Genomic DNA, 57,671 nt, shown 5'->3' with positions numbered 1-57,671 from the left:
ATAACTTGGAGACTTTTTATCGTCGCCTAATGATGTGCGTAATGCGTTGATAGTGACGTATAGCGCATCATCACTCACGACGCGATCGCGCCATATCTGCGCAAAGATCTCTTGTTTTGATACGGGCTCAGGAGCGTGCTCAGCTAACAGCTGCAAGAGTTGGAACTGCTTTTGCTCTAGGTGAATACTTTGCGAACCACTGACAATGTTGTTGCTGGCATTATCCAATTGCCACTTTCCGACAACCCATGACTGAACCATAGCGACTCCTTTGCTAATTACTTGAATAGATTAGCAAAATTTTAAATCAGATTCTTTGAATTGCCCTCCATAGTTTTATTAAACACTTAATGACTTTATGAATTAATAAGCTCCCGAAATACGGGAGCTTTTGGCTATAAAGTAGTGTGTGGATTATTGTTTCGCTAGCTCGTTTCGAACTAGCTCCGCACCTTCACTCAATGCTTTAAGCTTTGCAGTAGCGACTTCACGGGCTAGCGGCGCCATGCCACAGTTGGTGCAAGGGTAGAGCTTATCGGCATCAACGAACTCTAGTGCTTTACGCAGAGTATTGGCGACTTCTTCTGGCGTTTCAATCGAGTCGGTCGCCACATCAATAGCGCCAACCATTATTTTTTTGCCACGGACAAGTTCAAGTAGCTCAATTGGCACACGAGAGTTGTGGCATTCAAGTGAGATAATATCGATATTGGACTTCTGAAGTTTAGGGAACACTTCTTCGTACTGGCGCCACTCTGTCCCTAAGGTCTTCTTCCAGTCGGTATTGGCTTTGATCCCATAGCCGTAGCAGATGTGAACGGCGGTTTCACACTTGAGCCCTTCAATTGCTCTTTCTAAGCATTTAATTCCCCAATCATTCACATCGTCAAAAAACACATTAAACGCAGGTTCATCAAATTGGATGATATCAACGCCAGCGGCTTCCAGTTCTTTCGCTTCTTGATTGAGGATCTTGGCGAACTCCCAAGCAAGCTTCTCACGACTTTTATAATGGTCATCATAAAGCGTATCAATCATTGTCATTGGTCCCGGCAGCGCCCATTTGATTGGCTTATCTGTTTGCTGGCGTAGGAACTTGGCATCTTCAACGAAAACCGGTTTTTGGCGACTCACTGGGCCAACTACGGTTGGAACGCTCGCATCGTAACGGTCACGAATTTTAACCGTCTTACGGTTTTCAAAATCAACACCACTCAAGTGCTCAATGAAGGTGGTCACAAAATGTTGGCGGGTTTGTTCGCCGTCGCTGACAATATCAACGCCCGCTTGGTGCTGTTCATGTAAAGAGACGCGTAGGGCATCCTGCTTACCATCAGTCAGCTCATTGCCTTCCAATTTCCACGGAGACCAAAGTGTTTCGGGTTGTGCCAGCCAAGACGGCTTAGGTAAGCTGCCCGCTGTTGAAGTAGGTAATAATGTCTTCATAATACTGTTTAAGCTCGCGTTAAGTGACTAGGCGTAATTGGCAGACCATTGCTCAAGAACCGTTTGATAAGGTTTGATGAAGTGCTCTTCAGCAAACTTACCTTGCTCAATAGCTAACCTACTGCGCTCTTCGCGGTCATAGACAATTTGAGTCAACGAATGATCGGCATTCTTCAGGTTAGGCTGGTAACGTTGTCCTGCGACTGCATTCGCATTGTAAATCTCTGGTCGATAGATCTTTTGGAAGGTTTCCATCGTGCTGATTGTGCTAATGAGTTCAAGGTTCGAATAGTCGTTCAACAGATCGCCAAAGAAGTAAAACGCTAACGGAGCCACGCTGTTTGGTGGCATGAAGTAGCGAACTTGTAAGCCCATCTTCTTAAAATATTGCTCAGTTAAAGAGGATTCATTCGGTTGGTATTCATAACCTAAAATCGGGTGTTGGTTTTCAGTACGTTGATAAGTCTTATTATCTGAAACGCTCAGGCAGATAACGGGCAATTTCTTAAAGTGCTGCTTATAAACATTTGAGTTGATGAAGTGCTGGAAAAGTTTGCCATGCAGTTCGCCAAAATTATCTGGAATGCTAAATGTAGATTGACCTTTATTGTGATCGAGCAGCAATACACTGAAATCATAATCTCGAACATATGAAGAGAAGTTATTTCCTACTATGCCTTCTATACGCTCATTTGTTTTATGATCGATAATATTGGTTTTTAAAACTTCAATTGATGGGAATGCTTGACCTTCGTTTTCAATATTCATATCCACAGAAACGATTTCTAGCTCAACTGAGTAGCGATCACCTGTTGGGTTGTCCCAAGTTGCTAAGGCATTGAAATTATTGTCGATCATCTTCAGAGCGTTACGTAAGTTCTCTTGACGGCTTTCGCCTCGTGCCAAGTTGGCAAAGTTGGTCGTAATACGAGTGCTGTTTGATGGGTGGTAGTTTTCGTCGAGGCTAATGCTCTTAATTTTAAATGTGAAATCGTTGTTCATGGTGATCTGGTATCCTATATCCTTAGGTGAAAGCTGAACTTATTCCTTACTATTTGTAAGCTTTCTGCTGTTATTTTTATTTTTCCCAGTCACTAGCCATTACAGTTATTCTCATAAAGCTCGATATCGGAATCTTATCAACTGTAATTATCTCTAGAGCTAAGAGCAGTGGATCTTTTATAACGTTAATCACTTAACGAATAACAATGGTTTTCTTTCACAATCAACATGAGAAATATTCATGTTTCATTATTTTCTGACGAGTTATATTAATGGGCTTAAAGGGAATATGAAGATATCGATAGGGGAATTCTCCTAAGTTGATAAAGAAGAGGTGAATGGAGTGAGTGAGTTACTGTTGTTGGTTGTCTACTGTGCGTTATTGGGTAGTGGTGTTGGCTTTTTGGCGGGTTTGCTGGGTATCGGTGGGGGACTTGTCATTGTTCCGGTACTGAGCGTCATTTTGATGTATTTCGAAGTACTACCTAGCGATCAGGTAGTGATCGCAGCGGTAGCGACCTCTTTGGCATCCATCCTATTTACGTCGACTTCTTCTGCTATTGCCCATCATAAAAATGGCAATGTGCCTTGGGATCTCGCACCTTGGATCATGACAGGTGTGGCGCTTGGTGCATTGGTTAGTGGATTTATGGCAGCACTTCTACCAGAACAGGTCGTGCGTTTAGTCTTCGCTGTTAGTGTTGTTCTTATTGCTTTGAAGATGTTCTACAGCAGCAAAAACGACACACCGACTGAGCGTAAGATGCCAAACCGAGGGGTGTTAACGGTACTGACGACCATCACTGGTGGGCTCTCTGCGATGATAGGGATTGGTGGCGGTGCTCTGCTTGTGCCTTTACTGACGTTTTTCTCTATAGACATGAAAAAAGCCATTGGTTGCGCATCTGCTTGTGGCATCGTTATCGCACTGTTTGGCTCCATCGGTTATATCAGCTCGGGCAGCGCACATTTTTCTCTATCAGAGGGTTTTGCAGGTTTTGTTTATTTGCCAGCTCTGTTTGGTATTGTCAGTACATCGTGGTTTACCGCGCCACTTGGGGCGAAAGCGACGCATACGTTACCTGTATCAACCATCAAGAAGATTTTTGCAATGCTGTTACTGGCTATGGCAGGGAACATGGCTTTTAGCTAATACAACTTTGACTAAAGGAATGGAGTGAGAATGAACGTATCTCCTGACACGTCCTGTCAGTAGCTAGGGATATTATCGTTCGCTCAATTAGACGGAGTTATTGAAGCATGAGAATGAATTACTTTGTTGTTGGAACGAACAACATGCAAGCCGCGACGAAATTTTACGATTCTCTTTTTGAACAATCTAAATTGGAGAAAGTCGTCCCAAGCGACAGAATGACTTACTGGCTTGGGGATGATTTTGCCTTTGCAGCGGCGCTGCCATTCAATGAAGAACCAGCAACAAATGGCAATGGCACAATGGTTGGCTTTTGTGTTGGCTCGGCCAATGAAGTGATCAGGATGTACGAAAGAGCAATCGAGCTAGGCGGGGCATGTGAGGGTAAGCCCAATCAGCGTGGGCCGCGGTTTTCTGCTTATGTTAGAGATCTCGACAGAAACAAAATCTGTTTTTCTGATTAAGGTTAGAATCAAAGTGTCTTATATAGGCGCGATTCTTTGTAGCTCGTAGATAGAAGCGCAAACAAAAACCATCAAGCATAAAGCCTGATGGTTTTAATTCGTTTAAAAGTTACTTAAGTGGTAATGGATATAGTCTTATCTGAACGTTATAGGCATCGTTGTTAAGATCAAATAGGACATTAACGAAGTCTTCAATGTTGAAGATCCACTCTTCTTCATAAGTGCGGCAGTGTAAGGTATCGGGCACATCACCATCCGCTAAGCACATACCCAAGTCATCGAGGGTTGTATCATCGGCGATTTCACAATCATAAACAGTACCGTTAACTTCGATATCTCCAACTCCGTCGTACTCATCAACGATGGTGCAGCAGAAGTCTTTATCAGTACAAACATTGGTATTACCATCTAAACAAGACTCATCGTCTTCCCAGTAGCACACTTCACCGCTGAAGCTAAACAGGCCAGTTAAGTTGGTCGCCGTTTTGGCTCCTTTGCCTTTTTCAGTCGATTCCCAACGTTCAAGAGTACAGCCACCATCGTCACATGTACCCGGTATTAACGCGCCCTCATTATCAATCACGCCAATTAGCCAGACGTCATCTGAGGTATTATCACCATCACCTATGATTGGTATTGAACGGCCAGTAACGCTGAAATCTGGGCCACCATCGTCAGTCGGTTTACCCAAAACGCGAGCGTACACGGCATAACCATCTCTATTAGCAGGAATACGAACTATGGCAGGGTCATTGCCAGTGTAGCCGGTACAGGCATCTGTCACTTGTAATGTCGTATCGTCTAAATCAGCATCGCTACCAGCTTTTTTAGCTGGTCCTTTGCTGCCAGATTCCATCAGAACCTGACTACTGTCACTTCCTCTAGGCATGTTGATAACGTTACCGTAGGCACAGCGATATTCAAACCCATCTTGCGTTGGACATTCGCCAGGCAGATATTTGTCACCGATAGCGTAAAATGGTTCGGTTAGGTCAACCGGATCGGTATCGGTTATCTCGACGACCTCGACGTAAGTTTCACACACGTGAGTGTCTTTCTTACCATGGAGAATAAGGTTGAAATGCTCACCGCTAGGAAAGCCGTTCCCTATATAGGTTCCATCGCTTCGTATGGGCTTACCTGCCTCAGCCGCCACTGAAAATAGTAATAATGTGGTCACAAACCACAGACTCTTTGTAAACGTCATACCCAACTCCATATATTCTCCACTCATACCTATTGAGTATATGGTCAATAAGACTTTTGTATTAGAACGTATTTGCCACGGGAAGCACTTGTTAGACTAAATAATCACAAAGGGATGGCATGGCACACTGTATGCTTATTGAACGCCGTACTAAACCGTGACATTCTACTGTGTGACGACTTGTAATGGCTTATGGGCAACAAACTCGATAGGGCTAAGGGAAAACGAATCTTGATGAAACAACTGGACCTCAATTTACTGCGTATTCTTCTGGTGTTGTTAGAAACCAAGAACACGCGTATTGCTGGCGACCGCCTAGCACTTAGCCAGCCAGCAGTGAGTAAAGCGTTGGGAAGACTGCGTGATTATTTTGATGACGAGTTGTTTACCCGGATTCACTCTGGTTTAAAGCCAACACCACGGGCGCTTGAGCTGGGTGAGAAACTTCCGATGATAATGGAAAGCTTGGATGAGGTCATTCTGGATTCTCCAAGCTTTGACCCCTCTGATTACCAAGGCGATATTACCATTGCAATCAACGGTTTTATTTCTAATTGGCTCGGTGCGCGCTTGTGTCTGGCTGTTATTGAAGAGGCACCAAATGCACAAGTAAACATTGTGAATTGGGGCTCTCAAACGCTCAAAAAGTTAATTGACGGTGAGATTCAAGCCGCCATCAATTATTCGCCAATTGAAACCAATAAGCAGTTTACCCACCAAGTCATTGGTGAAGATGATTTTGTTGGTTTAGTTAAAACTAACCATTCATTGGCAGGAAAGACGTTGTCTCAATCTGAAATCAATCAAGCAGAATACGCCAGTTTGGTAGTGCCGGGATGGAACGATGCCCAGCCCTTTATTGCCAAGCATCTTTCAAGTGAAACGCTTAAGGTAAAAGCACGAAGTTCCTATCTGCATACCTTGCTCGATGTGGTTAAGCAAAGCGATATTATTTTGCCTTGCTCTAAGCAGCTTGCTCGTTATCTTAGTGGTGAGTTCGACTATGTCACGTTCCCAAACCACGCACCGGATGAGCTAAAGAACATAGTGTTAGTGGAATCGCACAATAAGCGCATGCATCCGATGCACCAGTGGCTCAAGCGAAAAATCATCACCACTTCTCAAGCCATCATCGAAGAAAAGAATAAGCCTCTCGGTTGAGAGGCTTATTCTTTGAGGCATAGCCTAAATAGACTCAGCCAGTTATGCGTTATTTTGTTGTCACGTTCGGAAAGTTATGCATTTCTTCGATGACTTTTGCTTTGTTATTCGGGCGGTAAGCTCGCGTTACAAATTTCCATTCAGCGTCATTAACCTCAATGACATTGTTAGCACCACCACATGTCTCGCCTTGTGGCGCGAATTGAATGGCATAAGAACCATCTTTATTTGGTACGGCGGAGATTGAATTCACACTGTTATTGTTGGTCATCAACCAGCCTTCGCCAGAGTATGCGGTAATAGACCAGTAACCGCCTTTGTCATAGCTTAGCGATGGTTTGTCAAAGGTAACGCTGGCACATTCGACTTTACCTGAGCCTGCTCGTGAAGAGTAAACCGCGAAGTCTGCCGGTAAACCCGCCCAGCCGGATGCAGTGCCAATCATAAAGTCTTCATTGTTTGAAGTTGCAGTTATGCCTGTAGTGAAGGCTTCTTCCGTTTTAATCGTGTTAACTTGCTTTTCCCATTTCGCACGTACTGCGTCGCGAGAGGCGCTGTCCCAATCTTGTGCTGGCTTAAATGGCTTCGCGGATTTTGCATCAATCACTGCTGCATCTTGTAAGCGATGTGCCTCTTCCATTCCTGCCGTCGTAGCGGTACGCATTAGGATATAAATGTAATCTGAACCTGCAATTTTCGAATCTATGTAGATCTCGTCACCACCGTAAATTGCCATGTGGTTATCGTGATTGTTGTTGAAGAAATGCATGATTTGGTAAGAATCACCTTTCGCTAAACGGAAAGTGGCGCCTTTCGATACATCTACCACGGCTGTCGAGTAGAGCAAGTCGGTATTTGAGCGAATGATCATCTGATTATCAACGGTGACGCTGTCTCGGTTGTGGTCAAACACATTGATTGGTTGGCGATCTAGTTGTTGAGTGAAGTACAGGTCGGTTTCTGCACGGGCGAAATTTTTGTCGGTCACTTTAACGGCTGCCAGAGTTTGCATAGAGGTGATGGCAATAAGAGTCGCTAAGATGGTCTTTTTCATGTCGCTTACCTTGAGGTCGTCATTAAGAGATGACCTCACTTTATCGATATGAGTGTGATGGCAGAAATGAATTGATGTAATTCAGGTAATAACCAAACGGAATTGCCAAGTCATTTTTGAGCATGGGCTAAAAAAACGGAAAGCAGTGCTTTCCGTTTTCGAATACCAATGATTACAGCTTAACTTGTTGAAGAACTGGCTTCCATCTCGCGTGAGTCGCTTGATCTTCAGGTGTTATACCGACGTTTTGGCCAGACACTATATTGAGAACATAGCGATCGTTCGAGCCATCAACGTAGCGGCTGATTAGCTTATCGCCTTCCCAGAACCATTTCTGCGCCAGATTAGAGCTACATGATTCTACGGTTAAAGTCTTAGAAGCTGAGACTGTGAGGCAGCGATCCGGATCAACACGACTGCGGTATCGCTCTTGTTTGTCTAGCCCCCAAGTTTGATTCCAATTGCCATGACAAGAGTAACCATTCACTTGCCCACCTTCTGCTGACTTATCGCCATCGGTGCCGTATACATCAAGGCATAGATCATTGTTGCTCAATGACTGTAAGGTCACGTGTGCTTCCGCTTCGAACAGCGGGTGGCTCCAATCAATAGTGAATGACGTATTGATAGAGCGAGCGATCCATGATGAACCCGCCGGGCCGTATACCGAGAACAATGCAGATGGAATCACATCGCCATAGCGTGCCTTTGCAGTGAACTGGGCACCGATTTCAAACTTAGTCGTGCCATCTTGATTCACAGGCGCTTCGTATATCACATCATAATTTGGTTTGAAGTTGGCGTAAGAGATCGGATTAAACTTAGATTTATCAAATACCCAGCCGCTACCCCAGTGTGCGGCAGTAAAGTAACAGCCTAGCTCCTGACGTCTTAGCTCTGAACATTTGTCAAACTCACGCTCAAATGAGACCTGAAAATCGCTCAGCGAAGAACGATTGTTTACCCGGTAGTCTTTGGTATCGAATACCAGTGTTTTTTCATTCTTATAGCTGAATGAGGCGCCCACTTCGCCACCGACTTTAGGGCCATCTTTACCCACTTCTGCACCTAATGAGCCATTGATGCCGATTGAATAACCATGCGTATCGCGGTGCTGGTAGTTTTTGTTTTCATTATGAGGAAAATCGCTGACTTTTTTCGGTACATAGCCCGAGATAGGCTTCACCCACAAATCATAACTGCTGGCAAACGGGCCGATGTATGTACGACGGTTTGCCCAGCTCTGGAACCAACTATGATCCTGCTGCAGGTCATCTACCAGATGGAAGCCTGTGCCAGGTTTATCGGCATCAATAGTAAAGCGAACGATCTTAGCGTCTGGTGTGAAGCCTTGTGAAGTTGATGATTGAACAGAACGCATTTGAGCAACGGTTACTCGCAGATCAACCGATGCACCAGCATTACACCAATCGCGTGTTTTATCGAACTCTTTACTCGTGTACAGGTTACAGGTCATCTTAGAGCTAGTGATGTAGTGTACGGTTTCGACAATAGGTACATAGTTGTCGGCAAATACATTGGTAGAAGCGGCGAGTAAAGAAAGTGTGTAAAAAGTAGAAGTTTTCATATTACTTACCTCCAAAACCAAGACGATCTAGAGCATGAACCAGCGAGTGGTTGAGACTTTCTAGTTCAGCCGAAGGGTTATTAATTGATTGACCATTTTCATCGCGAACGTCTGCCACAATAGAATTAATGATCTTGTCGCCCTGATAAAGGCCGGTGACAACAAGAGGGCTGTCGCTACCTAGCCCGGTTAACGATTGGCTCAGTTCGATTTTGGCGTCTTCCCCTGGAATTTGACGTAGGTCTATGATGACAATATCTCCCTGATAAATGTGTGATTTTGCCTTGCTGATGTCATCATCAGATGCCGTTCCTACGTTAATGTAGAGTGCATCATTGTTAGCCAAGCTACCGTCGTAAAACCGACTTGATTGCTGATAGTGATCAGTGATTGATTGAGATATCTCACTTTCACTTCCGAGTATTTGAATATCAGCAAATGAATGTGCAGCGAATAAAGAAGAGAGCAGGGTAACTGCGCCTAACACTTTAGTGTTTTTCTTATACATACCAGAATCCTAGTAAAGAGTTCCTACTAAATAACAAACCAATAATCAGTTATTAATCTCTGATGTTTGATTTTTGTCTCCTACGGGAACAAATACCTCTTGGAGTTGAGTAATACTCCAAATCAATCCCGTGTTTTATTTATTAACACGGTAAATAAGTTTCGGAAAAGGGAATTTTTATATTAGCTTTTGTGAATTTATATTTATTAAAGTGTGATGTTTATTCAGTATTAATTGCAGGGATGAGGGTAGGTAAATTCTTACAAATACTATGGTTTTTATTTCATGAAACGGATAAAAGAGCACTTTATCATTAGTCTGATAACAATTTTGATAGTTAGCATTTACTTGATTAAACCGATGAGACAAATGGCAGTATGTTGATAACTTTATGTTTTAGATAGTATTAATTTATATATCATCAATTCTGTATACTCTTTGTTCGATTTTGGTGGTGCGGTTATGGTACTTGTGAGGATATATTTACCGATCAAAATTCCTTAAAAGTTAATGTTAAAAATAACTTTAAAGTAATTACTCTAATTTATTTTTATCGGCAGTTTTATATTTAGGTGGAAAGAGAGATATAGATCAAAAATATTTCTTATAGGAAACGTTAAACAACGCCATGCCCTACATATCACGAGAGCCGAGGTTTGTCGGCCAGAATGATTGAAGAGTAGGTATGAGTGCTACTCAACGAATGGTTTATGCCAATGCTGATACAACGAAGGTTTTCAAAAGAGCGAATGATATTCGCTGGAGTCTGGTGCCGCCAGTAGAAGTTATGCCATAGGCTATGGAAGAACTTTCGCCTTACACAAATCTGCATCCTATTATTGGTATTCAAAAACGGTGAAACCCCGATGTTGGTAGTAAGCACAGTTGTAGGGTATTGATTTTTAATGTTTTCATTATTTTATAGAGCATTTCGTATCTTAAAGTGACGTCTTAAATGCGAAAATGGTCTAATTAGTAAAAGCTTATAAATCAATTGGTTGTAGATTCGCTACTACTGTATAAGTCCACCCTATAGCGACTGGCATCGGCCGCTTTACGTATCTCTTCTTCATCTGTTTTTGTGGCCAATTGCCGCTCAAAACAAATCTTACCGAAAATTTCATGCATAGTTTTTCTTAAGCAATTTTCATTATTTGAAATGTGAGGAGAAGAACATGGCAATCCGATACTTGAGACCGAGTCAGTACATTGAGGAGTTTTATCCTGGATCTGGTATGTGCAGCGCCACGATCATTAATTGGATAAAAATTGGGAAGCTGGGCGGTACTCGAACCCCAACGGGCCGATACCTTGTCTGTATAGATGAGGATATAGGCAACCCAGCAGATCGTATTTCAGAATTAGTCAGATTTCTGGAGTCGTGATGGTAGGTCGAGCAAGAAGTAAAGAAACGGCTCACTACCCAGCATTTCTTGTACGAATGAGCCACAGGGGAGAGCTTCGTTTTCGCTTTACAACAGTTGAAGGTGTTAAACGACTTTTCCCTAGTGGCACAACCGAGCAAGAGGCGATTCAAGCGGCGTATGTTTATAACATGCAGAACAGGCCGGAGCTGACGCAAGACTTCGATCTTAATGAGCCAACCCAATTTCAAAGAGCGATCTCCAAAGGGCGTAGAGATAAGTTTAACAAGCCATTAAAAGATTGGCTCCCTGTCGTGTTGGCTCGTGTCAAAGCGGAAGAGAAACTCTCAAAAGACGTCTTTAGAAACTTAGAACGTGACTGCGAAAGGTTGGAAGAGCACATGGGTAAGTGCTTAACAAAATCGCTGAAGTTACAGCATATCAATGAGCACATTGGTAAATACTATGCAGAGCTTAATAATCGACAGCTAAATGGAAAAATCAGCAATCTGAAAAAGATATTTTCCTATTTGGCTGATGAGAGTGCGATAGAGAGTAACTTTGTTCTTAACAAGAAACAGCGACGCTTATCGAAAGAGGATTACACCAAAGCACGTCACAACTTAGATTATGAAAGCTATCTTCAAATCTACGAAGCAGCGCCACTTTTCTTGAAAGTCGCGATGTCTTTAACCTTAGAGACAACTCATGCTGTGCGAGAAATCTACCGATTGCGCTATCGAATCAAGAAGCCCAGAGAAGGGGTATGCGGCATCCTTTGGAATCCAGAGGGTAGGGTGGATTACATTGACGGTCAACCTATCTACGGAACGCTTTATATCCACCGTCAGAAAGTTCAAAAGTCGGAGACTTCAGCGGTAGCGATTCCTGTCACTCAGGCGATAAAAGACATTGTCGATTTATCCAAAACCTCAAGGTTGCATTGTCCGTATGTGGTGCATAGAAAACCTCGCCAATTACAGCGAGGTATCTCTAAAGAAACCGACCATCTTTATCAGGTTCACCATCACAATATCAGTAAAGAGTTCAGCAGAGTAAGAGACTCTTTGGGCCTATACGATCACCTCAAAAAATCTCTTCGACCTACCTATCACGAGATTCGAGGTCTATCGGCCAGAATGATTGAAGAGCAGGGCATAAGCGCAACTGAGCGAATGGCCCATGCCAATGCGGATACAACGAAGATATACACGAGAGAATGATATTCGCTGGAATCAAGTACAACCAATAGAAGTGGGACATAAATCAGCTAGCAAATAGACTTAAACTGTACATGTATAGATTTAACCATTTGAATTACATCTCATTATTGCAGCTTACGCTTTTCCTTATGTACAACTAAGTGCATCATGTCTTGGTTGTTAATTTAAGAACTTACAATCATTAGTTAGCACTATAACAGACCTATTTATTTGACACGTCTTTAAGATTTAGTCTTAGAGAACCCTAATCAAGCATAAGGCTATAAATGGAAAAAGAAACATACTATGCACGAATCGAACGTTATGATGTCAGTGGAGATAGCTTAAGCGTTACTTTCGATGCAATAAATACATCTTATCATAAGGGACAAGCCTCTAATAAAAGATTCAATTTTCTAGAAGTTGTAAGTGCGCAAATATTACTTGAAATTAATCGTTCCGAGTTGCCATCACACATAAAAACTTTCAAGCAAGAATGTTGGTATGAAATTTTGGTCCATGTCAACTCAGAAGAAGATGACTATATCGATGCATTAAGATTTGATAGTTACCAAGAAAAAGAACCGATAGACATAAAAATTGCGGATATTCATGAATATAAAAAAAGACATAAGAAATCAAAAGAACTAACAAATATTTACCAGTTGAGAAATATTGAAGGCTATTCGAATTCTTTGGCCACAGAAAAAGATATATTAGATCTATTGTCTTTTTCCACCTTAGACCCCGGTATTGATTATTGGCTGCGTGTTATTAATGTAGGTCAAGGAAGTGCAAATTCGATATGTTTAATAGATAGAGAATGTGGTGTTGAACCCCATAATCCACAGGAAATCTTATACCTAGCGTTGGGAGGTGGAGTTGTTGCCAATTCTTCTACGTATCCTAATACTCTAACATTGTCACCCGCTGAAAGTGTTCCTGTTGTGTTATGTCATTGGGATATGGATCACTGGATTTCAGGTAAGGTTCAAGCTGCAGTCAGAGAGACACAATGGCTAGTACCAGAGCAAAAGAATTTAGGGATATCACACCTTAAGTTCGCTCAAGAACTAAGCAATCAATCAAGGTTAAATATATGGCCGAAAGGGCTAAAAAGCGTAAAAACGTCATTGATTGATGTTCATAAATTACCCACAAGTCAAAACAGAAACTACAGTGGTTTGGTTAGTATTGTAAAAAGCAGTAAAAATGGTGAAAAGAATGCAATATATACTGGAGATGCTCCATTTAGCCGATGTAAGGACTTTTTAAGAGACTACGATATTTCAGCTGTAATAACTCCTCATCACGGGGGAGACATGCCTCATAGAGCGATTCCTAAAGCACCGAATAAGCATGTTGTGGTAAGCTCTTTTGGTAATAATAATACCTTTAAACACCCATTTGAAGGAAGCAAAACGAGGCCGATCAGTACGAAACAACGATATTTAGATAAAGGGTGGAAAAACTGGCACACAACTTTATCAGGCGACCAGTATATTTATGCAGATAGCTTTTCTAAGTGCGCTCAATTTACACAGTTACTAAATGGTATTAAACCTCACTTAGTGTAAGAGAAATACTTCATATGTCGTAAGGCGTTTAGCAATCCAATTGCTAGTCCTGTCACTCCAAACATGGAGTGACAGGACGGACATCGCCCACCATTACTACCTTCCGAGTCGAATCTCAGAATTACCGGCGAATGACGCCGAAACAAAACTGACGCTGAGAGCGTCACCAAATTTGAATACTTAACGCTCATCGCACACAATGAAATGGAATTAAATACGCAGCCATTGCTGCATAGCCTACTTGTAAAAGAAACCAATTAATTACCAGCGCATTCTTATCTCACTAGCCCTAAGGGCTTCTGGGGATTAAGCAATTGCACATGGCTTACAGTCATTCAATTGTTCGGAATTTCTGACCGCACAGTAGTCTCACTTCATTACCTAATTGCTTCAAAGAAGTGATAGGCGTTCTGTCGAAATGAACGGGAGTAACAACACTAATCTGAAATCGCATTGATACCTAACTACTGCACCCGTGAAATAAGAACCTTCGAATGACAAGAGAAAGAGCCGACAACGGACGGCTCTTTATTTTTCATTTAACAAGAAGAGGGTTAGCGCATGGCTACTAATTTCTATTTCCAAATTACCCGTTTATTACACCGAAACCCAGACGGCTCAAAAGCCACTCAAGCAGAGAGAAAGAAAGTGCTCAAGTTGGTGGACAGTCAACTGAAAGAGCTAAATGTACGAAACTTAGAGCTAAAAAATTTTGGCCGTCGACACGCCGTAAAGTTGTTAACTCATTGGCAATCGCAAGGCTTATCGGCAGGTACAATAAAAAACCGAATGTCTCACCTAAGATGGCTATCAGAAAAAATTGGTAAGCCTGGCCTTATACCCGCTAACAATGCATCTCTCGGTATTGAAAAGCGCCACTACGTTACAAACATCAATCGGTCCCGTCAAATATCAGATGAGCAGTTATCTAGGCTCAATAACCGCTATTTAGAAGCGAGTTTCAGATTACAGGCCGCCTTTGGTCTTCGCCGAGAAGAGTGCATGAAGATAATACTGCGCTTTTCGGATAAAGGAGATCACCTAGTCCTGACTAAAACGAAAGGCGCTAGACCCCGAGCCGTACCAATCAGAACCCAAGCGCAGCGTGAACTCATCGACTCGATAAAAAAGTGGGTGGGGGATGGTTCATTAATACCGAAAAAGGACACGTATAAAACTCATTTAGGTAGATATGAACAAGCGTGTATCAAAATGGGGCTAGAGCGTGCACATGGCCTAAGACATGCGTATGCGCACCAGCGATACCTTGAGTTGACGGGTAAAAGTGCTCCTGCTGCGGGAGGCCCTTCAACGAAAGGGTTGAGTGGTGCAGACAAGCAGCGTGACTATGAAGCCAGAATGATCATAAGCGAAGAGCTAGGACATGGCCGAGAGGAAGTGACAGCGGTTTATCTAGGGCGTTGAATTAGCGGTTAGACCCCAACAACTGATTTTAAAAGTGTTCTAGGTTAGAACACTTTTAAGAGTTCGTTCATCAATATAGCGTCTAAATAAACTAATTTCACCGGATTATAATTGACTTGAAGGCAACCCAATTAGATTTTGTATTACCACTCCCGATACGCTTGTTTTTCAAAACAAAGTCCAACTCTCATAAACTATTGATAAAAATGAGAAATGATTGTAATTATATCAAATAAAGCGCATACTGTCTTCTTGGACAGTAAAGGATGTGATTTTTCATAAGAGAATAAGCGTCGTAGTGTTCTCCAACTCTTCTGAATTGACAGCTCAATATGAGCATTATCATAGGGTAAAAAATGTCAGCACTGTCAAAATTTACAAGGTTTCGAGCTTATAGATTGAGCTCAAAAGGTTCATCATTTTCATACTTTGATAGTGAATCTTTTACTCTCATAGAAGCCAGATATAATGAGGCAAATAAGCCATCAATTGAGGAGGAGCTTAAGTTATGCGGAGTAGATAGAATAACCTGTTTACATATAACATCTTGGGATGTTGATCATTGCTCTCCTAGCGAGTTAAGCAAAATAATGGAAGACTTAAAACCAAGTTTGATTCAGTATCCAGGTTACACTCCTCATACAGATAGCGGGAAGGAATCATTAAGAATTATCAAGAGCTTTGAGCGTAGATTTAAAAATAAAAACCCTAATTCCACTAGAAAAGTGGCTGTGCAAATAACGCCAAAATATATAACTTCGTTAAAGCCAGCCAAAAGCTTTAAATATAAAGATGTTATCCTTCACCCGAAAAAAATAGACTTAAACTCTCCTAATGACAACTCTACCGTAAAATTATTTAGAAGTGGATCTTTTAATGTTGCTAGTCTTGGAGACGTTGAATCCTCTTCTATTTCATCGTATCTTTTAAATTGTAGTTCAATGAAAAAAGAAGTGGATATACTAATATTGGCTCATCATGGGGCAGACAACGGTTTTACAACAAATAAATTTTTAAGAGTAGTAAAGCCTAAGTTTGCTATTTGTAGTTCAAATTATGATAATCAATATGAACATCCAAAAAAGGAAATTAGAGAGCTATTACATGAGTTTGAAATTCCAATTTTCACTACGAAGACTGGCGATGTTATTATCTCATCAACGGGGCGTCATGTGGGTGATTACGAGATAAAAAATCTAATATCAAAAAATGAAAAAGTATCATCGGTAAAAAATGGAATTTCAAAGAAAAAGAAATTTTTGTCCCAAAATAATGATACTATATCTGCAAGAAGCAGAAAGCCTAGAATAAGGTAATGTTATTCTAGGTTCATTGGTGGTTTTATTAAAGAGGTTGGTTTTTCTGTGAGTACAACCTCTTTCCATCTTTTAGTATTGATGTTAATTCCTCACCATGAGCGCTTAGTATATTGTAAGACTTTTCTGGCATTTTAAATAGTGTTGTATTGTAGGTTGATGCGTGCGATATATCACCTTCCGTTAGTTGGCTTTTGAAAGGTAAATTAAGGGAGTAAAGCTTTATTACTTCATTAGAAGAGTCACCGAGCCTAATATAAGCTCCTGCCCCTCTTTTATTAAGATAATAATTCATTAACGATCTTACTCTGAGAGATCTTGATTGATCCATCATGATGTCATTTACTCTTAATAATCTCTTAGGGTTCAGTTTTCCAGCACTTGCAGAGAGAGAGAATGGGCTACCAGCATCAGAAACAATCAGTTCACAGTTATCAAAATAAGGTTTTAACCTTTGTTTTCCTATGTCAAAAAACTGTTCTGTCCCTAAGTTATCGTAAATTCCGCCATCGTAAATGTGGAGTTTTTTAAATTTAGGTTGTATCTTGTTTTTTGTCCGCGTCGGATAATTAAGTTGGTGCCAGTTAAATTTTTCTGCATTGATGACTAAAGGGCCAATAACACCAGGCACACCAGCTGACATGGCTATTGCTTGGGATAAAGGAAAATTCTCATCTTCAAAATATCCTAGTTTATAGTCACCACCGCTTATACCTTTAATCCTAAACCTACGACCAGTTTCTAAAGAGGTTCCATTTATTGACCATTCTGGATCGCCATTTATCTTTCCTATGGTGCCATTAACCTTCCATGTAGATTCCAGTGATTGAGCAATAATGTTGGAACGTGAGAGTAAGTAGCGATAATTGAGCGGATTAATGCAACGAAAAAATGAATTTAATACTAAGCTGTTTTTTGTAAGAATACTTTTTATTTTAGGTTCAATTTTTTTGATGTAAGTTTGACTGTCTGGCCATTTGTGGTTGTTTTGTGAATAAATCATGCCAATTAATAGGCTGCCACCAGAAACAGTAGATATGTATTTTACATTCTCCAATTTTCCAGATTTTGCTATAGATCTCATAACACCAGCATGAAATGCCATCGCTCTTATTCCCCCACCAGACAAACATAAAGCTAAGGGTTTCTCATCACTATGCATCAATAAACCTCTACGATAGATTAATTTCTCGTAATACTATAACAAATTACTATCTATCATTAACGGATTAATTCTTGTCATTCATAAATAATTTAGCCTTTTCAGTTGTATCCAGTTCTATATGATACGTAAAATTCGAAAAGTAAATGACTCACAGAACTGACCTCAATCTTGCTCTTTTGGGCGAAGAACTATTAAGCTCTGAGTAGATGAATGACTATTGATGAGACTATGTAAATATAAGTCAGATGAACTTTTTAGTTGAATAATTGGTGTAATGATTACTCGATGTCATCCATATCCACCTCTTCGTCAACTAGCTCCGCTAACTCATCAGCATGCGCAGTATAAGCATCTAATCCTTCGAGTAGCTCTTGCTCGGTAAAAGTCTTTTTATCTATTTCTGTAGCCTCGCTAGAAAGCAATTTAATCGAAAGTATAACAACTGATGTAGGATTTGCTCGGAAGCTTGAGAGGGGCTCTTTGAGGCACTTTAAGATATGTTCTAGAGTTAAAGAATAAAGTAGGGGAAGCAGGGCAGTAATTTGAGTCGTGGTGAAAATGGGTCTAAGATAGTTGAGAGAGAAACTACTGTATAAGTCCACTATTCGTCCACACTTAATCCACCCAAAAATGATGTGGTTATAGTGGGTTCAGGTAAAGTGGATAAATTTCAGTAAGTTGAAGAGAATTGAGAGCGTTTTTGGAGGCTCAAAAACGGTGAAACCCCGATGTTGGTAGCATCGGGGTTTCGAATTTTTAGACTTCTCGGATGGTAACGCCGATTATCTTATATGCAAAAGGCTGGATTTAATCCGAATTAATTCCTGGTAGGGAATTAGATGCGGATGAAGTCCATGTGCTCAACTTTTGGCTTGAACGCGTGACGTTGAACGTCTTGTGGCTTAACCTTAACTTCAGCGCCGTCAATCACTAGAGTGATTGCTTCGTAGAATTCAGGCTTGTCCATTTGGTTCATAACTTCATCGTGGGTAAGAACGATAGCTACTGCTGCTTCTTCACCGCCGTATACAACTGCAGGGAATTTACCAGCGTGACGTAGGCGGCGGCTCGCACCTTTACCTAGTTCAGTACGTACTACTGCTTCAAATTTCATAGTATTACTCTCAAAAAATTAAGATATTCATATTCACACTAACAATGCGACCTTGTCATGTGTGGTAAACGCTCAAGAGAAATTGGTAGTAACTCTGTAAGCGAGCGCGGATACTATCACTCAATCCCCATTCTAGCAATAGATAATCGCCTTTTAGCCCCTATTTTAAGGGCAAATAGAATCAATCGGTTAACTTTGATTCAACTCTTCTCGCAGTAAGCAAAACTGAGTAAATGAACCGGATCTGAATAAAGCCCTCACGACGGGTTAAGTTAGCGCCTTGTAATCTGAATACCAAGTTAACCAAATCTGTCTATTCAAGATTATAAGGAGCATATCATGGGCCCAGTAAGTATTGTTGTTATCACATTAAACGAAGAGAAAAGAATCGGCCGCTTAATGGAAGACCTCAGTAAACAGACGCACAAAGAGTTTGAAGTCATTGTGGTTGATTCAAACAGTGATGATGCAACCAGAGAGGTTGTCGTAGCCTACGAGGCGTCATTACCAGAGCTGACTGTACATAAAATGGAAACACGCGGAGTGAGCTTAGGGCGTAATACCGGCGCTGAGCTGGCTAAGCATGAACGCCTACTGTTTCTAGATGCCGATGTGCAGCTTTCTCCGACGTTCTTGGCCAATGCGATTAGCCAGCTAGAAGAGAAGCAGCTTGAAGTCGCCGGCGTTTATATGGGTGCGAAAAATCTACCACTTGTACATAAAATGGGTTATGGCTTGTTTAACCTAGGATTGTTTGTCACACAGTTTGTGTTCCCTACGGCGGTTGGTGCATGTATTTTTTCAACCAAGCGAGTACACGCACAGCTTAAAGGCTTCGATGAAGAGATTGTTTTGTGTGAAGACTGTGATTATGTGAAACGCGCGAGTAAGACTTGGCGTTTTCGATTCCTTAACCTCACATTTGGATTTGATCCACGCAGACTCGATCAAGAAGGTGTGTTTAAGATGGGGGCGACCTACCTTAAAGCGAACATCCGCCGATTCTTTTATGGCGAGATGCGAAACAACGAAATGGAATACAAATTCGGTCACTACAAAGAGCAATAATTGCTAGGTGATTGACGATGTTTGAAGGATTCAGCTTATTCATCGGGGCCTTATTGGACGCACTGATTGGCCCCAATTTATTTGTTCCGGGTGAGCCTTTTTTAATTGCGGCGGGATACCAGTTACACCAAGGGGTAGTAACAGGGGTGTTTGCTGTATTACTCGGCGGTTTTATTGGCGATCAAGCGAGCTATTTTATTGGGCGAAAGTTAGGGATGCCTGCGCAAAAAAGGCTGATAAAGTGGCAACCTAAGACGAGGCGCCCAATTGCACGTTGCCGACATTTAATGTTCAAAAAGGGCAATTACGTATTGGCTTTTGCACGCTTGTTAGGGCCAGTGGCTTGGGTTGTGCCTTTTATCGCAGGTACACAGAAGATCACATGGCAAAGATTTTCACTCTTCTCGAGTATTGGCCTTGTGCTTGGCGTGACACAGTTTGTCGCATGGGGATACTTGCTATCTTATGGCGTCGAGCGTTTTCCGTTAATCGCTCAAGTTCAAACGTTTGCCGCAGAACATATCCCTAGCATCATCGCGATTTGTATCAGTGGTGCATTCTATTTAATTGGCAGAAAACTACGTTGGCGCTTTCTATTTACTAAGTTTACAGCGGTGTTTGTGCTGTCGATGCTCTATGCCAACTATGCTCATTTTTTCTTTTATGCGGATGACTACCAGCTAGAGGCGAACGCAAAGACTGAACTCATCGCTCAAACTGAAATTGAACCAACCAATGTGTCATTCAAGGTTTATCCAGGGAAGTCGTCTATATTTGATGCTCAGGCAGTCAATGTTTTCTACTATGGTGAAAACCCGAGAAATCTAATGCTGGAACTGGGCTGGATAGAGAACAAAACCTTCTCCAGAAATGACTTGGAATTTTTAGATTATATAGGCTTGCTGAGAGATAAAACGCCGCCGGTGTCTGATCTTTACTGGAATGAAATCCCGCAAGAGATGGCCTTTCAGTTACCCGGTAACTTAATGAGACGCAGCCATATACGTTGGTGGCAAGCGGGTATCGATTCGGTGAATAAACAGAAGTTTTGGGTCGGAGCGCTAAGCTATGATGATGGATTGCAGCTAACGCCATACTCGGGAATTGTCACGGTGCTACACAGTGTTGACCCTAATGTGGATGCCGAGCGTGATAAGTTTGCCGATCAAATCAGCACACAGCTCCCTTCTAAGCAAGTTGAACTCGCGCTGCTCAAGCCTCCTGTTTCCCTTGATGAAGAGCATGACTACTATACCGACGGTCGAATTTTGCTTGTGTCTGATTGGTAATTCGTAACCCTCTAAAAGCTGCCCGTAAGTGATTTATTGCTTTGTTTTGGGCAGTTGTTTGCCTAGTTTTCAGCCTGTTGCACCATATGTAGGGGCTCTCCAGTGAATGGGGAAATGGCACTAACTTTGCTGACACCATAAGTTTGTTTCTAGTTAGAGCGCTTATGAGTATCGCAAAGGGAGAACTATGCCAAAGCTTAAATTCCATATAATCGTTGACGGCGTCGACGAGGAAGCATTTGTTGTTCACAAGTTTAGTGGCATTGAATCACTCTCGAATGACCTCACTCAGGCGAACGAGTTATGTTGTGGCTATCACTACCAAATCGATCTCGCTAGCAGGCGTTCTGATATCGAACCTGATACTCTTATCGATCAAAATGTACGCTTAGAGTTGCGTCGAAATGGAGTGCTAGAACGTACGACCTTTGGGATTGTTAAAGCTTTCTCCAAAGGGGATACGGGCCACCACCATACCTTCTACTCTCTTCAACTTGTGCCTTCATTAGAGCGCTTATCTCTACGACACAATAGCCGTATTTTCCAGTATCAGTCTGCGCCTGAAATTATCTCTGTTCTACTGCAAGAGATGGGGATTTCGGATTATGCCTTTTCACTTCAAAAAGAATACCCTCAGCGCGAATACTGTGTTCAATACCGAGAGACCGATCTGGACTTCATTCATAGGCTGATGAGCGAAGAAGGAATGATTTACAGCTTTGACCATGAACAAGGCCAAGGGCGAGTGGTGTTTAGTGACGTGAGCACAAGTTTAGCCAAGCTTGATGATGCGATTTGTTATGCACCCGCTTCAGGGGGAGAAGCAGACAGTACGAGTGTATCGAGCTTGAAAGAGACCAAGCAGTTTGAGGTCAGTGACGTCACGTTAAATGAGCACAGCTTTCTTAAACCTTCTTATCGGTACTCTGATCAGCAACGGGCAAATGACGAAGGCTACCAAGATATGGAAAGCTATCAGCATTTCGACTTTCTTGGAGACCACCAAAATGGCGATCTGAGCCAAAACTTAAGTCAAACACGTCTAGAAGCCTTGCGCCGTTATAGCCATATCGCAGAGGCAAGCAGTGATGAGATGCGACTCAAAGCGGGTATGCGCTTTACCTTGTCTGAGCATATTGATCAAAACGTATGCCTAGATTGGCAAGTGGTGTCCGTGATTGTTCAAGCCGAGCAACCACAAGCTCTGGAGGAAGAAGGCGGTGTGGGAGCAACAACGTACCACAATGAATTACTCCTTATTCCCGCATCGAAGCAGTGGAAGTTATTGCCTCAGTTAAAACCGATCGCTGATGGTTCATCCATTGCTACGGTCGTAGGGCCTGAAGGTGAAGACATTTATACCGATGAGTTTGGCAGGGTGAAACTACATTTTCCGTGGGATAGATACTCTAATGGTGACGAGCATAGCTCCTGTTGGGTGCGAGTTTCACAAAGTTGGGCGGGCTCTCAATATGGAATGGTCGCGCTGCCAAGAGTGGGTCAAGAGGTCATCGTTTCGTTTTTAAATGGCGATCCTGATCAACCGATTGTTACGGGCAGAACTTACAACGCCAATAACCCTGCGCCTTATGAATTGCCAGAGCACAAAACTAAAACGGTCTTTAGGACAGAAACCTACCAAGGCAGCGGCTTTAACGAGCTGAGTTTTGAAGATCAGGCAGGACGTGAACAGATATATATCCACGGGCAAAAAGACTTTAAGGCCAAGGTAAAAAATGATGTGAATACGGTTGTTCACAATGATCATCATTTACTGGTGGAGAACGATCAGTTTGGGCAGATTGTTCAAGACAAACATCTAACGATAGATGGCGAAAGCCGAGTGAACATCAAAGGCAATATGAATGAAGTCCTTGATAGCAATCTTAATCAACAGTTAGGTGAAAAAATCTGCGCTGAAGCGGGCAGAGAAATCTCATTTAAATCTGGGGCCAAGATCGTTGTTGAAGCCGGCGCTGAAATTACCTTAAAAGCGGGAGGAAGCTTTGTCACGGTTGATGGAAGTGGTGTTAGCTTAAGTGGCCCTGCAATTAACCTTAATGCTGGTGGTAGCGCTGGGCAAGGGAGTGCGTACAGTGGGCTAATCGCTAGTCTACCAAACGGGGTAGAGGCTCCCGCGGCACCAGAAGTTGCAAAGTCAGTCCGTCATCAAGCCTTGCTATTAGCTGAAGAGAGTCGTATTCCTCTTGTTAAGCCTTGTCCGCAGGAAGGGACTAAATAATGCTATCAGAATGGTTCCAATTGAGTGAAGGCAATTATTATTGGTTGGCCGACGTGAATACTCATCAGCAAGCGGTTAAAGAGTCTGGTTTTGGGTTTGACGATTCTGTACCTCTTTTCTCTGGGGCTATGTTCGAGTCAGCGCAAGCGTTATCACCATGGTTAGTACCCGTCTCAGAGCAGTTGCTCAGTGTGAAAAGTGACGTACTAGATCTCGGTATAGGTATTCAAAGCGCAGCTGAATTTGATCAGCTTATCGAGCACTTACGAAGTTTACTACTTGCTTATTATGAAGGTGAGGAAGTGATGTTTCGCTTTTACGATAAGCAAGTCATTGGGCCAATGCTGCTTGCAATGGAAGAGAGTGAAGTAAACAGTTTGCTAGGTAATATCGACCAACTTGCCATCGCAAACGAGTCTCTTGCCTGTTACATCAACCAATCTAAGGTTGATTTTACGCTAAGCACAGAAACATGGTGGAAGGTTCAACCGCATCACCTGACGGCTCTATATAACGAAAATACTCACGCCAAGTCCATCGAACGAAGATGGTGGAATCTTTTCCCTAAGATGATGGAGCGGTTAGCTAACCCGAATGATGTGATTCTGAATGCATTGAAAAAAGCACAGGAAAGAGGCTATCCACAAGAGCAAATGGAGGCCTGTGTTTTGGTTGAGGTGACACTCCAGACCCAAACACACCTGAGTGAATTGTCGCAGCCCTTTCATTTAAATCTTGAAGAGCTTAAAGAACTTGAAACCCTGAAAGAGGTTTGGACATGAGTATTGAAACAGGCGGTAGCCCTTACTTTTTGCCGTGCGAGCAGTGTAATCGCTGGATCGAAATGTTTGTAAGAGATGAATTTAATCAGCCGTTTAATGGTGTTTCTGGAACGCTTACTGATTCAGCAGGTAATGAGTTCAGCGTTACGCTAGGCGAAGAGCCTATCTACCTTGAAGGATTAGCCTCCGGCCCTGTATTGCTCAACTTAGACAGTGAGCAGTGGTTATTAGAATCACAAAAAGATGAGCATAAGCCAAATACAGACTCGAAACCTACGGCTGATTTCGCCAATGAGTACGTGAATAAGGAAGGTGCTAAACCGCAGTTCTTAGAAATCACTGCCGGAGACTTAACCGAACTCGCCGAAGGGCAATCACTACCAGCACGCCATGAAAAAGGCAAAGCTGACTCACTTAAACTTATTACTGACAAAAGCTACGTGTTACAGGTAAGAGGCTTCAACTTTATCACCCTACGTGTCGGGATGTTCTTCGATGGTACCGGCAACAATACCTACAGCGCAGAATGGGGTAAGAAAGAGTTAGATAAGTATTACTACAAGTGGCGCCCGAAGTATGAGGCGGAATGTGAGAATATCGCTTCTCGTACAGGTATTTCTCGAAATAGCATCCCTATAACTCAGCTGTCGGATGACTGCTTTGCTTATCCGCAAGAGAAAGGCTTCTTTCAGAAGTTGTTTACTGGTGATGATGGGGATACAGAAACTGTTGAGGGTAGTGCGACAAACGAGCTGACCAATATACAGAAGTTATATGATCTATATTTGAGCGGAAAATTTGATAAGGACAAACTTACGTACTTACATTCAGAGTATATAACGGGGATTGGGACTGGTAATAGCAAGGCGATTGAACCAGCTGATGAGTCGCTACTAGGCCAAGGGACAGGTATTGGCAAATATGGCGTCACTGCTAAAGTAACAACTGGTATTGAACAGCTAGAGGAGAGTATTGCTGACTTCTCAGGAGATATATCTGATACCTATGACGGAATCAATAAACTTCAATTTGATGTTTTTGGTTTTAGTCGAGGAGCTGCTGCTGCACGGCATTTTATTAATGTTGTACTCGACGGTGAAGGTGGAGAGTTTGTTCAAGCCTTTAATAAAGCGTGTAAAAGGAATAATCTGGTTTTGAGCTCTAGTTTCAATTGGGGAGAATCCTCTGTGGAGAGCTCTAGCTGTGAAATAACGTTCGCAGGTCTGTTTGATACAGTTGCATCAGTTGTTCATCTATTTTCTTTAGACTCTGAAACCTTACTCGACGTCGATTTTAGTACTCACTCAGATAATGGGAAAGTTCGTTTGTGGTTAGACCCGGAGCGTGTGAGGAACGCTGTACATTTGACGGCTGACCCTACACTTGAATGTAGGTATAACTTCAGTTTGAATAGGTTAAATACAGCAACTCATTTTAAGGAGTTAGAGTTACCAGGAGCACACTCTGATATTGGTGGCGGGTATCAATGTAGGATGAGTTACAGCAACAAAGATTATTTATTACCTTTGCTAGAAAAGAAAAGAATTAAGAGAGTTAGCCGATCATTCTCCAATAGCGGGGAAAAAAAGCGGGCGATAAAATACGTATGCAATAAGTTGGATGAATGCCGCTTATTAGATCAGAAAACAGGCTGGGGTAGTGAGCATTACTCAGAGCCTGAGCTTTCTTTTAGGCGAATGGGAGACCATAGACAAATAGTTACCGGAAGTTTGTATATTAAGCGAGCTGTTGAGGGAGAATTATCACGCTTATATCTTCGACTTATGTACGGTTTGTGCCTATTTCATAAAGTACCGTTTGTAAATGATGAAGACTCGACTTGGACGACTAACCCTCATTATGTAATTAGCGACAATAGTTCAGAATTTAAAGAACTGAATGAAAAAGTTTTGGAGTGCGCAAAACTTGGTAATTATGATGAGTTAATAGAGATGCTATCAAACCAAGAGAGACGACAGGAATTTTTAGATCTCAATTTAGTACACCATTCGTCTGATGATAGCATGGCGTTTAAGCCTCTTTATGATGAAAAGCAAGAACTCTATATGCGAGCAAGTTATGATTGCGAAGAAGGAAAGTAAAGTGTCAATAAAATCAACGTTGTTAGTAACAGTAGCGACACTTTTGAGTGCTTGTACAGCGCAGGCGTCATACGCCCCAAATTCAAAGTGGCGAGTGAGTGTATCAATGCCTTCTTTTTACCCTGTTTTTGTTACACAGGCATATGGCACTAACAAAGATAGTGAGTGGGTCTCTTCCATCCACAACTATACTCAGTTTTTCTCATCAAGTGAGTTAGAGGATGCTCAGGACTGGTTACCATCATATGACGGATATGGGTTACCTTTGAGCAACTTCACAATGATGAGAAATCGCCAGATTTCTGCAGTAAATGAGCTCCCTGATGATATTAGCCTATACTGGACATCTTTGATAAATAACAAGTTTTATCAAACAAAATATAGGTTAACGGATGATGTAAAGAAGTTGAGCTCTGAGGTGGTAAGCTATAAGAGAAAGGATGGTTTCATTGTTGATTCATGTTATCGCACAGAGTTTGTCTTTGGCCTCTTACCAAATGGTCAAACAAAGGTCTTTTTAAAAGGTTGCGGAGAGTTAATTTATCTCACGGAGCTAAAACCAGAAAAAGTAATGGATAAAGACGCGCAGGGCTTTAGTGCGGAAGATTATAAAAAACGTTCGTACCTTACAACAATTCAGAAAAGAGCAGAAGAAGCAGGCGCGACTTTAGACCCAATCCCTTGGGATAAGGTCAATAAGGTCTACTCAAATGTAGAAGTGACAGAGCTAAACTAACGCAATACCAAGTAGCGAATAACGACACTTTTTTCCCAATTCATAAAAATGCGATTGAAATAACTCACTCTAATGGTCATTACGCCCTTAGGGTGAGTTTGCATGGTTATAATGTCACCAAATTGCATATTGCTATTCAGCAAATCAGTTATCTCGGAGAGGTTTCATGGACAAGGACCCAATTGAAGAAAATAATCGAAGACCGCTTGCTGTTCGTGATGTCGCCGTCACTCGCAAAGTGGCGATTTGGTTAAGTAATAAAAACGTCACCCCTAATCAAATATCATTAATGAGCATAGGCTTTGCCCTCGTGGGCTACAGCGTAATGCTGACCTACCACTTTTTGTCAGATAGCTATCTGCTGCTATTGGCGGCCGTTGCTATACAGATGCGTTTATTGTGTAATTTGTTCGATGGCATGGTCGCGATTGAGGGTGGAAAGAAAACCCCAGCAGGTGAGCTCTATAATGATGTACCAGATCGCATTGCCGACCCCCTGCTTATTGTCGCAGCAGGTTTTGCAACAGAGTCGGTATTTGGTATGCCGTTGGCTTGGACTAGCGCGATAGTGGCGGTGTTGACTGCTTATGTCCGAGTCCTAGGTGTAAGCATGGGGACTCCAGCTGATTTTCGTGGCCCTATGGCGAAGCAGCATCGTATGGCACTCTTAACGGCCACTTACCTGCTTTTGTTCTTACAGCATGTATTTGGTTGGTTGCCCACTATCTTCATTTACAGCATGGATGTGGCACTGCTGATTATGCTGTTAGGCGGTATTTATACCACCTGGCGACGCCTTGCTTTTATCTCTGAATATAAAACACAAAATGCGAGTGAAGAGGCTCAGCCAAATGAGAGGGAACCACAATGTTAGGTATCCCATTACATTCGTTTTATATCATGGTCGTTATCGTTTCGATTTTGGTGCTAGGAACGCTTGTCTATCTATGGCTATCGAGGCAGCACAGAGATCGTGATTACTTAGAGTTAAAGCTTCGAATCCGTTCGTGGTGGTGGATGATAGGAATCGTCTTCGTTGTTCTCTACCTGCCTTTGCAATACACGCTCTTCTTCGTCGGCTTCTTAAGCTTTATGGCGCTTAAAGAGTTCCTATCCATTGTGCCCACTCGCATGACGGACCGTCGAGTTATCTTTTGGGCTTACCTTTCGATTCCATTCCAATACTATTGGTTATCCATTGGTTGGTATGGCGTGTACATCATCTTTATCCCTGTGTACATGTTCTTGTATCTACCAATGGTCGCAGTGTTGATAGGAGATACCAAAGGCTTTATTCGCTCGGCAGGTGTGATTCACTGGGCATTGATGCTAACGGTGTTTTGTATTAGTCACATGGCTTATCTATTGGTGCTGCCAAGTTTGAATCCCGATGCGGGCTCAATGGGAATGCTGCTATTTTTGCTGATATTTACTCAGTTTAATGATGTCTGCCAATATGTATGGGGTAAGTCGTTTGGCAAACATAAGATCGTTCCGAAAGTGAGTCCGAATAAGACTTGGGAAGGCTTTATAGGGGGAGCCCTAACGGTTATTGTTACTTCGTATTTCGTTGCTCCATATCTAACGCCTTTGACAGGAGTACAAGGCTTAGTTGCAGGCGTAATCATTGCCTTTAGTGGTTTTATTGGCGACTTGGTTATCTCGTCAGTGAAGCGAGATTTAAAGATCAAAGACACCAGCCAGTTTATCCCCGGGCATGGCGGAATTCTCGACCGCATCGATAGCTTAATGTTTACTGCGCCGCTGTTTTTCCACTATATCTATTATCTGTACTATTGAGGACTTATGGCGAGAATACTCAGAGTTTTATTTATACTGCTTTTCGTCAAGCCACTTGTGTTTATCGGCTTAGGTTTGAACATTATCAATAGACAAAAATTACCTATGAATGGGCCAGTTGTCGTTGCTGCTAATCATAATAGTCACTTAGATACATTGGTGTTACTGGCGCTATTTCCAATCAGTATCATTCATAAGGTTCGCCCAGTAGCGGCAGCGGATTATTTTTTATCTAATCCAATCGTCGCTTGGTTATCGCTCAATGTGATTGGCATTATTCCAATACGCAGATCACCGTCTAAAGAGCAAAAAGAAGCGATCTTTGATGAGTGCCACAAGGCTCTCAAGCAAGGGGACATATTGATTATCTTCCCAGAAGGTAGCCGCGGTGAGCCTGAAGTGATGAGTGGGCTGAAAAAGGGGATTTATCACTTAGTGAAAGATCATCCACAGTGCTCAGTTATCCCCGTTGTAATGCGCGGATTAGGGGCATCTCTGCCTAAAGGAACGGCGATGTTTGTGCCATTTAATTGTGATGTTGTGTTGGGCGATAGCATTAGTGATTTTGCCAATGCTAATGAGTTTGTTGAAACTATGCAGGACCAATATCAGCAGTTGACCAAGCAGTGCATTGTTCAAGTTGAATAGCAGTACATTACTAGCTCAAGAATTAAAACACCTGACCATAAATATCAGGTGTTTTTGTTTGTGAACTCTTACTTTGTGACTTATAGGACTAAGATAGCTTTAACGTCAACTGCGCTCTTAACCCGCCCATAGAGCTGCGCGAGAGGGTTAATACTCCCCGATAGCTGTGGGCCATTTCACTGACAATATTTAGGCCTAAACCCGTGCCGGGTGTGGTTTCATCTAGGCGAACGCCACGTTTAACCGCTTGCTGAATTTTGTCATCAGGGATACCCGGACCGTCATCTTCAATGATGATATCAATATCGCCTTCTTTACTTTGCTGCGAATGAACCCGAATGATGCTTGAAGACCATTTGTAAGCATTTTCTAGTAAGTTGCCCACCATTTCGTCGAGGTCGGTTTTATCAACGGCGACTTCGATATCAGAATCAAGCTCGTTAATGAGGGCGATTTCTCGCGAGGCGTAGACTTTATCAAATGCCATAGAAATTGCGTCGACACGTTCAGAAGGGTTAGCACGCACCGCCAAGATGTTTTTAGACCCAGCCATACGAGCACGGCCTAAGTGGTAATCAATTTGACTCTGAATCTGATCAACAGGCGGCTGAAGTAGCTTCTGAGTGTCACTGTCAAAGTTATGAATCTCATTTTTAAGCACAGACAACGGAGTCTTTAACGCATGAGATAAGTTGCCTGCATGATGCCTAGCTCGCTCTAGTAACTCTTGATAATGAAACACCAACGCATTCAAGTCAGAAACAACAGGAGCGACTTCTTTTGGGTAATCTTCTTCGAGCTGTTTCTTATCGCCTGAGCGAAGCTGTGAGAGCTCGTTGTGCATTTTGGTCAATGGATGCAACGACCACTGAACCTGTAGCATGATCACAGCCAGTACGCCGAAGTAGAGTAGGGCGAGGATGATCCAAAGCTGACTCATCAAATCACGCACCGTATCTTCAATCGGTTGTTCATCAATGCCGACCAAGACTTCAATTGGGCCATCGTAGTCTGGGTAGTAGAGGGTTGTTTTGAGGTAGATGAGCTTTTCGTCTCTCGCCCCAAAGTACTCTTTCTTGATGCCTTTCTTTGCTTCAATTTTTTGATCCCACAAAGAGCGTGAGCGCAGTAAATCGGCATCAGTTCTAGCTGACCAGTAAAGCCCACTGTAAGGGCGGTTAAAGCGAGGATCAGAAAGGTTGGTGGTAAGGGTCAGTGCGCCTTTTTCATCAGCTTCGAGAGAGGCCGAAATCTCATCCATGTAGATAGAGAGCTGAGATTTGGTATCGTCAACCATGTAGTTAAATACTTGGGTTGGCACGCTAACACCCGCCGCAATGACCATCGCGGTTAACCAAACGATAGCCGCCAGTACCAGGCGGCTTTTTAAACTTAGGCGTTTAAGCAGGGTACGCTTATTATTCGGCATTAAGCTGATATCCTAGACCGCGAACAGTTTTGATCACCTTCGGAGCAATTTTCTTGCGGATTCGGCCAATGAAAACCTCGATGGTGTTTGAGTCTCTATCAAAATCTTGCTTGTAGATATGCTCAACCAATTCTGTACGCGAAATGACCTTTTCAGGGTTATGCATGAAGTAAGCAACAACCTTGTATTCGAGAGCCGTGAGGCTAATTGCCTGACCTTGCCACATTACTTTTGACGTTCGGGTATCTAAGCTCAGATTACCAATTTGCATAACAGGGGAGGCATTACCCGAAGCGCGGCGCAATTGGGCGCGTATGCGGGCGCTAAGCTCGACCATTTCAAACGGTTTAGTCAAGTAGTCGTCAGCACCGGCATTTAACCCTTCAACACGTTGGGTGAGTGTGTCGCGGGCACTTAGGATCACAACTGGCGTGTTAATGTTTTCGTCTCGGATACCTTTAAGAACCGTTAAGCCATCAAGTTTAGGCAGACCTAAATCAAGGACGATGGCATCCCACTCTTCAGATGTGGCTCGGTATAATGCATCGATGCCATCTTGAGAGAGTTCTGGTACCCAGCCAGTTTGCTCCAGAGTTTCAACAATTTGTTCGCCTAGGCGCGGATCATCTTCCACTACAAGAATTTTCATAAGCTTTTATCTTCTATTTTTTTAGTGCTTGTTTAAGGTTTCTACCTTTGATTTGCAGCATTTCGAGTGTTTCTGCGTTGTATTCAACTTTGATGATGTTGTTATCATGATTAATCTTGAGTTCGTAAATCCAGATATCATCATCTTCTTCAAGTTCGACATGAATAATTCGGCCATGCAGATCGCGCTCTACAGCAGCATACATCTCAGAGAATGGCTTGATATAGCCTTTCTTTACCGCTTCATAGACCTCATCTTGGTCTTCTTCAAACTCAATTCTAGCACCTGGTTTGTGAACATCTTGTACCAGTGCGTGGCCATCTTGATCGGGCGAAGCGGTAGCTAGGCTAGGAAGCCAAAAGGCGCAGAGTATTAGAGAAAAGTATAGGCGCTTCATCACGGGAAACTCTCTGGTTATTGAACACAACCAGTTTAATCCAATAAAGATGAATGGTGAATGAACAGTTTTGTGCGCTGTGTAATGGAATTGGTGGTGGTGCTTACAAAGCCTTACTTACTCTTAATATTGATGAGGATATTATTTCAGCGTTTGTTTATCGAATGTTAATTTACTTAGGCGGGTTTCCCCAATGCTGTGCAGATTCATCATCCTGTTATCACTGTTCTCAAGCTTAGTATATGGGGGTGACGCTGATAGGATACGTATGCTGTCAGATATGGAGTATCGCCTATTCTCAACTAGTAAGTCCGTTGAAGACATTTTGTTGTCTTCAAACTCATCCTCAAATAGTGGTGTCATGTGCCGCCCGGCTGAACGTGAATCTTGTTGGCTAGAGTTGCCAGTGAAAGGAGAGTCGCAAAGCGAACAAAGTATCATATTAAAGAGTCTTTCCTCTCGCCAAGGGGTGATCTATTTCATCCATAACCAACATATTGTAAATCAATACCACTTTGAGCAGTATCGAGCGCTTAACCTAAATAAACACTGGCAATTTGATAAGGTATTACTGAGCTTTGGGAAGGGGAAATCGGTCAATGTAAGCGCAATTTTCATGAGTGACCATGCGTTGATGAACAAGCTTGTTGTGAACCATGGGGTAGTGCTTGCAATCACTTTATTTATTTTCGTTGTTAGTACTTTCTACGTGCTTAACGTTTGGCGAGTAAAGAAATTCCAATCAATCTACATCTTTCTCTATTCCATCTCTTTCTTACTTTTCTATATCTATAATTTTGGTTTTATTTGGGATGGAATCGATGAAGTAGGCGTCTTTATTCACCGCTTCTTTATCAGTAAATATTGGTATGCCTCGTATACTGTTGCGCTGACCGGACTGTACCTTATGGTTGTCAGTGCCAATGGCACCAAAGCAAACTATGGTCATTTTGCTGTCTGTATCGGAGTCTTTGTCCTACAGATCGCTATTCTGTATTTATCCCTCTTTCCTCTCTATCTTGTTCTTAATAATACATTCTTGGCAGCGCTGTCTGTTTGTACGTTGCTGACTGAGAAAAATATTAAGCATAAACAGTACATATTATTTTGTTATGTAGTCTGCTTTGTATCGTCATACTTAGTGGTGGAAACGTCATTATCGCAATCGACTCTATCGCTCTTCTATTATGAAGTGCAAATGCTGTTTTTCCTTTCCCACATGCTACTGATACTGATTTGTATCTATGAATTATCAGAGCTAAGAGTGGTTAATTTTGGTGACTATAAGAAGCTAAAATCATCATCCACACAGGACTTTATGACCGGGCTGTCGAATCGTAAGGCGATTAACTTTAAATCAAAGTTACCAAGCTCGATGTGTTTCTACTATATCGATGCGGACAAGCTCAAGTTTACTAATGATACACAAGGCCACCATGTTGGTGACCGACTGTTGATTAGTCTAGCAAGAAGACTTCGCGTAATTGCAGAGGAGTGTGAAGGGGAGGTATACCGTGTCGGCGGAGATGAGTTTGTTCTGATTTCCACTCAGTCAGCGTCAATTTCACTAATTGAATTTCAACAAGAAGTAGCTGCTAGAGTGAGTACAGAGCAGTGTTTCCAATTTAGTTTTGGTCGCTATCGAAGTGTTCCTAGCGAGGTGGTTGAAGATAGTATCTATAAGGCAGAGTACTGCTGTCGAAAAGCAAAGCAATTAAAGCGACGTTTTCAAGATTGGTGTGATCAAGATGAATTGATGCTCTATTCATTACCGAGTCTACATGATGAAGCGGTTAAGTTGATTGAGTCCGATAGGCTGGTCTGCTTTGCTCAACGGATCGTTTCAATGTCGAGTAATGAACTCCGGTATGAATTGCTGTGTCGATTGAAGAGGGGAGTCGGAAGTGTCGAGTACCACCCTGCTGGCCAAGTATTGGACATTGTTGCCTCGCACGGATTAGAGAAAGAGCTCGATATCAAAATGTTGATGTTTGCTAGACAGCTATTAAATGAACATCAAGATGTACTTCTTAACCTCAATTTCTCAGTCAAAACGTTGTTTGAGCCTCAGATTTTGCAATTGCTGGCGTACTTTCCATTGTCGAGTAGACAGCGTTTAACCATAGAAGTAACAGAGCAAGTATTTTATCGAGCAGATGATAAGTTTAAGAGCATTATAGGGAAAATGAGAGAGCAGGGTATTTCAATCGCATTAGATGATTTTGGTTCGGGGTACTCCTCTTACTCAATCCTATCTGAAGTCTCTTTCGATATGATTAAAATTGATGGTTCGTTAATTAAAGATATCCATAAGTCACCATTTAAACGACAAATGGTGAAGTCGCTTGTGGAGCTTTGTTCAATGAACGATAGTATCTTGGTTGCTGAACGAATTGAGTTGCAAGCGGAACTGAACGAGTTGACAGAGCTTGGCATCGCTCATGCACAAGGTTTTTTGTTGCATAAGCCAGGTCTTGCAAATCTTGAGTTAGAAATGCTTAGCTATGATGAACAATACCTGTCTTGTGGCGCTCCGCTAGCTTGTTAACTCATCTTCAAATATTTTGTCGCGCATCTTCCAAAAGCGTCCTGATTTTCGTGCAATCACGAATTGAGGGGGACGAAAGCGGTGTTGGCTGTTAACTACTTTAGTTGGTGACGCATCTTCAAACGGACGATGCTTGTCTGCTAGGTGCGGTCTAACAAATTGATCTTTAAATCGTTGTTTTTGGTTTTTGGTTGTCAGCGACCAAAACTCACTAACTTGGGCTTGATTTTCGCCAATATAAGAAACCTTAAGACTGCTTTTGCCTTTATCGTCTTTATGAACGCTAAGATCCATCTCGATACATTCAAACACCAACGCATCTTTCAGGTTTAACGCTTCCTTAAGCTTTTTATCTGGGTCAACTAATGTGGCGTCACATTCGTGGCAAATACGTGCGGCGATATCATTGTCAGCTCCGCATTCGCCACAGTATTTAGCACGGAATCGATAATTGCAATGTGCGCGTTCACCTGTTTCGTCATCTTCGAAGAAACCTTGGCATTTACGGCCGAAGTGCTCAATGAGATAGCCATTGCTATCTAGCTTGCCCCAAAAGTTGTTATTAAAGCCACAAGCAGGACAAGGGATAGTGGTGATTTCACTGTCTGAATCTGGCTTAGCATCGCCCACTTCTGGCTGGTAAAGGTCGTAGCTATTACCTGCGTAGTCGAGTACTAAACACTCTTCCTTTCCAGGTGACAAACGTAGACCGCGGCCAACGATTTGTTGATAAAGACTGATGGACTCAGTCGGGCGAAGAATCGCAATAAGGTCAACGTGAGGAGCATCGAAGCCGGTCGTTAACACAGATACGTTGACTAAGAACTTAATCTTTCGGTCTTTAAAGTTCTGAATGATGGCATCACGCTCAGGTGTTGGGGTATCACCAATTACAATAGCGACCTGATCTTGTGGCAGCAGACCATAGATTTCTTGAGCGTGACGAACCGTTGCTGCAAAGATCATGATGCCTTGCTTATCTTTGGCCAGTTGAATGATCTGCTCAACGATTTGCGGCGTTGCGCGCTTCGCTTTATCGATAACCATATCGAGCTCTGCTTCTTTGTATCGCCCTGTATTGGCTGGTTTTAGCTGTGAAAAGTCGTAACTTAAAACCGGGGCATCCATCATTCGAGCGGGGGTTAGGAAGTTCTCATCCAGTAAGTAGCGAATGGGTAGCTCGAAAATACAGTCTCTGAAAAAGCGCGGCTCTTCACTTCTGACCAGGCCACGGGTGTGATACTGATAAATCCAACCCATACCTAAACGATAAGGCGTCGCCGTTAGTCCAAGCACTTTAATACCCGGATTTTGTTCTCGTAGGTGGGAGATGACCTTTTGATAGCTGGTATCTTTGTTATCAGGAACGCGATGGCACTCATCAATAACTAATAGCGAGAATTGGTTTTTGAATTGGTCAAGATTGCGTACTACAGACTGCACTGACGCAAATACGACTTGCTGGTCAGTCTCTTTTCGGCCAAGACCTGCTGAAAATATAGAGCCTTTTAGCCCGTAACCTTCATACTTTTCGTGGTTTTGTTCAACCAACTCTTTAACGTGCGCCAGCACCAATACACGACCTCTCGCTAGGCGTGCAAGCTCTGCAATGACAAGGCTTTTTCCCGCACCAGTAGGCAGCACAAGCACGGCGGGGGTAGAGTGTTTACGAAAGTAATGGATAACAGCTTTGACAGAGTCAGCCTGATAAGGACGCAGTGTATACATAAAATGTGTGAAATAGCTCAACTATTTAGTCTAGTGGCACTATAATACCTCACCTAACAAAGATGAGGTATTCATGCGTTTAGATAAATATTTGTGTGATGCACTAGGTGCGACACGTAAAGAGGCAACAAGAATCATCAAAAGTGGTGATGTAACAGTAAATGATATCGTGCAGAAAAGTGGTTCAGTTAAAGTAACGGATGACTGCACCGTCGAATGGCAGGGGCGTGAGATCCATAAAGCAGGTCCTCGCTATATCATGCTGTTTAAACCTGATGGTTTTGTTTGCTCGCATGAAGATGGCTTTAATCAAACGGCGTTTATGCTGCTTGATGAAGTGAAGATGGAAGAGCTTCACTTTGCAGGTCGATTAGATGTCGATACGACAGGATTAGTGCTAATCACTGATGATGGCCAATGGTCTCACCGTATTACCTCGCCTAAGCATAAGTGTGAGAAAACTTATCGAGTGTGGCTTGCAGACCCAATTCAAGCAGACTATGCAGAGAAGTTCGCAGAAGGCATTCAATTGCGCAATGAGAAGAGCCTGACGCTTCCTGCGCAACTTGAGATTGTCGATGAAGAAGAAAACGAAGTGCTGCTTACAATTACTGAAGGTAAGTACCACCAAGTTAAACGCATGTTTGCTGCACTGGGTAACAAGGTTGAACACCTTCACCGTGAGCGCATTGGCGCTATCGAGCTTTGTGAGTCATTAGAGCCTGGTGAATACCGTTACCTAACGGAAGAAGAAGTCGCGTCTGTTTGGAAGTAATACCTCTTGTAGGAATTAGTTTATTTCCAACTAGGAACTAGTCTTTTGGACAGATTTGATTGAGGATAGATCGGATCACTTACACCTAGAAATGGTGATGTTATTTTCTGTTTGGTTGCAGCACGGAGGCTGCATCTGATACGCAACCGAGTAGGAGAGTTATGTCTGAAAGAACCCTAGAAGCGCCAAGTGCCCCCCAAATCAGTTTTATATTATTTTTAGTGCTGGGGGCCATCGGTGCTCTAACTCCACTAGCCATTGATATGTATTTGCCAGCCATGCCGACCATCGCCAGAGACTTAGGCGTGACCGAAGGCGCTGTTCAAATCACATTAACCGCATATACCGCTGGCTTCGCTATAGGTCAGTTGATTCATGGACCACTCGCGGATAGCTACGGTCGACGCCCTGTTTTGATTCTAGGCGTACTATTTTTTGGTTTTGCCTCTGTTGTCAGTGCGACGACGACCGGAATTGAAGCCTTAACTTGGGTTCGAACGGCGCAAGGTTTTGCTGGCGCTGCCGCAGCTGTTATTATTCAAGCTGTTGTGCGTGATATGTTTGATCGCGAAGATTTCGCCCGTGCAATGTCCTTTGTCACCCTTGTGATCACCATAGCGCCACTGATTGCGCCAATGATTGGTGGGTATGTCGCAGTATGGTTTGGCTGGCGAGCAATTTTCTGGATTCTAGCCGCGTTTGCGTTAGTGGTGATTGCGCTAGTGTTGTGGAAGATTCCTGAAACTCTAAAAGAAGAAAATAAACAACCGTTAAGAGTTAGAACTACGTTACGTAACTACAAGGGCTTGTTTAAAAACCCTGTGGCAATGGGGCTTATTTTCTCTGGGGCTTTCTCGTTCGCAGGCATGTTTGCATTCTTAACGGCAGGTTCATTTGTTTATATTGATATTTATGGGGTAAGACCCGATCAATTTGGCTATCTATTTGCCTTAAACGTGGTCGCAATGATCATCATGACCAGTATCAATGGTCGTTTGGTGAAGAAAGTGGGTTCACACACCATGCTGCGCTTTGGTCTTATCGTGCAGCTAATTGCGGGTATTGGTTTGTTTGTTACTTGGCTATTGGATGCTGGACTATGGGGAACTGTTGTCTTCGTCGTCATGTTTATTGGTACATTATCGACCATAGGGAGTAACACAATGGGCCTATTGCTCAGTAGCTACCCAACAATGGCGGGTACCGCTTCATCATTAGCAGGCACACTCCGTTTTGGTACGGGTTCGATTGTCGGTGCTGTTGTGGCATTTATGCCTAATGGCGTAACATGGCCGATGATTTCGGTTATGAGCATGTGTTCGATTGTTTCGGCAGCATGTTATTGGATATTTGGAAGAAAGGCGTAATGTCTGAATACACGATAGAAATACAAAAACTGGTTAATAAAGCATTAGATGAAATGGCTATAGAGCATGCATCAGGTAAGTTAACTAATGGCCCTACGGCCAACAACCTGTACCTTGTTCGCTGGATTACCAAAGCGATTAAGTCTCAGCAGTTTCCACGTATTGTTGCGGATGATTTAATTCGTTGGCAGAAAACGGGGCGCTCTAAAGGCAACAACGCAGGCCTTATGCAGACATTCCAACGCATTTCTAAGTTCTATGGTCAGTTTTTCCCTGAAGGCGTGCCAGATCGTACGATCAAAGATCATGAGATCAATGCTTTTATCGACATGATGGAAGAGAACAATTGGGAAGTGACAACGTCAGAAGAGCTGGTTGATTGCGGTAAAGTGCAGATCTTCACTGAAGGGCCTAACTCACTTGCGATGTGTACAGAGCAATGTGAAAGCTGTTTTGACGGTGAAGATATGATCAAGCCAATGAGCTGGTTTGTGCGCGGGCATCATGCTGACTTCGTCGAGAAAGCGGCAGCGGCTGGATTCATGGTTCACAAGGTTACCGACTATAAGTCGAACGTTAAATACCATGGCGAATACATTGTCTTCCCAGCAAACCGCGGTAATCAGTTGGCTGAAATACCACTCAGTTTGACTGTTTAACTACACGTTAAAAGAGCTTCCACTATGGAAGCTCTTTTGCTTTGCGGACGATAGCTTTGACCATTCCTTTAAAGATAAATAGATGCGCTGGCATCATTGCAAACCAGTAAAGTAGACCTCTAAAGCCTTGTGGGTGCCACCAAGCGGTGACCGTTAATCGTCTTTCTTGCCCTAAATCCTCAATAGCAAACTCTAAACGCCCGAGCCCCGGACCTTTCATTCCAAACAATAGTGAGATAAAGCGCTGCTCTTCACAGCGAATGACTTTCCATGAATCGATAAAATCACCGACCTGTAATTCTGGTCCTGGTGGGGAGCGACGGATGGGTTTGCCGCCACCGAAGAATATGTCGAGCCATTCACGAGTGCGCCACAAGCTATTGGCAAAAAAGTAGCCTTCTTCGCGACTACCAATCTTTCGCACTAGTTTCCATAGTTGGTTTGCTTCAAGCGTTGTCGTTATCGAAGCACCTGTTTGCTTTGGATAATAGCCATAGCCCGGTTGCCAGCGAGAAAGTGCCGCTGGGTCAAAGCCCCACACGTTGCTGCGGACGAAAGTACCTTCATGCTCAATACTCTCTGTCACCATCTGAACAAAAGAGATCATGGCTTGAGGATACTTCAGTTTAATTCGCTCTGAGTCTGCAACAAAGTCATGCTCTAGACCGGAAAGCAAAGCACTACCGATGCTAGAAGGAACCGATGTGATAATACCAAGCCACTGCGAGGCCATCCTCGGCGTTAACAAGCGGGTCGGGAAAATCTTTATCGGTTTGTTTACCGCGCGAGCGATGACATGAAATTGATCGCGATAGGTTAGCGTCTCAGGACCACCAACCTCAAATAGTTCGTGGTGAGTGGGGGACTCTTTAGCAAGAGCAAGTAAGTAATAATTGAGGTTTTCGAGCGCAATAGGGTTGGCTTTAGAATCTACCCACTTTGGTGTGATCAGAACGGGCATGTTGTAGACAAAATCGCGCATGATCTCAAAAGCAGCAGAGCCGGGGCCGATGATGACGCCAGCGCGAAGCTCAGTAATCGGAATGCCAGATTTGCGAATAATATCGCCGGTCATTCGACGAGCTTTTAAGTGGTTAGAGTCACCGGTTTGAGGTTGTATTGCACTCAAATAAATAACATGTTTGACTGAGCTACCTGTTAATGCTTGCTTGAAGTGCTCGGCCAGAGAAACTTCATATTCAAGGAAGTCATGCCCATGAGCCATACCATGTACAAGGAAATAGATAAGTTCGAACTGAGGAATGAGGTCTAAAGTCGCCTGCTTGTCGGCTAAGTCGAGATAACACATCGTGAGGTTAGGGTGAGGCTCTACGCGGGCAGACAAATAATCGAGATGTCTTGATGCGGCGGTGACCTGATAGCCTTGTTCGCACAGTTTATGCAGAAGCTGTGAACCTACGTATCCAGATGCCCCTAAAACCAGAACCTTTTTCATCCTGAACCCCTATGGTTTTTATGGTTTCATATTCCGACTGATCATATAATACACAATCTATTTTTGCTCTTATATCATATTGTTGCGGTCAGAGGTGCGTCGTCTCCATGCTTTCTCAAGTTTTACTCCATACTCGAGGTGATTTCATCCGTCGCCTGATCGCAATTGCGATGCCCATTACGCTGCAGAGCATTATGTTCTCTAGCCGAAGCCTTGTTGACGTCCTTATGTTAGGTCAGCTAGGGGAGGCTGAAATTGCCGCCGTCGGTGTTGCAGCGAGAGCAACCTTTGTTACGACGATTATGCTGGTGGGCGTGACCACTGGTGGCTCTCTACTTACCGCGCAATATTGGGGAGCGAATAACCGCAAAGGGGTTCGCGAAAGTACCGCATTAACATGGCTAGTTTGTACTGTGTTTGCTGCGCTAACTGCGTTGCTGTTTATTCTGTTTCCAAGTCAGATCATGGGGCTAGCAACCAGCGACCCAGAGGTTAATCAACTGGGTAGCGAATATTTGGTGATTACCTCGGTAACCATGTTCGCGGTTTCTTGTGTTGCCAGTATGTCGGTTGGCTTGCGCGCTATGCATAAGCCGGGCGTAAGTACTTTCTTTAGTGGCATTGGGATACTGTCTAACATCTTCCTCAACTGGGTGTTTATCTTTGGTAATCTTGGCGTCCCACCAATGGGAATCAAAGGTGCGGCGATCGCAACAGTACTGAGTGGCGCGATTGAAGTTGCGACTCTGTTTGGTTACCTCTATGCGCGCAAACATCTGTTAGCCTTTGGCATTGAAGACATTCGTCAAGTGATCGTGTGGCAACGCGTGGCTAAATTTCTTCGTTTGTCTTTACCGACCACGTTTAACTTTCTTGCGTGGGCGGGCGGGTTATTTGCTTATCACGCGATTATGGGCCAGTCAGGTGTGCAAGGCTTAGCAGCGCTTTCAGTAATGACGCCGGTAGAGTCTATTGCACTCGCACTTTTGATTGGTATGTCTAATGCGGCCGCTGTTCTAGTAGGTAACCAAATTGGAGCCAAAAACTATGATGCTGTTTACTATCAAGCCATTGGAGTGACTCTGCTGAGTTTACTTGTTGGTATTGTGGTCGCAGGCTTGCTCTACTTAGTGCAAGGGTTGGTGTTAGATGCCTTTAGCGCATTGACCAACGAAACTCGCTTACTGGCAGAAAAATTCATGGTGGTTTTAAGTGTGGGCATAATTCTTCGCTCCATCCCAATGATGGCAATCGTTGGTGTGTTAAGAGCCGGCGGAGATGTGAAGTTTTGTCTTTACCAAGACTTGGTAGCGCAGTGGCTCATTGGTATTCCATTGGCTGCGTTTGCTGCCATCGGGTTGGGTTGGTCGCCTGAATGGATCTATTTACTCTTTTTAACGGAAGAGTTTATTAAATGGTTTGGCTCTATCTACCGGATGAATACACGTAAGTGGATTAGGAATTTGATCGAAAATTAGACATTGACCGTCTATGGAGTGTGTTTTGATGCATATCTTGTGATCTAGAATCCAAATTGCTTCCTTGAAAGCGCGATTTAGTGTAGATTCACACTCCTATTTTAAAGGTTAACGAGAAAATCGATGTTACAGCTGACAGACCTATGTAAAGGCTATGTAGATGGTGGTGAGTTTCACCCAGTTTTACAAGGTGCTGAGCTAACATTGAAGCAGGGCGAGCAAGTCGCTCTTATGGGCGAAAGTGGTTCAGGTAAGAGTACCTTATTAAACCTTATCGCCGGCCTAGATACTGTTGATTCTGGCGAAGTGCTGTTCCCAAGTTTTTCGATGCATGACGTCGCTGAAACTAAGCGAACCGCTTACCGTCGTAATAACATCGGCCTTATCTTTCAACAGTTTAACCTTCTTCCTACTCTTAATGTCGCTGACAATATTCGTTTTTGCCGCCAGCTTAAAGGGCTTCCTGAAGATCAGGGGCTATGGCGTCAAATCCTTTCTGCGCTTGATCTTATGCCTTTATTAGGGCGTTATCCTGAAGAAGTTTCTGGTGGTCAGCAGCAACGTGCTGCGATTGCACGAGCGCTATATATGGAACCGAAAATTCTTTTAGCGGACGAACCCACAGGTAGTCTTGATGAAAGAAATGCAGAAGCGGTGATGCGCCTTTTGACGACATTGACCAAGCAACTTGAATGCACCTTATTATTGGTGACGCACAGTGAGCGAGTCGCCGACCATATGGAAGGGAAGGTGAGACTTCAAGGAGGACAACTTCATGTTATGGCCCGTAGTTAAAGCGCTACTTGGCCACTACAGACGTTACCCTTTTCAAATAATTTTAGTCTGGCTTGGTCTTACCTTAGGTGTTTCTCTTCTTGTTGGTGTTACTTCCATCAACACGCATGCTCGTCAAAGTTATGAGCATGGTGAAAAGCTATTCTCGAATCCTCTTCCATACCGCATTCGCCCAAAACATGTCACGAATAAAATTCCACAGGGTTTTTACGTTCAATTGCGCAGAGATGGATTTAATCAATGTGCGCCATTTGAAACTTTACGAGTAGATACCGCTGACGGTGCAGATTTGATGCTTGTCGGCATTGATCCTGCTGCACTGATTCATTTTCAGTCGGGCACATTACTTAAGAACATCTCCTCTTTGGCGTTGATGCAGCCACCATACCCAATTTTAGTTAGCGCTGATTTAGCGAAACATATGAAATGGTCTAATGGTGACTCAATTGAATTGGCAGATGGAAGCAAGTTAGGTCCTGTCATTATTGAAGATAAAGGCCAACTTAACGGCACCAGAATTATCGCCGATATGTCACTGCTTCGCATGTTAGAGCGAAGCGCGGGCATTTCAACGATAGCTTGTAGCGAAATGCCGCCTGAAAAACTGGCCAAGCTAAAAGCTATGCTACCAAACGGAATGGAGCTTAAGCGTAGCTCAAGAGCCGAACTTGAATCATTAACCCAAGCATTCCACATGAACTTGAGTGCGATGGGCATGCTGGCCTTCTTAGTTGGGTTATTTATTTTCTATCAAGCGATGTCACTGTCATTGACTCAACGTCAGCGTTTAGTCGGCATACTTCGTCAGACAGGGGTGTCTGGCTGGCAACTGGCACAAGCGTTACTGCTTGAGTTAGTTGCGTTAGTGGTTATCAGTTGGGTATGTGGCAATGCTTTTGGTATGTTACTGGCCAATCAACTCATCCCAGCCGTTTCGGCGAGCCTTAGTGATCTTTATGACGCTAATGTTGGCTTAGCGATAGAGTGGACGTGGCAAAGTAGCTTATACAGTTTATATCTTTCTGCAGTCGGCGCGATTGTAGCTTGTGCGTGGCCGTTAGTTCGTTTGCTGCGTTCTCAACCTGTTCGTTTAACGACTCGTTTATCTCTTGTTCGCTTCACTGGTGCTGAGTTCACCATTCAAGCATTGATTGCCTGCGCTCTGTGTGTGGCTGCTGTCGCAATTTACCAAGCTCCGCAAACTCAAGAATCAGGGTTTGTCATCATTGCGCTCATGCTACTGAGTGTTGCGTTGTTTACTCCTTACATCGTATGGAAGGTGTTCGAAAGCTTCTCTTATACACTCCGCTGGGTCAAAGTGCGCTGGTTCTTTGCTGATGCTGCTGCAAGTATGAGTTATCGTGGCGTTGCAACCATGGCATTTATGTTGGCGATGTCAGCCAATATTGGCGTCGAGACAATGGTAGGCAGTTTCCGTGACACAACAGACAAGTGGTTAAGTCAACGTTTAGCTGCTGATTTGTATATCTACCCAAATAACAGCTCAGCTGCACGAATGAGTAGCTGGTTATCTAAGCAGCCTGAAGTTGACTCTGTCTGGTGGCGTTGGGAAAAAGAAATCTCAACGGCGAGGGGCGCTTTACAAGTCGTCAGTACTGGCCCTTCGGAAGGTGAGTTAGATGCACTTACAGTGAAACTCGGTGTACCGAATTACTGGTATCATCTGCACCACTCTAAAGGTGTGATGGTCAGTGAGTCCATGGCTTTGAAACTTGGCATCAGACCGGGTGACTATCTCGACTTATCTGGTAAGTTAGGGCAGGGCTGGCAAGTGGTTGGGGTTTATTATGACTACGGTAACCCGTACAACCAAGTCTTAGTTTCCCATCGAAATTGGCTGTATGCCTTTGCCGGAAGCGGCAGTGTTGCCTTAGGCACAGTATTAAAAGATGGCATTAATCCAGTCGGACTAAAACGTCGTCTTGAAGCTGTATTCAGGATTGATTCTGAACGTGTGTTTGATAACAGTCATATTCACAACCAAGCGATGAAGGTATTCGATAGAACATTTTCCATTGCAGATACGCTTGGCAATATCACTCTGGTGATTGCGGTGTTCGGGATCTTCTTCTCGACGGTCGGCGGAGAAGTCTCACGGCAAAAGCACATAGCATTACTGCGGTGTTTAGGGATGTCAGGTAGAGAGCTTGTCTTAATGGGGAGTTTGCAGCTATTCGTATTCGGCGCGATTTCTCTGCTCATAGCGATGCCGCTAGGGCTTGCGTTGGCTCGTTTGGTTGTTGATATCATCATTAAACAGTCATTTGGCTGGACGTTGGAGTTACAGTTCATTCCAGGTGAATACATGCAAACTGCTACGTTAGCGATGTTATCACTGATGATCGCAGGGGCAATACCTGTCATTAGGATTATTAAAAGTACGCCAATGAAGGCATTAAGGGATTCGCTATAAATGAAGGTTAAGATCAAGAGAACAACCAAGATCTTTCTTGTTGTCGTAATGATGGTTATTACGCTTGTTGCTCTTTATCTGAACAATTCCCCGCAGTCATTCATTGTTGGGGAAGAGGATGAACTTTCTTATGCTCTACGTGCGCCAAGAGACCAAGTCTTTGAGCCTGTACTTCCTGACAGTCCGGTCATCCTGCCTAGAGACTTTGCTTTTCAGAACAAATTCCAACATGGTTGGTGGCATTTCTTCGCCAATGTGAAAGATCGAAAAGGCAACGAATATGGGGTCCAGTGGAGCTACTTCCGTGTCGCTAGCAACGATAGTGATATGTCTGGCTGGTTGAGCCCTCAGCTATTTATTTCTCACATAGTTATCTCTAGTAAAGATCAGGTTTGGAGAGAGCAGCGTGTTGCTCGTGGCGGGATCGGTCAAGCAGGTATGACAATCAAACCGTTCAAACTTTGGATAGATAACTGGTACTGGCGTTCCTTGGGTAAAACACCATTTCCTGGCTTGCTTGATGTCAAAACTGATAACTTCGCCATCAGCCTTAAATCTCTCACTAAAGGGCCGTTTGTGATCCCAGGTGACCGTGGCTACGTCCCTAAACATGACTTGTTACCTATCGCTTCTCATAATTTTACGTCTCCTTTCCTTGACGTTCGCGGCGAATTAAAGCTTGGTGATGATCAGTTCGTGTCTGTGTCCGGCCAAGGGTGGATGAGCAAAGAGTGGGGCAGTGGCCTGCTCGCTGAAAGTCAGAGAGGTTGGGATTGGTTCGTTGTGCACTTAGATAACGATATGACTATGTCAGTAAGTCGATCACGTCATGACAAGCCGCTTTCTTACTCGTTTGGTACCTTGTCTTCGAATGATGGCAAAGTAGAAGGCTTGGACGACAGTGAGATTACCATTGAGCCTTTAAATGAGGTCTTGTTGAAAAATGGCAAACGAGTTCCTATACAGTGGTCTATCAAGGTGCCTGACCACGGTATTGATGTGACAACACAGGCACTAAATAGTGACATCTGGCTGCCATTCATCATCCCTTATGGTGAAGGGCCGATTAAAACCACGGGTACTCACCAAGCTGTCGGCTTTATGCAGTTGACTGGTTACTAAGATACAAGGTCGGTCGGAACTTCTATGGTGAAGGCCATTTCTCAGTTGATGAGAAGTGGCTTTTGACGTTTAGTATGGAAATTTGTGGATATTGCCTATAATTAATTAAGGAAAATAAATGGCATTTGAGTGGTTTTGCTCGGAAATACCGAAGTGACAACTCTAAACAAGCGATTATTCCTTGGGAAGTGAACTCTATAAACTCATTTGTATTCTTTGTTAATCGCTTATTAACATAATAAATATAAGGGCAATTTCATGAGTGATATTATTCGCGATTTTTTCAAAATGGAGTCTGCAGGTGGCATTTTGCTAGTGATTGCAGCTGCAATCGCAATGACAATCGCTAATACAGATCTAAACGATGCATACCAAGGCTTTCTTCATACATATATATTAGGTATGTCAGTTTCTCACTGGATAAACGATGGCCTAATGGCAGTCTTCTTCCTACTTATTGGTTTAGAAGTTAAGCGCGAGCTGCTCGAAGGCGCACTGAAATCTAAAGAAACGGCTATTTTCCCAGCTATCGCAGCTGTCGGGGGGATGCTGGCTCCTGCATTGGTTTATGTCGCATTCAACGCTGGCGATGCTCAAGCCATTCAAGGTTGGGCAATTCCGGCAGCAACAGACATCGCATTTGCCTTAGGTATCATGGCGCTACTGGGTAAGCGTGTGCCAGTGAGCTTAAAGGTGTTCCTACTTGCTCTAGCAATCATTGATGACCTCGGTGTTGTTGTTATTATTGCACTGTTCTACACAGGTGACCTATCAACGACAGCGTTAGCGGTCGGGTTCGCGATGACAGCGGCGTTATTTATGCTTAATGCCAAGAAAGTCACCAAACTCACCCCGTATATGATCGTCGGTGCCATTTTGTGGTTTGCAGTGCTTAAGTCAGGTGTCCATGCTACGTTAGCAGGTGTTGTGATTGGTTTTGCTATCCCACTTCAAGGCAAGAAAGGTGAGCATTCCCCACTTAAACATATGGAGCATTCACTACACCCATATGTAGCGTTTGGTATTCTTCCTCTATTCGCTTTTGCAAATGCAGGTATCTCGTTAGAAGGGGTTTCATTATCAAGCTTAGGCTCTGCATTACCTTTGGGTATTGCGCTTGGCCTACTAATAGGGAAACCTCTAGGTATATTTACATTCAGTTGGGTCGCGGTGAAGTCGGGTGTTGCCAAACTTCCTAAAGGCGTTAACTTTATGCATATATTTGCCGTGTCCGTGCTGTGTGGTATTGGTTTTACGATGTCAATCTTTATCTCGTCATTGGCGTTTGGAACGGTGAATGTAGAGTTTGATACTTATGCTCGTTTAGGTATTTTGATGGGCTCTACCACAGCGGCTCTACTAGGTTACTTCCTACTTCACATATCATTGCCAAAGAAGGCAGCAGCAGTAGAGAGTAACGAAGAACTAAACTCTCATCACTAATCTAAATCTTATTGAGGATTAGAAAGTAGTCAAATTTAAAGGCCTTGCGAATGAGCAAGGCCTTTTTTTTATGTTTGGCTGATATCGGTTTATTTCTCTATGATAGTAAATATGGTCCATTCATCGATAACTTTTTCGGTTAGACCAACCACGGTTGCGGTTACTCGGCGATTGAGCGCATGCGATGTTTCATCGTCCCCTTCAGCCTCCAAACGAGACTCACCATAACCGACAATAGTCACGCGTTTAGGATCGACTTCGAAGTAGAGCAGTTCATCTTCTACTGCATGAGCCCGTTTTTTGGATAGTTCCAAGTTGTATTCTGGGTCACCGACTTTACTTGCATAACCCTGGATCTGAATCGAAGCACTTTGATATTTTTCTAAAAATTCCGCCATGGTTTGGATCTGGTCGGAGAAGATAGGATTTATTTCATAAGAGTCGTTTGCAAACAAAATTCTAAGTTGGCGTTCCTCTTCTTCGACAAGTGCGGCCCCACACCCATCGTTATCGACTTGAGCTCCGACGGGAGTTCCGGGGCAAATGTCGCGAGCGTTGACCACGCCATCCTTATCGTTGTCAGTTAAATCTGAAATTTGGTCGGCAACAGGTGGTTCGACGTATTCATATTCATCCTCCGCCATAACACTCGTCACGTGTAAGGCTGCTACGGCGAAGACTGGGATTAAAATTCTAATATTCATCTTAGTACTCCACACGCTCAGTCCATTCTTGAGGGGTATCAACTAGCAGTGCATCTAACAGATTGCCTGTGGCGTTCATGACACGGTATTTTGCGTACTGTTCTGCATAGTGAGCGTCTAAATAATCTTTTCGAGCCTCAAACAGTTCATTCTCTGTATTGAGAAGATCGAGTAACGTTCGTTGGCCTATTCGGTATTGTTTCTCATAAGCGATGACGGTTTCAGATGCTGAGTCGACATGATCCGCGAGGAAGTTCTTTTGTTGGAGTGTTAGGTCTAACGCACTCCAAGAAAGTCGTAGTCCTTCTTCTACTTGGCGATAAGCACCATCACGCAGATCTTTAGCTTGATTGAGTTGATAGGCTGCTCTTTCTGACAGGTCACTGTCTGAACCACCGTTGTATAAATTGTATCGCATACGAAGCATCGCTAGTGTCTCTTCTCCACGACCTTCGTCACCCCCGGCATCATCTCGCCATGTTTGACTGGCTTCAATTGATAGCGTTGGATAATAGCTCCCTTTTGATTGTTTATATTGGAATCGAGCTGAATCTACATCGACTAGAGAGACTTTTATTACGGGGTGTTCATCAAAGGCTTGAACTAGAGCATCAGTAAGCGAAAGAGGTAGTTTTGTTTCGTCTGCTCTTGGGTAGATAAGGCCAAGCGGCTCTTGTCCTACCAAGCGTCGGAACTGCGTGTGGGTATCGACGAGGTTATTCTGCGCGGCAAGTAAATTACCATGTGCTTTTGCGATACGGGCTTCAACTTGTGAAACATCCGCGGTTGAGCCTATACCCGAGTCGGCACGTCTCTGAATATCACGATAGATCTTTTTATGGACCGCTAGATTGCTCTCAGATAGAGCGAGAACTTCAGTCGCTTTAACTGCATTAAGGTAAATCTGAGTGACTTCTAGCGCAAGGTCTGATGCGTTTGCCAATAACTGCCATCTTAATGATTCCGCTTCGGCTGAAGTTCTATCTATATCGTTAAGAGTTGCGTTGCCGTCCCATATCAATTGGGTCAGGCTAACGGTAGCCTCTTTCCTCGTAAGATCTGTGTCTGGTCTGCCCGTGGATTCCGCAGGGTTCAACCCTTCATAACCAATACCAGCATCAAGGTCTAAACTTGGTAAATAGGCTCCAACAGAAGCGTCATTCTGTTTAACGGCACTTTGGAATTCATGGTAGGAACTCTTGAGATCGGGGTTGGTAGCAAGGGTAATTGCCACTGCCTGTTCAAGAGTCTGTCCTTGGGCTGCAAGGCTGCACATTGCAATGCAGCTAGCTAATAATGACTTTTTCCAACTCAAGGTAACCTCCTCAATTAGTATCAAGCCAAGGTAGAACAACTACATAAATCTACGTCTGAAAGAGTTCAGGCGGAAGTTACACCAAGCTTAGTAGACGAATTCAAAAAGTGAGACACTTACATATGAAAAGAACTTCTAAAGTCAAGATTTTTCCATTTTTCGTTAGCACTTTTTTGCTATTGACTGGTTTATAAATAGCATGGCGACTAGATTTTAGTTAATGCAGTGCGTGCGTTGTATTGGTTCCTATTTATTGGGGAAGGGGATCTGTGCACCGCTAAAGGGGAGAGCCGCTTATGAATGCTAAGAGTCTAGCGCCGTTAATGCTAAATAATACCACCGTCGTCATCGACATTAATGGGGAGATCAGGCAACTGCTTCCTGGTGAAGTGCCTGGGCCGGGTGAAGTCATCGTGATTGTTGGGCAAGGTGCTACAGCAGCTACTGAAGATGCTCCTAGTGACTTTGGGCTCGAAGCACAGTTAGTTGGAGATGGAGGGGATAACTTTTCTCTCGATCTAGACAACGAAATTGCTTCAATCATCGAGCAAATTGAAGAAGGGGTCGACCCGACTCAAAATGAAGACTTTGCAACCGCTGCTGGTGGACAGGATGGTTCAAGTTTAACTGGTTCAGGTGATATTGAGCGGACTGGCGCTGAAACTATAGCTGAAACTGAATTTGATACGAGTGGCCTTGAGTCTCAGGGGCTTTCAGAAACACAAAGTTTAGCGCTCCTTGAAGTGGTTGCTCAGACAATCTTTGTTGGTGACGATGCTGTAACGGTGTTCGAAACGGATGTGCCATGGGCGGTTACTGGTACAGTTGAAGCGACCGAAACCGAATTCCCTACCTTTGTTGTTCAGGATAATGTCGCCGGTGAGAATGGTATTTTCTCTATAGATGCGGAAGGTAATTGGACATACGTTGCAAACAGCGCATTTGATGAACTTAATGTTGGTGATTCACTTGTTGATGTATTCTCCATTGAATCGAGTGATGGGACGCTAGGCAGCGTAACGGTCACGATCAATGGTACCAATGATTTGCCTCAGTTTGTGGCGACAGATGATTTTGCGCCGGACGGTGGTGAGGGAGAACTATCTAGTTTTGCCTTTGAAGATGGAGTGTATAGTTTTGATTTTGAAGAAAATAGTGAAGCAGGCACAATAGTCGGACAAGTCGAAGCAACGGACCCAGATAACCAAGTACTTATTTTTTCTATCTCAACCAATGTCGAAAATGAGGGTGGGGAAGCCCTCTTCGCAATTGACCCTGATACTGGTGAGATCTCGTTGACTGCTGCTGGTTCAGAATCATTTGCCAATGATTTTGAAACATTGAGTAATGTACACAATCTCGTTGTCACCGTTACAGAGGGTGATGGCATAGGTGAACCGCAGTCAGTTGATGTTGATGTTGTGTTGACTGAGGTCAATGTCAATGAGCCGCCAGTCTTTGAACCACCAGTGGGCGGTGGTGATGATTATGTCTTTGCCTATCCAGAAAATAGTGAAGCAGGTGCGGTGGTAGGCTCCGTTAGTGCATCAGACCCAGAAGATACCATCGTTAGCTACAGCTTAGATTTTACCAGTGATCCAACATTAGATGGTTTGTTCTCTATCGACTCTGACGGAACGCTTCGTTTGACCGAAGCGGGAGCCGCGACCTTCACCAATGACTTTGAGTGGGGCGATGATAATACTCATGGCATTACGGTAATTGCGATAGATGAAACTGGCCTGACCACTGAAATTGATGTGGTGCTCAATGAAGGTGACGTCAATGAAGCACCAACGTCCAATGAGCCTGATGGCGGCTATGTCTTCGAGTATCAGGAAAACAGCGATACTGGAACTTTACTCGGTACAGTGTCAGCATCCGATGTGGATGAGGGAGACACGCTCACTTACAGCATCACGACCAATGTGGAAGTGGACGGTTTACCCCTCTACCGGATAGATGACACCTCTGGAGAAATCTATCTCACAGACAAAGGTGTTGAAGTCTTCACCAATGACTACGAAACCGATCCGAATTTGCATAACATAGTGGTGACCGCGACGGATAGCGGTGGCTTAACCACACCCATCAATGTGACGTTGCAAGAAACCGACGTCAATGAAGCACCAACGTCCAATGAGCCTGATGGCGGCTATGTCTTCGAGTATCAGGAAAACAGCGATACTGAAACCTTGCTCGGAACCGTGTCAGCGACGGATGTGGATGATGGAGACACGCTCACTTACAGCATCACGACCAATGTGGAAGTGGACGGTTTACCCCTCTACCGGATAGATGACTCCTCAGGTGAAATTTACCTGACAGATAAAGGCGTCGAAGTCTTTACTAACGACTTCGAAACCGATCCGAATTTGCACAACATCGTGGTGACCGCGACAGACAGTGGTGGTTTAACCGCAACCATCAATGTGAATCTACAAGAAACCGACGTCAACGAAGCACCAACGTCAAATGAGCCAGACGGCGGCTACGTGTTCGAATATGAGGAAAACAGCGATACTGGAACTTTACTCGGTACAGTGTCAGCATCCGATGTGGATGAGGGAGACACGCTCACTTACAGCATCACCACCAATGTGGAAGTGGATGGCTTGCCACTCTACCGGATAGATGACTCCTCAGGTGAAATTTACCTGACAGATAAAGGCGTCGAAGTCTTCACCAATGACTACGAAACCGACCCGAACTTGCACAACATCGTGGTGACCGCGACAGACAGTGGTGGCTTAACCGCAACAATCAATGTGACGTTGCAAGAAACCGACGTCAACGAAGCACCAACGTCAAATGAGCCAGACGGCGGCTATGTCTTCGAGTATCAGGAAAACAGCGATACTGGAACTTTACTCGGTACAGTGTCAGCATCCGATGTGGATGAGGGCGATTCGCTTACTTACAGCATTACGACCAATGTAGAAGTGGACGGTTTACCACTTTATCGTATTGATGACACGTCTGGTGAAATTTACCTCACGGATAAAGGTGTCGAGGTCTTTACTAACGATTTCGAAACCGATCCGAATTTACACAACATAGTCGTGACGGCCACAGACACCGGTGGCTTAACCGCAGCCATTAATGTGAATCTACAAGAAATCGACGTTAATGAAGCGCCAATGTTTAATGAGCCAGAAGGTGGTTATGAATTCAGTTACAACGAAAACTCGACCGATGACTATGTCATTGGGGTTGTGACAGCTACAGATGAGGATGCTGGTGATGTTGTTAGTTATAGCATCAGTGAAAACATCCAATTCAACGAACTGGATCTGTTTGCGATAAACAGTGAAAGCGGTGCTATCTCGCTCACTGAGGCGGGTGTAGCTGCGTTTACCAACAATTTCGAATCTCTTCCTAATGAGCATACCATCACGGTGGCGGCTACGGATGGCGAGTTAACGACCTTCGTAGACGTTGATCTGTCAGAGTTAGACGTGAATGAGTTACCCGTTACTGAAGACTTTAACGTTGATGCCGGTGACGCAATTATTGTCCCAATAATCTTCGACTCCGATGATGAATCTTTAGACCATATTTCAGACGAAGATGATGACTTTAATGGTATTGAGCTCAATATCATGATCACCTCTTTACCTCAGTATGGCACCTTGCTCTATACCGATGACTTTGGTGATACCCGTGTTGTTACTGAAGCTGACTTACATGTGCTAGGTGAAGAAATCGATCCAAATAAACTTTTTGATCCTGACAACTTTACCTATGTGCCGGGCGTCGGTGACCCATTTGAAATGGGCTATAACGGTGATCCTGAGGATATTGTTCTTGGTGAGGATGGTTTTTACAACTGGGGTGAGTATGTCAGTGATACTGAAAGAGTCATTACGTTAGAAAACGGAAATACCATTGGGGTCAGCATTACTGATAACAATGACAAGCCACTTAAACAATACACAGGCGGCCCTGCCCATGTAGGTTGGGGTATTGGTGATACCGATGGTAACGGTATGAATAAGAAAGAGACCCTTAACATTGACCTTAGTAACAATCCACTGGGTGTCGTGACCTTTGGCCTAGATGGTATGGGCGGAGCCTTTAATACCAACAGTAATGTTTATGTTGAGGTCACGTATACCTTCGCGGATGGGACAACCCATGTAGAGCAATACCAAAAAGACGTAGGTGATACTGGCAATGACCAGATCCTGTACGAATTTAGTTATTCCTCTCCGGATAACCCAATAGTCTCGATGGAGCTTAGTAGTACCGGTGGTAGCTGGGAACTGCGTTACCTTTCAGGTACAGAAGATATTACTGAAGACGTCACATTTGATTATGTAGCGGTAGATTCAGAACTGGCGATTAGTAATGAGTCAACCGTGACGATCGATGTTGATGAGTCACCTGAATATGAAGTGTTATCAGCAGAACTCGGTGATTCACTTGATGCTGATTTGGGTAATCAAATGATGTTGGGTGATGAAAACGCCAATATCTTTACATGGTTAGACTCGACATTGGATAACGGTACTGATGTGGTTGATAACTTTGAGTTAGGCTCTGATCTTCTCGACCTTAGAGGCATTCTAGAAGAGGATGATAACGTACTGCTTGGTGATTTGGTTGACTCGATATCAGCGGAAGTTGATGGGGATAATGTTGTGATGACGGTAACGGATGATGGCCGTGAACAGACCATTATCCTAGAAGGTGTGACAGACGCTTTTGAAGAAGCAGGTTTGATTACTGATAACACAATTACCAGTGAATTAGAGATGTTAACTCAGGTGCTCAAAACAGATGCTGCATAACATCAACAAGTAGAATATTAGGCCAGCCAAACGGTTGGCCTTTTTGATATTTAAGTCAGTTTTTGAACTGCATTGATGAAAAAATATTGCCAGATGATTTCAAGTTGTGATAATTTTCGCCGCAATCTCGGAGATGAGTCGGAAATCGATATTCTGGGGGAGACGCGTAAAGATTATTCGGGCTGAGTATATTTACGTAGGGTAGGTATCAGCAACCTCTGTTGTTGATAGACGGGATACTAGTGTCACTAGGTGGCATGTGAATGGGAAACCCAACATTGAACTCACTTAACAAACACACTTTAATCAGCTTAGTTCTTCCTCAATGCCCTGTTTTACAAGACAGTTGCATTACTGAACCTTGATCTAACTCCTGACATGTAGTCCATCAGTTTGATGGATCGATTTGCTGTACGCGCTATTTAGAAATAACGCGGAATGGCTTGTTGCACCTTCTTGTTCGCAATTTGGCGAAAGAGGGACATATTACATTTCAAGGGATTAAATCATGAGCACAGCCTTTGAAGTCGATAACGCAGTAATCAATGCGGACATCGCAACTCCATTTTTAACTCAGATTCCAGTGGTTGAAGGCCTATATGACCTAACACCGGATCAAATTCTACTCGATCAAGAAATGCACGAATCTGAAGTTCGTTCATACCCACGTCGACTGCCGATAGCGATTAAACAAGCTTATGGTGCATTGGTAGAAGATACCCGCGGTCAGCTTTTCTTAGATTGTCTTGCTGGGGCGGGAACGCTCGCTTTGGGTTATAACCATCCAGAGATCAATCAAGCATTAAAAACACAACTCGACTCAGGTCTTCCGTATCAAACACTTGATATACCGACAGAAGCAAAAACAACTTTTATCAAGTCTGTGAAGAACTTTTTACCGCAAGAGCTTGCTGAAAATAGCGTTATTCAATTTTGTGGTCCTTCTGGTGCCGATGCTGTTGAAGCGGCGATTAAGCTGGCAAAACAAACCACGGGTCGCAATACCATGTTTGCCTTCCGTGGTGCTTATCATGGCATGACCAACGGTACCATGGGTATGATGGGTAACTTAGGCACCAAAGCGCGCCGTACCGGACTGATGTCTGATGTTCACTTTATGCCATTCCCTTACGACTTACGTTGTCCTTTTGGCTTGGGTGGCGATGAAGGTGCTAAAGCGGGTATCCGCTATATCGAGCGCCTACTCAATGATGACGAAGCTGGCATCATGAAACCAGCTGCGATGATTGTTGAACCTGTACAAGGTGAGGGTGGTGTTGTACCAGCTCCTGCTTTCTGGCTACGTGAATTACGTCGTATCTGTGATGAGCACGGTATCCTTCTGATCTTCGATGAAATCCAGTGTGGCGTCGGTAAATCAGGCTACAACTTTGCGTTTGAAGAGGCGGGTATTGTTCCTGATATCTTGTGTCTGTCGAAAGCGATTGGTGGTGGCTTGCCGATGTCTCTGTTGGTTATCAACAAAGAACACGATACGTGGAAGCCGGGTGAGCACACAGGGACCTTCCGCGGAAACCAATTAGCAATGATTTCGGGTGCGAAAGCATTAGAGATCATTGAGCGTGACGACTTGGTTGGTCACGCGAATGTTGCGGGACAGTATTTACGCCATGGCCTAGAAGCAATTCAAAAGCGCGTTAACTGCATTGCAGATGTACGTGGCAGAGGCTTGATGCTAGGCGTTGAGATCCGCAAGCCGGGCACTGAACTGAATAAGTTCGGAGAGCCTCTCGCAGATGGCGAGCTAACTCTTAAAATTCAGCGCGCTGCATTAGAACGTGGCTTGATGGTAGAGAAAGGTGGTCGTGACGGCTCAGTTATTCGTTTCCTACCTCCATTGATCATTTCATTTGAGCAAATTGACTTTGCTCTGCGCGTGCTTGAAGACGCGATTCTTGCCGCTGGTGGACAGCGAGTAACACAAGAAGAGTCGAACGAATCTTGGAAGCAGCACTTCATCCACGCTGGAGAAGCGGGCAGTGATGAGTTCGCGAAAGTGATGAATCACGCTACTGCGGCAATGAAGTCAGTATTTGAGCAAGTTGATGCACCATATTCTGGCTTAGAGCCTAAGCTACTCGAACAAGCGATCAATGCGGTTGATCTAGACAACAAAAATGCTTCACTAGTCGATGTGATTGCTTATACCGCAGAGCTTGTTGCGAAGAATTCCATCATTGTTCAGCACCCTGATTGTATTGCGCATTTACACACACCTCCTTTGATGCCTTCGGTCGTGGCTGAAGCAATGATCGCGGCGTTAAACCAATCGATGGATTCGTGGGATCAAGCGTCTGCTGCAACGTATGTTGAGCAGAAAGTGGTCGATTGGATGTGCGACAAGTATGATCTTGGTACTGATGCCGATGGCATTTTCACCAGTGGTGGCACTCAAAGTAACCTGATGGGCTTACTGTTGGCACGTGATTGGATCGCGGACAAAGTCGACAACCATTCGATTCAAAAACTTGGCTTACCTGAATACGCTAAGAAACTCCGTATTCTATGCTCTAAAAAGTCCCACTTCACTGTGCAAAAGTCAGCATCTTTGTTAGGATTGGGCGAAAGTGCCGTATGCTGTGTTGATGCTAACTCTAACGGTACAATCAAAGCTGACGCACTTAAAGCTGAAATCGACAGACTTAAGTCTGAAGGTTTGATCCCATTTGCGGTGGTTGGTACTGCTGGTACGACGGACCACGGTGCGATTGACGATTTAGATGCGATTGCTGATCTAGCGTCAGACAATGAACTTTGGTTCCACGTAGACAGTGCTTACGGTGGCGCACTCATTCTCAGCAGCCATAAAGACCGCTTAAAGGGCATTGAGCGTGCGGACTCCGTCAGCGTTGATTTCCATAAACTGTTCTATCAAACAATCAGCTGTGGCGCTGTACTGCTCAAAGATAAAAGCAACTTTAAGTATCTGCTGCATCATGCCGACTACCTAAATCGCGAACATGATGAATTGCCTAACTTAGTCGATAAATCAATCGCAACGACTAGGCGCTTCGACGCTCTGAAAGTCTTTATGACGATGCAAAGTGTTGGGCCAACAACGTTAGGCGAAATGTACGATCACTTGCTTGAGCAAACTCAGCTGGTCGCATCTCTAGTGCAAGACCATGAAGGTTTTGAACTTCTC

Annotated in this window: 43 protein-coding genes and 1 pseudogene (2 of these 44 only partly in view); 27 read left to right on the top strand and 17 right to left on the bottom strand. The window is 43.6% G+C overall.

Features of this window, described 5'->3' with window-relative positions; all coding sequences use genetic code 11:
- The 3 genes from ACHUFZ_RS01875 to ACHUFZ_RS01865 all read right to left on the bottom strand — a co-directional run.
- Positions 1–261: the 5' portion of a winged helix-turn-helix domain-containing protein gene (locus ACHUFZ_RS01875; RefSeq protein WP_394125627.1), read on the bottom strand. 1,077 nt of this gene lie to the left of the window's left edge; the window shows 261 of its 1,338 coding nt (coding positions 1–261); its start codon is at positions 259–261; its stop codon lies beyond the left edge, outside the window.
- Positions 262–414: 153 nt separating this feature from the next.
- A complete protein-coding gene (locus ACHUFZ_RS01870; RefSeq protein ID WP_394125626.1) occupies positions 415–1,446 on the bottom strand; it encodes a methionine synthase in 1,032 nt (343 codons plus the stop codon).
- 27 nt (positions 1,447–1,473) lie between these two features.
- A complete protein-coding gene (locus tag ACHUFZ_RS01865; protein WP_394125625.1) occupies positions 1,474–2,448 on the bottom strand; it encodes a DUF1852 domain-containing protein in 975 nt (324 codons plus the stop codon).
- Positions 2,449–2,791: 343 nt separating this feature from the next.
- Here ACHUFZ_RS01865 and ACHUFZ_RS01860 point away from each other — a divergent pair, with 343 nt between their 5' ends.
- Positions 2,792–3,601, top strand: a complete 810-nt coding sequence (locus ACHUFZ_RS01860) for a sulfite exporter TauE/SafE family protein (protein ID WP_394125624.1) — start codon at positions 2,792–2,794, stop codon at positions 3,599–3,601.
- A 107-nt stretch (positions 3,602–3,708) separates the two neighbouring features.
- The gene (locus ACHUFZ_RS01855; protein ID WP_394125623.1) at positions 3,709–4,065 is read left to right on the top strand and encodes a VOC family protein; all 357 of its coding nucleotides are present in this window, start codon (positions 3,709–3,711) and stop codon (positions 4,063–4,065) included.
- A 109-nt stretch (positions 4,066–4,174) separates the two neighbouring features.
- Here the strand turns inward: ACHUFZ_RS01855 and ACHUFZ_RS01850 are convergent, their stop codons facing one another.
- On the bottom strand, positions 4,175–5,272 hold the full coding sequence (locus tag ACHUFZ_RS01850; protein WP_394125622.1) for a hypothetical protein: 1,098 nt from the start codon (positions 5,270–5,272) through the stop codon (positions 4,175–4,177).
- 234 nt (positions 5,273–5,506) lie between these two features.
- On the opposite strand from ACHUFZ_RS01850, the gene ACHUFZ_RS01845 reads away from it, so the two are divergent.
- Complete coding sequence (locus ACHUFZ_RS01845) at positions 5,507–6,433, top strand: LysR family transcriptional regulator (RefSeq protein WP_394125621.1); 927 nt, start codon at positions 5,507–5,509, stop codon at positions 6,431–6,433.
- Positions 6,434–6,482: 49 nt separating this feature from the next.
- On the opposite strand, the gene ACHUFZ_RS01840 is transcribed toward ACHUFZ_RS01845, so the two are convergent.
- The 3 genes from ACHUFZ_RS01840 to ACHUFZ_RS01830 form a co-directional block, all read right to left on the bottom strand.
- Positions 6,483–7,487, bottom strand: a complete 1,005-nt coding sequence (locus tag ACHUFZ_RS01840) for a DUF1214 domain-containing protein (RefSeq protein ID WP_394125620.1) — start codon at positions 7,485–7,487, stop codon at positions 6,483–6,485.
- Between the two features lie 172 nt (positions 7,488–7,659).
- On the bottom strand, positions 7,660–9,075 hold the full coding sequence (locus ACHUFZ_RS01835; RefSeq protein WP_394125619.1) for a leukocidin family pore-forming toxin: 1,416 nt from the start codon (positions 9,073–9,075) through the stop codon (positions 7,660–7,662).
- A gap of 1 nt (position 9,076) precedes the next feature.
- Positions 9,077–9,583 (bottom strand): cytolysin secretion protein, encoded by a 507-nt coding sequence (locus tag ACHUFZ_RS01830; RefSeq protein ID WP_394125618.1) that lies wholly within the window; start codon positions 9,581–9,583, stop codon positions 9,077–9,079.
- Between the two features lie 1,384 nt (positions 9,584–10,967).
- On the opposite strand from ACHUFZ_RS01830, the pseudogene ACHUFZ_RS01825 reads away from it, so the two are divergent.
- The 4 genes and pseudogenes from ACHUFZ_RS01825 to ACHUFZ_RS01810 all read left to right on the top strand — a co-directional run bounded on the left by ACHUFZ_RS01825 (position 10,968) and on the right by ACHUFZ_RS01810 (position 16,467).
- Positions 10,968–12,228: pseudogene (locus tag ACHUFZ_RS01825) on the top strand (site-specific integrase).
- A 208-nt stretch (positions 12,229–12,436) separates the two neighbouring features.
- Positions 12,437–13,726 (top strand): hypothetical protein, encoded by a 1,290-nt coding sequence (locus ACHUFZ_RS01820; protein ID WP_394125617.1) that lies wholly within the window; start codon positions 12,437–12,439, stop codon positions 13,724–13,726.
- A 561-nt stretch (positions 13,727–14,287) separates the two neighbouring features.
- Positions 14,288–15,151: a phage integrase N-terminal domain-containing protein gene (locus ACHUFZ_RS01815; protein ID WP_394125616.1), complete on the top strand. Its 864-nt coding sequence runs from the start codon at positions 14,288–14,290 to the stop codon at positions 15,149–15,151.
- A 356-nt stretch (positions 15,152–15,507) separates the two neighbouring features.
- Positions 15,508–16,467 (top strand): ComEC/Rec2 family competence protein, encoded by a 960-nt coding sequence (locus ACHUFZ_RS01810; RefSeq protein WP_394125615.1) that lies wholly within the window; start codon positions 15,508–15,510, stop codon positions 16,465–16,467.
- Between the two features lie 28 nt (positions 16,468–16,495).
- On the opposite strand, the gene ACHUFZ_RS01805 is transcribed toward ACHUFZ_RS01810, so the two are convergent.
- The 3 genes from ACHUFZ_RS01805 to rplY form a co-directional block, all read right to left on the bottom strand.
- Positions 16,496–17,629 (bottom strand): patatin-like phospholipase family protein, encoded by a 1,134-nt coding sequence (locus tag ACHUFZ_RS01805; protein ID WP_394125614.1) that lies wholly within the window; start codon positions 17,627–17,629, stop codon positions 16,496–16,498.
- Between the two features lie 281 nt (positions 17,630–17,910).
- Positions 17,911–18,054, bottom strand: coding sequence for a hypothetical protein (locus ACHUFZ_RS01800; protein WP_394125613.1), 144 nt, complete (start codon positions 18,052–18,054; stop codon positions 17,911–17,913).
- A 413-nt stretch (positions 18,055–18,467) separates the two neighbouring features.
- Positions 18,468–18,746: a 50S ribosomal protein L25 gene (gene rplY / locus ACHUFZ_RS01795; RefSeq protein WP_394125612.1), complete on the bottom strand. Its 279-nt coding sequence runs from the start codon at positions 18,744–18,746 to the stop codon at positions 18,468–18,470.
- A 339-nt stretch (positions 18,747–19,085) separates the two neighbouring features.
- Here rplY and ACHUFZ_RS01790 point away from each other — a divergent pair, with 339 nt between their 5' ends.
- From ACHUFZ_RS01790 to ACHUFZ_RS01750, 9 genes are all read left to right on the top strand, one after another.
- On the top strand, positions 19,086–19,814 hold the full coding sequence (locus tag ACHUFZ_RS01790) for a glycosyltransferase family 2 protein (protein WP_394125611.1): 729 nt from the start codon (positions 19,086–19,088) through the stop codon (positions 19,812–19,814).
- Positions 19,815–19,831: 17 nt separating this feature from the next.
- Entirely contained in the window at positions 19,832–21,103 is a 1,272-nt protein-coding gene (locus tag ACHUFZ_RS01785) for an LssY C-terminal domain-containing protein (protein ID WP_394125610.1), read from the top strand.
- 187 nt (positions 21,104–21,290) lie between these two features.
- Positions 21,291–23,345 (top strand): type VI secretion system tip protein TssI/VgrG, encoded by a 2,055-nt coding sequence (gene tssI / locus ACHUFZ_RS01780; RefSeq protein ID WP_394125609.1) that lies wholly within the window; start codon positions 21,291–21,293, stop codon positions 23,343–23,345.
- On the top strand, positions 23,345–24,127 hold the full coding sequence (locus tag ACHUFZ_RS01775) for a DUF4123 domain-containing protein (protein WP_394125608.1): 783 nt from the start codon (positions 23,345–23,347) through the stop codon (positions 24,125–24,127). The genes tssI and ACHUFZ_RS01775 overlap by 1 nt, the downstream gene beginning before the upstream one ends.
- Positions 24,124–26,229 carry a T6SS phospholipase effector Tle1-like catalytic domain-containing protein gene (locus ACHUFZ_RS01770; RefSeq protein ID WP_394125607.1) on the top strand — a complete coding sequence of 702 codons (2,106 nt, stop codon included), beginning with the start codon at positions 24,124–24,126 and terminating at the stop codon, positions 26,227–26,229. Before ACHUFZ_RS01775 ends, ACHUFZ_RS01770 begins: the two co-directional genes overlap by 4 nt.
- Entirely contained in the window at positions 26,207–26,965 is a 759-nt protein-coding gene (locus ACHUFZ_RS01765) for a DUF2931 family protein (protein WP_394125606.1), read from the top strand. Before ACHUFZ_RS01770 ends, ACHUFZ_RS01765 begins: the two co-directional genes overlap by 23 nt.
- A 166-nt stretch (positions 26,966–27,131) precedes the next feature.
- The gene (locus ACHUFZ_RS01760; protein WP_394125605.1) at positions 27,132–27,839 is read left to right on the top strand and encodes a CDP-alcohol phosphatidyltransferase family protein; all 708 of its coding nucleotides are present in this window, start codon (positions 27,132–27,134) and stop codon (positions 27,837–27,839) included.
- Positions 27,833–28,765 carry a phosphatidate cytidylyltransferase gene (locus ACHUFZ_RS01755; protein ID WP_394125604.1) on the top strand — a complete coding sequence of 311 codons (933 nt, stop codon included), beginning with the start codon at positions 27,833–27,835 and terminating at the stop codon, positions 28,763–28,765. The genes ACHUFZ_RS01760 and ACHUFZ_RS01755 overlap by 7 nt, the downstream gene beginning before the upstream one ends.
- Before the next feature lie 6 nt (positions 28,766–28,771).
- Positions 28,772–29,413, top strand: coding sequence for a lysophospholipid acyltransferase family protein (locus ACHUFZ_RS01750; protein ID WP_394125603.1), 642 nt, complete (start codon positions 28,772–28,774; stop codon positions 29,411–29,413).
- An 88-nt stretch (positions 29,414–29,501) separates the two neighbouring features.
- Here ACHUFZ_RS01750 and ACHUFZ_RS01745 read toward each other — a convergent pair whose 3' ends face one another.
- The 3 genes from ACHUFZ_RS01745 to ACHUFZ_RS01735 are packed head-to-tail and all read right to left on the bottom strand — an operon-like array spanning position 29,502 to position 31,888.
- Positions 29,502–30,842: an ATP-binding protein gene (locus ACHUFZ_RS01745; protein WP_394125602.1), complete on the bottom strand. Its 1,341-nt coding sequence runs from the start codon at positions 30,840–30,842 to the stop codon at positions 29,502–29,504.
- A complete protein-coding gene (locus ACHUFZ_RS01740; protein WP_394125601.1) occupies positions 30,832–31,491 on the bottom strand; it encodes a response regulator transcription factor in 660 nt (219 codons plus the stop codon). Before ACHUFZ_RS01740 ends, ACHUFZ_RS01745 begins: the two co-directional genes overlap by 11 nt.
- Positions 31,492–31,504: 13 nt before the next feature.
- Positions 31,505–31,888 carry a PepSY domain-containing protein gene (locus tag ACHUFZ_RS01735; RefSeq protein ID WP_394125839.1) on the bottom strand — a complete coding sequence of 128 codons (384 nt, stop codon included), beginning with the start codon at positions 31,886–31,888 and terminating at the stop codon, positions 31,505–31,507.
- A gap of 268 nt (positions 31,889–32,156) precedes the next feature.
- Between ACHUFZ_RS01735 and ACHUFZ_RS01730 the strand changes: the two genes are divergently transcribed.
- Positions 32,157–34,436, top strand: coding sequence for a bifunctional diguanylate cyclase/phosphodiesterase (locus tag ACHUFZ_RS01730; protein WP_394125600.1), 2,280 nt, complete (start codon positions 32,157–32,159; stop codon positions 34,434–34,436).
- Here the strand turns inward: ACHUFZ_RS01730 and ACHUFZ_RS01725 are convergent.
- Positions 34,425–36,164 (bottom strand): DEAD/DEAH box helicase, encoded by a 1,740-nt coding sequence (locus ACHUFZ_RS01725; RefSeq protein ID WP_394125599.1) that lies wholly within the window; start codon positions 36,162–36,164, stop codon positions 34,425–34,427. The two genes, ACHUFZ_RS01730 and ACHUFZ_RS01725, sit on opposite strands and share 12 nt — an antisense overlap.
- A gap of 73 nt (positions 36,165–36,237) precedes the next feature.
- Here ACHUFZ_RS01725 and rsuA point away from each other — a divergent pair, with 73 nt between their 5' ends.
- The 3 genes from rsuA (at position 36,238) to ACHUFZ_RS01710 (ending at position 38,965) form a co-directional block, all read left to right on the top strand.
- On the top strand, positions 36,238–36,939 hold the full coding sequence (rsuA, locus tag ACHUFZ_RS01720) for a 16S rRNA pseudouridine(516) synthase RsuA (RefSeq protein WP_394125598.1): 702 nt from the start codon (positions 36,238–36,240) through the stop codon (positions 36,937–36,939).
- A gap of 161 nt (positions 36,940–37,100) precedes the next feature.
- The gene (locus ACHUFZ_RS01715; RefSeq protein WP_394125597.1) at positions 37,101–38,306 is read left to right on the top strand and encodes a Bcr/CflA family multidrug efflux MFS transporter; all 1,206 of its coding nucleotides are present in this window, start codon (positions 37,101–37,103) and stop codon (positions 38,304–38,306) included.
- Positions 38,306–38,965, top strand: coding sequence for a DUF2913 family protein (locus ACHUFZ_RS01710; protein WP_394125596.1), 660 nt, complete (start codon positions 38,306–38,308; stop codon positions 38,963–38,965). Before ACHUFZ_RS01715 ends, ACHUFZ_RS01710 begins: the two co-directional genes overlap by 1 nt.
- A 22-nt stretch (positions 38,966–38,987) precedes the next feature.
- Here the strand turns inward: ACHUFZ_RS01710 and ACHUFZ_RS01705 are convergent, their stop codons facing one another.
- Positions 38,988–40,421: a DUF2867 domain-containing protein gene (locus ACHUFZ_RS01705; protein WP_394125595.1), complete on the bottom strand. Its 1,434-nt coding sequence runs from the start codon at positions 40,419–40,421 to the stop codon at positions 38,988–38,990.
- 107 nt (positions 40,422–40,528) lie between these two features.
- On the opposite strand from ACHUFZ_RS01705, the gene ACHUFZ_RS01700 reads away from it, so the two are divergent.
- From ACHUFZ_RS01700 to nhaA, 5 genes are all read left to right on the top strand, one after another.
- Positions 40,529–41,899, top strand: a complete 1,371-nt coding sequence (locus ACHUFZ_RS01700) for an MATE family efflux transporter (RefSeq protein WP_394125594.1) — start codon at positions 40,529–40,531, stop codon at positions 41,897–41,899.
- 123 nt (positions 41,900–42,022) lie between these two features.
- Positions 42,023–42,694: an ABC transporter ATP-binding protein gene (locus ACHUFZ_RS01695; protein WP_053437992.1), complete on the top strand. Its 672-nt coding sequence runs from the start codon at positions 42,023–42,025 to the stop codon at positions 42,692–42,694.
- Entirely contained in the window at positions 42,675–45,128 is a 2,454-nt protein-coding gene (locus tag ACHUFZ_RS01690) for an ABC transporter permease (protein ID WP_394125593.1), read from the top strand. Before ACHUFZ_RS01695 ends, ACHUFZ_RS01690 begins: the two co-directional genes overlap by 20 nt.
- Positions 45,129–46,250: a lipocalin-like domain-containing protein gene (locus ACHUFZ_RS01685; RefSeq protein WP_394125592.1), complete on the top strand. Its 1,122-nt coding sequence runs from the start codon at positions 45,129–45,131 to the stop codon at positions 46,248–46,250.
- A gap of 258 nt (positions 46,251–46,508) precedes the next feature.
- The gene (gene nhaA / locus ACHUFZ_RS01680; protein ID WP_394125591.1) at positions 46,509–47,693 is read left to right on the top strand and encodes a Na+/H+ antiporter NhaA; all 1,185 of its coding nucleotides are present in this window, start codon (positions 46,509–46,511) and stop codon (positions 47,691–47,693) included.
- A gap of 89 nt (positions 47,694–47,782) precedes the next feature.
- Here the strand turns inward: nhaA and ACHUFZ_RS01675 are convergent, their stop codons facing one another.
- Together ACHUFZ_RS01675 and ACHUFZ_RS01670 are read right to left on the bottom strand one after the other, a co-directional pair.
- Positions 47,783–48,397 (bottom strand): OmpA family protein, encoded by a 615-nt coding sequence (locus tag ACHUFZ_RS01675; RefSeq protein WP_394125590.1) that lies wholly within the window; start codon positions 48,395–48,397, stop codon positions 47,783–47,785.
- A 1-nt stretch (position 48,398) separates the two neighbouring features.
- Positions 48,399–49,673, bottom strand: coding sequence for a TolC family outer membrane protein (locus tag ACHUFZ_RS01670; RefSeq protein WP_463596508.1), 1,275 nt, complete (start codon positions 49,671–49,673; stop codon positions 48,399–48,401).
- Positions 49,674–50,008: 335 nt separating this feature from the next.
- On the opposite strand from ACHUFZ_RS01670, the gene ACHUFZ_RS01665 reads away from it, so the two are divergent.
- Together ACHUFZ_RS01665 and ACHUFZ_RS01660 are read left to right on the top strand one after the other, a co-directional pair.
- The gene (locus ACHUFZ_RS01665; RefSeq protein ID WP_394125588.1) at positions 50,009–54,505 is read left to right on the top strand and encodes a cadherin domain-containing protein; all 4,497 of its coding nucleotides are present in this window, start codon (positions 50,009–50,011) and stop codon (positions 54,503–54,505) included.
- Between the two features lie 508 nt (positions 54,506–55,013).
- Positions 55,014–57,671: the 5' portion of a pyridoxal phosphate-dependent class III aminotransferase gene (locus tag ACHUFZ_RS01660; RefSeq protein ID WP_394125587.1), read on the top strand. Its footprint extends 261 nt past the window's final position; only the first 2,658 of its 2,919 coding nucleotides appear in the window; its start codon is at positions 55,014–55,016; its stop codon lies off the right edge, out of view.

It is taken from the genome of Vibrio hepatarius, from assembly GCF_043642085.1.
Taxonomy (GTDB): domain Bacteria; phylum Pseudomonadota; class Gammaproteobacteria; order Enterobacterales; family Vibrionaceae; genus Vibrio; species Vibrio hepatarius_C.
This window is presented reverse-complemented; position numbering and strand designations above follow the sequence as displayed.

Bases quoted from the DNA above. Each gene is read 5' to 3' on its own strand.
- ACHUFZ_RS01870 (WP_394125626.1), bottom strand. From the start codon at position 1,446: ATGAAGACATTATTACCTACTTCAACAGCGGGCAGCTTACCTAAGCCG.
- ACHUFZ_RS01865 (WP_394125625.1), bottom strand. From the start codon at position 2,448: ATGAACAACGATTTCACATTTAAAATTAAGAGCATTAGCCTCGACGAA.
- ACHUFZ_RS01855 (WP_394125623.1), top strand. From the start codon at position 3,709: ATGAGAATGAATTACTTTGTTGTTGGAACGAACAACATGCAAGCCGCG.
- ACHUFZ_RS01850 (WP_394125622.1), bottom strand. From the start codon at position 5,272: ATGACGTTTACAAAGAGTCTGTGGTTTGTGACCACATTATTACTATTT.
- ACHUFZ_RS01845 (WP_394125621.1), top strand. From the start codon at position 5,507: ATGAAACAACTGGACCTCAATTTACTGCGTATTCTTCTGGTGTTGTTA.
- ACHUFZ_RS01840 (WP_394125620.1), bottom strand. From the start codon at position 7,487: ATGAAAAAGACCATCTTAGCGACTCTTATTGCCATCACCTCTATGCAA.
- ACHUFZ_RS01835 (WP_394125619.1), bottom strand. From the start codon at position 9,075: ATGAAAACTTCTACTTTTTACACACTTTCTTTACTCGCCGCTTCTACC.
- ACHUFZ_RS01830 (WP_394125618.1), bottom strand. From the start codon at position 9,583: ATGTATAAGAAAAACACTAAAGTGTTAGGCGCAGTTACCCTGCTCTCT.
- ACHUFZ_RS01820 (WP_394125617.1), top strand. From the start codon at position 12,437: ATGGAAAAAGAAACATACTATGCACGAATCGAACGTTATGATGTCAGT.
- ACHUFZ_RS01815 (WP_394125616.1), top strand. From the start codon at position 14,288: ATGGCTACTAATTTCTATTTCCAAATTACCCGTTTATTACACCGAAAC.
- ACHUFZ_RS01810 (WP_394125615.1), top strand. From the start codon at position 15,508: ATGTCAGCACTGTCAAAATTTACAAGGTTTCGAGCTTATAGATTGAGC.
- ACHUFZ_RS01805 (WP_394125614.1), bottom strand. From the start codon at position 17,629: ATGCATAGTGATGAGAAACCCTTAGCTTTATGTTTGTCTGGTGGGGGA.
- rplY (WP_394125612.1), bottom strand. From the start codon at position 18,746: ATGAAATTTGAAGCAGTAGTACGTACTGAACTAGGTAAAGGTGCGAGC.
- ACHUFZ_RS01790 (WP_394125611.1), top strand. From the start codon at position 19,086: ATGGGCCCAGTAAGTATTGTTGTTATCACATTAAACGAAGAGAAAAGA.
- ACHUFZ_RS01785 (WP_394125610.1), top strand. From the start codon at position 19,832: ATGTTTGAAGGATTCAGCTTATTCATCGGGGCCTTATTGGACGCACTG.
- tssI (WP_394125609.1), top strand. From the start codon at position 21,291: ATGCCAAAGCTTAAATTCCATATAATCGTTGACGGCGTCGACGAGGAA.
- ACHUFZ_RS01775 (WP_394125608.1), top strand. From the start codon at position 23,345: ATGCTATCAGAATGGTTCCAATTGAGTGAAGGCAATTATTATTGGTTG.
- ACHUFZ_RS01770 (WP_394125607.1), top strand. From the start codon at position 24,124: ATGAGTATTGAAACAGGCGGTAGCCCTTACTTTTTGCCGTGCGAGCAG.
- ACHUFZ_RS01765 (WP_394125606.1), top strand. From the start codon at position 26,207: ATGATTGCGAAGAAGGAAAGTAAAGTGTCAATAAAATCAACGTTGTTA.
- ACHUFZ_RS01760 (WP_394125605.1), top strand. From the start codon at position 27,132: ATGGACAAGGACCCAATTGAAGAAAATAATCGAAGACCGCTTGCTGTT.
- ACHUFZ_RS01755 (WP_394125604.1), top strand. From the start codon at position 27,833: ATGTTAGGTATCCCATTACATTCGTTTTATATCATGGTCGTTATCGTT.
- ACHUFZ_RS01750 (WP_394125603.1), top strand. From the start codon at position 28,772: ATGGCGAGAATACTCAGAGTTTTATTTATACTGCTTTTCGTCAAGCCA.
- ACHUFZ_RS01745 (WP_394125602.1), bottom strand. From the start codon at position 30,842: ATGCCGAATAATAAGCGTACCCTGCTTAAACGCCTAAGTTTAAAAAGC.
- ACHUFZ_RS01740 (WP_394125601.1), bottom strand. From the start codon at position 31,491: ATGAAAATTCTTGTAGTGGAAGATGATCCGCGCCTAGGCGAACAAATT.
- ACHUFZ_RS01735 (WP_394125839.1), bottom strand. From the start codon at position 31,888: ATGAAGCGCCTATACTTTTCTCTAATACTCTGCGCCTTTTGGCTTCCT.
- ACHUFZ_RS01730 (WP_394125600.1), top strand. From the start codon at position 32,157: ATGCTGTCAGATATGGAGTATCGCCTATTCTCAACTAGTAAGTCCGTT.
- ACHUFZ_RS01725 (WP_394125599.1), bottom strand. From the start codon at position 36,164: ATGTATACACTGCGTCCTTATCAGGCTGACTCTGTCAAAGCTGTTATC.
- rsuA (WP_394125598.1), top strand. From the start codon at position 36,238: ATGCGTTTAGATAAATATTTGTGTGATGCACTAGGTGCGACACGTAAA.
- ACHUFZ_RS01715 (WP_394125597.1), top strand. From the start codon at position 37,101: ATGTCTGAAAGAACCCTAGAAGCGCCAAGTGCCCCCCAAATCAGTTTT.
- ACHUFZ_RS01710 (WP_394125596.1), top strand. From the start codon at position 38,306: ATGTCTGAATACACGATAGAAATACAAAAACTGGTTAATAAAGCATTA.
- ACHUFZ_RS01705 (WP_394125595.1), bottom strand. From the start codon at position 40,421: ATGAAAAAGGTTCTGGTTTTAGGGGCATCTGGATACGTAGGTTCACAG.
- ACHUFZ_RS01700 (WP_394125594.1), top strand. From the start codon at position 40,529: ATGCTTTCTCAAGTTTTACTCCATACTCGAGGTGATTTCATCCGTCGC.
- ACHUFZ_RS01695 (WP_053437992.1), top strand. From the start codon at position 42,023: ATGTTACAGCTGACAGACCTATGTAAAGGCTATGTAGATGGTGGTGAG.
- ACHUFZ_RS01690 (WP_394125593.1), top strand. From the start codon at position 42,675: ATGTTATGGCCCGTAGTTAAAGCGCTACTTGGCCACTACAGACGTTAC.
- ACHUFZ_RS01685 (WP_394125592.1), top strand. From the start codon at position 45,129: ATGAAGGTTAAGATCAAGAGAACAACCAAGATCTTTCTTGTTGTCGTA.
- nhaA (WP_394125591.1), top strand. From the start codon at position 46,509: ATGAGTGATATTATTCGCGATTTTTTCAAAATGGAGTCTGCAGGTGGC.
- ACHUFZ_RS01675 (WP_394125590.1), bottom strand. From the start codon at position 48,397: ATGAATATTAGAATTTTAATCCCAGTCTTCGCCGTAGCAGCCTTACAC.
- ACHUFZ_RS01670 (WP_463596508.1), bottom strand. From the start codon at position 49,673: ATGTGCAGCCTTGCAGCCCAAGGACAGACTCTTGAACAGGCAGTGGCA.
- ACHUFZ_RS01665 (WP_394125588.1), top strand. From the start codon at position 50,009: ATGAATGCTAAGAGTCTAGCGCCGTTAATGCTAAATAATACCACCGTC.